Raw genomic sequence first — 56,446 nt, forward strand, 5'->3', positions numbered from 1 at the left:
GGCCCCGCGTGCTGCGGGGCCGGCCCGGCCGGTGCGTCAGGAGCGTGCTGACCCGAGGGCCCAGCAGCCGAGGGTCAGCAGTCGAAGTACATCGCGAACTCGTGCGGGGTCGGGCGCAGGCGCACCGGGTCGACCTCGTTGGCCCGCTTCCACTCCACCCAGGTGGAGATCAGGTCCGGCGTGAAGACGCCGCCGTCGAGCAGGTACTCGTGGTCGGCCTCAAGGGCGTCGAGCACCTCGGGCAACGAGCCCGGAACCTGCTTGACCGAGCCCCACTCCTCCGGCGGCAGGTCGTACAGGTCCTTGTCGATCGGCGCCGGCGGCTCGATCTTGCTCTTGATGCCGTCGAGGCCCGCCATCATCATGGCCGAGAAGGCGAGGTACGGGTTGCTCGACGGGTCCGGCACGCGGAACTCGACCCGCTTGGCCTTCGCGTTGCTGCCGGTCACCGGGATGCGGGTGCAGGCGGAGCGGTTGCGCTGCGAGTAGACCAGGTTGACCGGGGCCTCGTAGCCGGGCACCAGGCGACGGTACGAGTTGACCGTCGGGTTGGTGAACGCCAGCAGCGACGGGGCGTGGTGCAGCAGGCCGCCGATGTACCAGCGGGCGGTGTCCGACAGGCCGGCGTAGCCGGTCTCGTCGTAGAACAGCGGCTCGCCGTTCAGCCACAGGCTCTGGTGGGTGTGCATGCCCGAGCCGTTGTCGCCGAAGAGCGGCTTCGGCATGAACGTCGCCGTCTTGCCGTTGGCCCAGGCCTCGTTCTTGATCAGGTACTTGAAGAGCTGGAGTTGGTCGGCCGAGTGCAGCAGGGTGGAGAACCTGTAGTTGATCTCCGACTGGCCGGCGGTGCCGACCTCGTGGTGCGAGCGCTCCACGGTGAAGCCGGCGTCGACCAGGCGGCGGACCATGCTGTCGCGCAGGTCGGCGTAGTGGTCGACCGGCGGCACCGGGAAGTACCCGCCCTTGTACGCGGTCTTGTAGCCGCGGTTGCCGCCCTCCTCCTCGCGGCCGGTGTTCCAGGCGCCCTCGATCGAGTCGATGTAGTAGAACGACTGGTTGGCCGAGGTCTGGTGGCGGATCGAGTCGAAGATGTAGAACTCCGCCTCGGCGCCGAAGTAGGCGGTGTCGGCGATGCCGCTCGCGGCGAGGTACGCCTCGGCCTTCTTCGCCACGTTCCGCGGGTCCCGGGAGTAGGCCTCGCGGGTGAACGGGTCGTGGATGAAGAAGTTGAGCGCGAGGGTCTTCTGCGCGCGGAAGGGGTCGATGAAGGCGCTTGCGACGTCCGGGAGCAGGAGCATGTCCGACTCGTGGATCGCCTGGAAGCCGCGGATCGACGACCCGTCGAAGGCGAGGCCGTCGTTGAAGACGCTGTCGTCGAAGGACTCCACCGGCAGGTTGAAGTGCTGCATCACGCCGGGCAGGTCACAGAAACGTACGTCGACGAACTTCACGTCCTCGTTCTTGAGGTATCGCAGCAGTTCCTCGGGATTGGCGAACACACGTCCTCCTGGCACGTCCACGGGTGGCTGGCTGTTGGCGACGCTATGACCGTGCGGTTGCCCGGCCGTATCTGCTGTGTTTCTGTCGTGTTACGTCGCTCGCGCTGCGTCATAAGCGCCGGTCAGTCGCCGTCGGATGTCCGTTCGGATGATACCCGGCGCGGCGATGTGTTGCAGATCGACACCCTTTGTCTGGTTTGGCGGCGGGTGTGGTTCCGGCCACGTTCGCGCCCCTGACTACCCTTGGCGGTCGTGACCATGCCGCAGCCCCCCGCGCCGCCCGCCGCCGACCCCGCATTCGCGCCGCCCACCCTGGGCCGCCGCTTCGGCGCGTTGGTGATCGACTGGGTGCTCTGCCTGCTGGTGTCCAACTTCTTCGCCGACCCGGTCCGCGACGGCTGGGCCCCCGTCGCGGTGCTGATCGTCGAGTACGGCTTCTTCCTCGGCCTGTTCGCCCAGACCCCCGGCATGTACGTCACCCGGATCCGCTGCCTCTCCTGGGCCGACGGCGGCCGGATCGGCCTGGCCCGGGCGCTGCTGCGCGGCCTCCTGCTGGCTCTGGTGGTCCCTGCCCTGATCATGGACGAGCACCGTCGCGGCCTGCACGACCGCCTCACCGGGTCGGTGATCGCCGCCGCCCCACGCGCCCGCTGAGAGACTGAGTCACCCAAGGGGCGGTCAGCGGCCCCGGGTCTGCCGGAACGCGCCACGCGCCGGGCGCATGTTCTTCGGGATCGCGCCCTTGGGCATCTGCGGGCGGGCGGTGAGCGCCTTGAGCCGCTTCTCGAGGGCGTTGACGTCCTTGCCGCTGAGAGCGCGCGGCAGCCGCATCAGCGTCATCCGCAGCTTGCGGATCGGCAGCTCACCCTCGCCCTGGCCGATCACGTAGTCGTGCAGCGGCGCGGAGCCGATCACCTTGGCCAGCCGCCGCTTCTCCTGCCCCAGCAGGCCGCGGACCCGCTGCGGGTTCCCCTCGGCCAGCAGGATCACGCCGGGACGGCCGATCACCAGGTGCACCATGTCCATCTGCGTGGTCGCGCTGACCGCCGGGGACACCCGCCAGTCGCCCCGCATGCTCTCCATGATCTGCGCCGCTGCGCCGGGCTGCCCCTCGGCGGCGTTCATCATCGCCTTGTTGGACCGCAGGTTGAGCACGATCAGCAGGGCGAGCAGGGCGAACAGGATGCCCAGCGGCAGCCAGAGCCAACCCCAGAGGAGCACCGCGACCACGGTCAGCGCGAGCGGGATCAGCACCGCGCCGGCGGCCAGCGGCGCGAACCACCGGTCCTGCTTGGCGGTGAACTTGAACACCATCCCGATCTGCTTCAGCCGCTGGCCGAACGAGACCTTCTCCTGGGGCTTCGCCATGCCGCAGAGTCTAGGTGGTCGCCGCCCGCCGCGTTGATCCGCGCCCGGGAGTCAGGGGCGGCGGGGCAGCACCGGGGCCGCCCGGCCCGTGCCGTGCCGCCCGTCGGTCGAGGATGCGCCCGCCTGCTCGTGGTATTCCTCCTCCACGTTCACCGCCCACACGTCGTGGCCGGCATCGTCGAGGATGTTCTCCACGGTCAGCATCGCCGTGAGCATCGAGTGGTCCTGGTTGTTGTACCGGTGCATGCCGTTGCGGCCCACCGGGTGCACGTTCGGCAGCGCCTCGGCCAGCCAGCCGCGCATGGTCTCCACGGCCTGCTCGTAGCCGGAGTCGTAGACCGGGTACGCCTTCGGCATCCGCACCACGTACCCGGCCGAGACCGCGCCGGGGCGGACCAGCCCGAGCGCCTCCAGCTCGGCCGTGCCCAGGGTCACCAGGTCGTCGTCGGCCGACTCCCACAGGTCGTCGCCCTCGTCGACGAAGTATTCCAGCCCGAGGCACGTGAACCCGTCCCGCACCAGGAACGGCGACCAGGAGCCGAAGTTCTGGATCCGACCCACCCGTACCCCCGGGGTGTGCACGTAGATCCAGTTGTCGGGGAACCCGGCGTCGGCCGGCACGACCAGCGCCACGGTGAGGAAGTCGCGGTGCCGCAGCGCGTCGGCGGCGGCCAGCACCGGCGGCGGCGCGGGCGGGTCCACGGCCCGCGCCAGCGCCGGCAGCGGCATGCTGGAGATCACGTGGTCGGCCTCGATGCGGCGCTCGCCGTCCGGGCCCGCCACGGTCACCGCGACCGCCCGGCCGCCGGCCCGGTGCACCCGCGTCACCGACGTGCCCATCGTCACCACCCCGTCGGCCTTCGCGACCAGCTCGGCGCAGCGCTCCCACATCATCCCCGGGCCGAGCTTCGGATACTGGAACTCCTCGATCAGGCTGGTGATGTCGGCGCGGGCCAGGCGGGGCAGCAGCGCGTTGCGCACCGCGCCGGCCAGGGACAGGTTGCGGATCCGCTGCGCCGCCCAGTCCGCCTGCAGCTCCGTGGCCGGGAAGCCCCAGACCTTCTCGGTGTACGTCTTGAAGAACATCCGGTACAGCCGGGTGCCGAAGCGGGCCGACACCCAGCCCTCGAAGTGACTCTGGTCCGCCGGTGGCCGCAGCCGCGCCCACAGGTACGACCCGACGCAGCGCACCGCCTCGACGACGCCCAGGTTGCCCAGCGCGTTGCCGGCCCGCAGCGGGTAGTCGAACAGCTTGCCCCGGTAGTGGATCCGGCTCATCCGGGGACGCAGCAGGAAGTCGCCGTCGGGCAGCACCTCGTGCCAGAACTCCTCGACCCGGGCCACCTTGGTGAAGAACCGGTGCCCGCCGATGTCGAACCGCCACCCGTCCCGCTCGACGGTGCGGCTGATCCCGCCCACGACGTCGTCGGTCTCCAGCACCTCCACGGGGGCGTTGCGTCGGGTCAGCTCGTACGCGGCGGTGAGGCCGGCGGGACCGGCGCCGATGATGACGGTGTGCGGCAGGGGCATGACTAAATTCACCATCATCGACGTATCGATGGCAATAGCCGCCCCGTTTGTTGGGACATCAGCCGAACAGGTGGATCTACCGCCCCGGGCGGCGGCGCTCAGGCGCGCACGGCCTCGCGGGCGTCGAGGGCCTGCCGGTAGAGCCGACCCGCCCGGTACGACGAACGCACCAGCGGCCCGCTCATCACCCCGGCGAAGCCGATCTCCTCGGCCTCCTCGCGCAGCTCCACGAACTCCTCCGGCTTCACCCACCGGGTCACCGGATGGTGCCGGGGCGACGGCCGCAGGTACTGCGTGATGGTGATCAGCTCGCAGCCGGCGTCGTGCAGGTCCCGCAGCGCCTGGGACACCTCGGCCCGCTCCTCGCCCATGCCGAGGATCAGGTTGCTCTTGGTGACGAGGCCGTCGGCGCGGGCCTGCCGGATCACGTCCAGCGAGCGCTCGTAGCGGAACGCCGGCCGGATCCGCTTGAAGATTCTCGGCACTGTCTCGACGTTGTGCGCCAGCACCTCCGGCCGCGACCCGAACACCTCGGCGAGCTGCTCGGGGACCGCGTTGAAGTCGGGGATCAGCAGCTCGACGCCGCAGCCCGGCTGCAGGGCGTGGATCTGGCGGACCGTCTCCGCGTACAGCCAGGCACCGCCGTCGGGCAGGTCGTCGCGGGCGACGCCGGTGATCGTCGCGTACCGCAGGCCCATCGACACCACCGACTCGGCGACCCGGCGCGGCTCGTCGGCGTCGAACTCGGCCGGCTTGCCCGTGTCGATCTGGCAGAAGTCGCAGCGCCGGGTGCACTGGTCGCCGCCGATGAGGAACGTGGCCTCCCGGTCCTCCCAGCACTCGTAGATGTTGGGGCAGCCGGCCTCCTGGCAGACGGTGTGCAGCCCCTCGCGCGAGACGAGCCCGCGCAGCTGGGTGTACTCCGGCCCCATCCTGGCCTTCACCTTGATCCACGGTGGCTTGCGTTCGATCGGCGTCTCGGCGTTGCGCGCCTCGATCCGCAGCAGGCGCCGCCCCTCCGGGGCGACCGTCGCGGTACGCGAGGCGGGGCTGGTCGTCGGCTGCTCGGTCGTCGTCGGCGTCGTCGACGCGGCGTGCTCGATCGTCACAAAACCGAGCCTACGCCCGACGGTGGCCGTCGATGAACGGGACGCGACGCCCGTCACCTCCCGTTCCCTGTGACGCCGCCCACCGCCGCAAAACCGCTTACCGCCCCACCGGCCCGGCTGGTAGCTTGCGGCGCAGAGCTGCGACGGAGCCGAGTAGCGCGCCGCCCCGCCAGTCCAGAGAGCCGCCGAACGCTGCGAGGCGGTCTGGCGCCGGCGCGCGAAGACCCTCCCGAGCTGCGGGAAGAACGGCGCCCTGTCACCCCGACACCCGCGCCCAGTAGAACCCGCCCGGCTGGCCCCGGTCATCAGGCGACGAACGAGGCCCCCGCATGCGGGGGCGAAGGTGTGGTGGCACCGCGAGGACCCGCTCGCCCACACCTCCCGGGGATCGCGTTGCGATCGATCGAGGAGGTAACCGCCGTGCAACGCATCCTGTCCACCCAGCTCCCCGCCCATGTCGGCGCGACCGTCCGGGTCGCCGGCTGGGTGCACCGCCGCCGGCTGCTCAAGTCGGTGGCGTTCCTGATCGTGCGGGACGCCGCCGGCCTGGTCCAGGTGGTGGCCACCGACCCGGCCGCCCGCGCGGCTGTCGGGGAACTCACCGAGGAGACCGTCGTCGAGGTCACCGCGACGGTGGTCGCGAACCCGGCGGCCCCCGCCGGGGTCGAGCTGACCCACCCGACGGTACGCCCGCTCGGCCCGCCCGCCGCCCCGCCCCCGTTCGACCTGTTCCGGCCGGCGCTGGCGGCGACCCTGCCCACCCAGCTCGACCACGCTCCCGTCGCGCTGCGCCACCCCATCAGGTCGGCGGCGTTGCGGGTGTCGGCGGCGGCGGTGGCCGGGTTCCGGGCCGCCCTCGACGCCCGCGACTTCGTGGAGATCCACACCCCGAAGGTGGTCGCCTCGTCCACCGAGAGCGGCGCGAACGTCTTCGCGCTGGACTGGTTCGGCCGGCCCGCGTACCTGGCGTAGTCGCCGCAGCTATACAAGCAGCTCATGGTCGGCGTCTTCGAGCGCGTGTACGAGGTCGGGCCGGTGTTCCGGGCCGAGCCGCACGACACCGCCCGGCACCTGGCCCAGTACACCTCCCTCGACGCGGAGCTGGGCTTCGTCGGCGACCATACCGACGTGATGGCCGTGCTGCGGGACACCCTCGCCGGGATGCTGGCGACCGTGGCGGAGCGGGCCGGCGCCGCGCTGGGCACGCTGGGCGTGACGGTGCCGCAGGTGCCGGCGCGGATCCCCGCCGTGCACTTCACCGAGGCGCTGGCCATCGCCGGCGCGCCGGCCGACGAACCGGACCTCGCCCCCGCCCACGAGCGGGCGCTGGGGGAGTGGGCCCGGCGTGAGCACGGCAGCGAGTTTGTCTTCGTCACCGGGTACCCGATGGCGAAGCGGCCCTTCCACACCCATCCCGACCCGGCGCGGCCGGCGTACTCGAACGGGTTCGACCTGCTCTTTCGCGGCCTTGAGCTGGTCACGGGCGGGCAGCGCCTGCACCGGCACGACGACTACCTGGCGGCGCTCGCGGCGCGCGGCGAGCCGGTCGAGCCGTACGCCGGCTACGTCGACGCGTTCCGGCACGGCATGCCGCCGCACGGCGGCTTCGCGATCGGTCTGGAACGCTTCGTCGCCCGCCTGGTCGGTGCCGCCAACGTCCGCGAGGTCACGGCCTTCCCCCGCGACCTGCACCGCCTCACCCCCTGACGACTGCGCTCCCTGCCGACTGCGCACCGCCTGGCGGCTACCTGGTGTGATGACTCGCCGACTTCGCGGCGAATGTGACCCCGGGTAACGTGCTGGGGCTCGTGGGGCGCGGCCACTCCGGCCGCGCCCCACGCCGAGGTCGCTGACCTGGCCCATCCTTGCCACCCCGCACGACCCGCTCCTGGCCCTTTGCTCTGCACCCATATACGCAACGGCCACCCTCGGTTACCGCTGCGTCGGCGGGTGCAGAGCAAAGGGGAGGGAACGGAGTGTGGGTGGGAAGAGGGCAGTCACCTTCAGTGATGGCGTCGCGGCCCGGGTGGGACCGCCGGTCCGTCAGCTCAGGCCGGGCCGAGCAGGTCCCAGGGGTTGCCGGCGATGTCGCGGAAGACGGCCACCCGGCCGTACGGCGCGGCGCGCGGCGGCCGGACGAACTCCACGCCCGCGTCGACGAGACGGCGGTGGGCGGCGTCGAAGTCGTCGACCCGTAGGAAGAAGCCGACCCGACCGGCGGTCTGGGCGCCGACCGCCGCCTCCTGCCGCTCGCCGTCGGCCCGGGCCAGCAGCAGGCCGGTCTGCGCGCCCGGCGGGCGGACCACCACCCACCGCTTCGGGCGGCCGTCGGTGGTCTCCGCCGGGGAGTCCTCGACCAGTTCGAAGCCGAGGACCTCGGTGAAGAAGGCGATTGCCGGGTCGTACTCGGCGACGACGAGGGTGACGAGCTCGATCCGCATCCCGCCGAGCCTAGAGCGTGACCAGGGCCTAGAGCGTGACCAGGGCCTAGAGCGTGACCAGGGCCTAGAGCGTGACCAGGGCCTAGAGCGTGACCAGGGTGGGCAGGTGGCGCTCCACCACCGGCAGCACGTCGGCGACGGTGACCGGGCGGCCCAGCTCCGCGGTGAGCGAGGTGACGCCGGCGTCGCGGATGCCGCAGGGCACGATCCGGTCGAAGTGGGCCAGGTCGCAGTCGCAGTTGATCGAGAAGCCGTGTTGGGTCACGCCCCGGGCGACCCGGATGCCGATGGCGGCGACCTTGCGGGCCGGGCCCCGGTCGTCCTCGGGCACCCAGACGCCGCTGCGCCCCGCGACCCGGTCGGCGGCGAGGCCGAACTCGGCGCAGACGTCGATCAGCAGCTGCTCGGTGCGGCGCACGTACGCGACGACGTCCACCGGGTCGGGCAGCTTCACGATCGGGTAGCCGACGAGCTGCCCCGGGCCGTGCCAGGTGATCTTTCCGCCCCGATCCACGTCGACGACGGGGGTGCCGTCCAGCGGCCGGTCCCACGGCTCGGTGCGCTTGCCGGCCGTGTAGACGCTCGGGTGCTCCAGCAGCAGCACCGTGTCGCCGCGCTCGCCGGACACCACCGCCTCGTGCAGCCGCCGCTGCTCGTCCCACGCGGCCTGGTAGTCGAGCACCCCTGCACGGAGGGCGGTCAGCCCCGGAATCGTCGCGGTCACGCCCACCAGCGTAGTCCCGTACCCGCCGGTCAGGCCGGTGGCACCCGCCACAGCCACACGTCGTCGACGCGCTGCGGGGGGCCGAGCAGAGCGGTGGCGGTGCGGCGCAGCGCGTCCTCGTCGAGGTCGTACTTCGGGCCGTGTACCCGGTCGGCGAGGACCACCACCTCGACCCCCCAGTACCGCAGGTCGGCCAGGGACAGCCGGATGCTGCCCTCGGTGACGATCGGGACGAGGCCGGTGCGGCCGGCCTGGTCCATCAGCGTGTCGAAGGTGCGCGGCGGCGGCCCGATCCGGCCCCGCCCGTCCGGGCCGCCGGGGCCGAGGAAGAACCCCGCCGGGATGCGGAACTCACCCTGCCGGTGGGCGAGCGCGTACGCCTGCCAGCGCTGCCCGTCCGGGGTCACGTCGAGGGTCAGCGGCAGCGGGGTGAGCGTCCCGCCCGGGGAGACGTACTCCTTCCAGGTGCCGGCGGTGACGAACGCCGGCACCGGCTCGCGGGCGCCGGTCAGCAGCGGCGTGGGCAGCAGCGGCAGCAGCGCCGCCGCGAGGCCGAGGCCCCAGGCGGTGCGCGCGGCCCGGCGGCGCGGCGGGTCGGCCCGCAGCCGGTCGACGGTGTACGCCAGCAGCGCCCCGAGCACCGGGGCCACGATCAGGGCCAGCCGGGCGGGCAGGGCGGCGTTGACCACCGGCAGGTCGTCGAGCAGCAGGAACGGCAGCGGAGTGTCGGTGTGCCGGCCGGCCCACTTGGCCCGGGGCCCCCAGGAGAGCACGGCGAAGACCACGGCGGTGCCGCCGAGGGCGGCGAGGGTGGCCCGCAGGGCCCGGTCCCGCCGCCACAGCCAGCCGAGGCAGACGGCGGCGAGCAGCAGCAGCGGCACCCCGAAGAACGAGTTCTCCTCGGTCGGGTTGGGCGCGAGCGAGGTGCCCAGCCCCGCCTCGCCTGCGAAGGACCGGCGTGGGTACGCCCCGTACGCGGCGATGTCCTCGGCGTGGATGACCGGGTCGAAGCCGGTGCCGTGGAAGCGCTGCGGGCCGGCGAAGTGCAGCCACAGCGGGTACGCCAGCAGCACCCCGGCGGTCAGCGCGGTCACGCCCAGCCCGCGCGTGAAGGCGGGCAGCGCCGCCCGCGCCCGTGCCCGCCGCTCGGGGTGCAGCGCCCAGACCGGCAGGAACACGCCGAGCGCGAGGGCGGTGAAGAACAGCCCCTCGGCGGCGATGGAGAAGGCGACCGCGACGGCGACGCCGAGCAGGAGACCGTTGCGCAGCCAGCGCCCCGGCTGGCGCAGCGCGAACACCCGCCACAGCAGCAGCGGCACCAGCCAGCCGGCGGTCCAGTTCAGGTGGGCGTTGGCGTGCGACACCATCCCGGGGGAGTACGCCACGAACAGCGCCCCGATGCCCGCCGCGAGCCGGCTGCGCACGAGCTGCCGGGACAGCAGCAGGTACCAGGCCAACGCGGTGGCGGCGAGGTTGAGCGTCAGGATCACCAGGAACGTCGCGGGCGGCCCGATCAGGTACGTCAGCGGCGCGAAGACCGCCGCGTACACGGTGATCGAGGTGTTGACCGCGAGGTTCACCCCGTCGGGGACGTTGATCAGGGTGGTGAAGAGCGGGTTCTGGCCGTGGGTCAGTGCGTGCCCGCCGAAGGCGAGCAGCCACTCGAACAGCGCCTGGTCGCTGGAGTTGACGGTGATCGCCCGCTGGTCGGGGCCCAGCCACAGCCCGCTGGTGACCCAGCCGGCGAGGGCCAGCGCGAGCAGCGCGAAGAGCGCGTCGGCGCGCCGGTCGTGGGAGCGGGCGGCGATGCCGGCTGCCGGTCCGGCGGCGGTGCTGCGGGCGGGCGTCGGTCCGGTGGCCGGGGGCGGGGAGGACGGCACGCAGCGGACGTTACCAACCGGACCTGGGCACGCCGGGGCGACACGGGCGCCGCGGGCGCGCGGCCGGTGGGCGACTGGCGGGTGACTGGCGGGTGGCCGGCGGCGCACACGTCGACGGTCGCGAATGTGTGACCGGCGACCATGTCGGCGGAGGGAAACACGGACGTAACGTCGCGGCAACTCGGAGGTGACTCAGTTCACAATCCGCGACAGGAGGTCACCGTGCGCCGCTCCACCACTCTGCTCACCCGGCTGGCCGGGGCGGTCGCCGGGGCCGCGGTCGCCGCGGCGGCCCTGGTCGCCGTCGCCGGGCCCGCCCGGGCCGCCACCCTCACCCAGGTCACCGGCTTCGGCTCCAACCCCGGAAACCTCACCATGTACGCCTACCGGCCCGACGGCCTCCCCGCAGGCGCGCCAGCCGTCGTCCTGCTGCACGGCTGCACCCAGAACGCCGCCGGCTACGTCGCCAACTCCGGCTGGCAGAAGTACGCCGACCAGTGGAAGTTCGCCCTGATCGTGCCGCAGCAGTCCAGCGCCAACCAGGCGCTGACCTGCTTCAACTGGTTCACCGAGGGCGACATCGCCCGGGGCCGGGGCGAGGCGGCGTCGATCGCGCAGATGGTCGGGTACGCGAAGAGCACGTACGGCCTCGACGGCAGCCGGATCGCCATCAGCGGGCTGTCGGCGGGCGGAGCGATGGTCTCGGTCATGCTCGCCGCGTACCCCGAGCTGTTCGCCGCCGGCTCGGTCATCGCCGGCGTGCCCTACCGCTGCTCCCCGCCGGCGGCCACCAGCACCTGCCAGTACAGCGGGGTCGACAAGACCCCCACCGCGTGGGGCGACCTCGTCCGCGCCGCGTACCCCGGGTACGCCGGCCGCCGCCCCCGGGTGGCGATCTGGCACGGCACCTCCGACAGCACCGTCGTGCCGGCCAACGCCGTAGAGTCGCGCGACCAGTGGACCGACGTCCTCGGCGTCGCGCAGACCCCCACCGGCACGGCGTCGCTGCCCGCCGGCACCAGCCTCGAGGTGTACGGCGACGACGCCGTCCGCCTCTACCGGGTCGCCGGGATGGGCCACGGCACCCCCGTCGACCCCGGCTCCGGCGCCGACCAGTGCGGCAGCGCGACGGCGTACTTCCTCGACACCATCTGCTCGACGTACCGCGACGCGCTCTTCTTCGGCCTCGACGGCGGCGGCGCGTCGCCGAGCCCGACCAGCCCGACCCCGACGGCCACCGCGTCGCCCACCCCCACCCCGACCGCCTCGCCGACCGCCTCGCCCACCCCGACCGCGTCGCCGACGTGCGTCACCGCCAGCAACTACGCCCACGTCGCCGCCGGCCGCGCGTACCAGTCGGGCGGCTACGCGTACGCGCTCGGCAGCAACCAGCGGCTGGGCCTCTACAACGTCTTCTACACGTCGACGCTGCGGCAGACCGCCCCCGGCTACTGGGTGCTCGGCTGCTGACCTGTTGTCAACAGGGGCCCCCTGCTATGCAGAAAGCGTTAACAGGGGGCCCTTCCTTTAGTCGTTGAGGGCGGCGTGCAGGGCGCTCGGCAGGTCCGGGTGGTGGTACGCGAAGCCGGCCCGGGTCAGCACGGCGGGCAGCACCCGGGCGCTGGTCAGCGCCTCCTGGGCGAAGCCGCCCAGGGCCACCCGCAGGGCCAGCGCCGGAATCGGCACGACCGCCGGGCGGCGCAGCTGGCGGGCCAACTCCCGGGTGAACTCCGCGTTGGTGACCGGTGCCGGGCCGACGGCGTTGACCGGCCCGGCGATGTCGTCGCGGTCCAGCAGGAAGCGCGCCGCGCGCAGCCAGTCGGCCATCGAGATCCACGGCAGCCACTGCCGCCCGCTGCCCAGCTTCCCGGCGATGCCCAGCCTGAACGGCAGCAGCTGCGGCTTGAGCAGCCCGCCGTCGCGGTGCAGCGGCAGCCCGGTGCGCAGCCGGACGACCCGCACCCCGGCGTCCTCGGCGGGCCGGCTGGCCGCCTCCCAGACCCGGCACACGTCGGCGAGGAAACCCTCGCCCGCCGGGGCGTCCTCCTCGACCACCCGGTCGCCCGTGTTGCCGTACCAGCCGACGGCCGAGGCGTTCAGCAGCACCGTCGGCCGGTCGGCGGCCGGTAGGCCGGCGATCGTGATCGCCAGCGTGGTGGTCGAGTCGACCCGGCTGGACCGGATCACCCCCTTGTACGCCTCGTTCCACCGCTTGTCGCCGACGCCCGCGCCGGCCAGGTTGACCACGGCGTCGGCGTCGGCGACCACCGCCGGGTCGAGCTGCGCGGCGGTCGGGTTCCACTGCCGCTCGTCGGCGGTACGCGCCGGCCGCCGGACCAGGCGGGTCACCCGGTGGCCGTCCGCGGTGAGGTGGTCGGCCAGCCGGGTGCCCAGGAAGCCGGACGCGCCGGCCAGGAGGATCCGCATGCCCCCATCTTCGGTCACGGGAGGGCGGTTGGCTGCGGTGAGCGGGATGAAGGAGCGCGTTCAGCTCGCGACGCCGGCCGGGCGCAGGTCGGCCAGCAGGCGCTCCACCTCCGCGAACGCGTCGGCGGGCAGCGGGCCGAGGGCGAGCGTGGCGAAGTTCTCCTCCGCCTGGGTCACCGTGCGGCAGCCGGGGATCGGCAGCGTCCGGTCGCTGCGGGCCAGCAGCCACCCCAGAGCCCCCTGCGCGAGGGTGCGGCCGTCGGCCGTCAGCGCCTGGCGCACCTCGGCGACCCGGGCCGACCACTGCGGCGTCGGCCGGCCGTCGGTGAACCAGGCCAGCCACTGCGGGGCCTTCCCGCGTACGTCGTCGGCGCCCAGTGCCGCCGGACTGCCCTGGTAGCTGCCGGTGAGCAGGCCCATCGCGAGCGGCCCCCGGTTGAGGCTGGCCTGGTCCAGCTCGGCGCAGAGGGCGAGCATCGCCGCGTTGTCCTTGAGCACCGACTGGTCGTGCTGGATCGCCGCGCAGTGCGTACCGGCCTCGGCGAACGCCCGCGCCGAGGCCGGATGGTCGGTGCTCCATCCGTACGCCCGGATCTTGCCCTGGTCGACGAGGCCCTCCAGGGTGTCGACGAGGTCGAGCGCGGCGGGCACCGCCAGGTCGTTGAGGTGCAGCTGGTACAGGTCGACGTGGTCGGTGCCGAGCCGGCGCAGCGACGCCTCCAGACTCGCCACCGCGTACGCGGGGGAGGCGTCCGTGCCGGTGGCCAGCCGGGTCGCCTCCTCGGAGCGGTTGCCGAACTTGGTGGCGATCACCACCCGGTCCCGGTGGCCGGCAAGGGCCCGGCCGAGGACCCGCTCGCTGTGCCCGGCGCCGTAGTTGCTGGCCGTGTCGAACAGCGTCACCCCCAGGTCGAGGGCCCGGTGCACGGTGCGGACCGACTCGTCGTCGTCGACCTCGCCCCACCCGTACGGCTGCCCGTCGTCGCCCCAGAGCGGCCCGCCGATCGCCCAGCACCCCATGCCGATGGCGCTGACCTCGATCCCGCTGCGGCCCAGTGTCCGTGTCGTCGTCATGCGCCCAGTTTTCTACCTGGAGCGCGCTCCAGGTCAAGCGCTACTGTGCGGCGGTGACCGGATACGCCCCCTCGGAGGCCGCCCGCCGCAGCGGGTTCAGCCTCGACACGCTGCGATACTACGAGAAGATCGGCCTGCTCAGCGGTGTCGGCCGCACCCCGGCCGGGCGTCGGGTGTTCACCGACGAGGACCTGGGCTGGCTGACGCTGTTCCGCTGCCTGCGCGACACCGGCATGCCGATCGCCGAGATGTGCCGGTACGCGGAGCTGGCCCGCGCCGGCGACCACACGGCGGGGGAGCGCCGGGCGCTGCTGGTGCGGCACGCGGAGCGGGTGGAGGAGCAGATGCGACTTATCCAGCGCCAGTACGACCACCTGCGCGACAAGATCGACTTCTACGACACCCTGGGCTGAGCGCCGGAGCCGTCACTGCCAGCCCTTGACCACCAGGTCCACCTGGTCCAGCAGGCGCTGCCAGCCGCTCAGCCGTCGGACGGGACCGGCCGGGTCGAGCGTCGCGAGCAGATGACGGCGATGATCGTTGAACCGCGCCTTGATCCGCTCGCGTCGGCGACCGCTCACGTCGGCCGCCGCGAGGATGTAGTCGTGGAGCAGCATCTTGGGGTTGGCGACGGACTCCACCTCATGGATCTTGGGTAGGCCCAGCCTCGCCCGTCCCGTCGGGTTCTCGGCGACCTTCCTGATCGCCGCTTCGTCGAGTAGCAGCCAGGCCTCGGTCATCCGAACGGGAATGATCGGGACCAGGGCCGCCTCCGGCGAGACCTGGGCGACCGCCGTCTTTATCTCGCGCAGCCGGGCGGCGTAGCCTGCGCTGTCGGCGTCCCGATGCACCACGATCAGGTCTACTGGGCCGTGGGTCAGCTCCAGACCGGCCCGTACGCGGGACTTGACGTCCTTACCCACCCCGGTCAGGCGCTCGAACGCGGGCTGGCTGAGACTGAGCTCGATGCCACGTTCGCAGAACAGCGACTCGACCAGCTCGGCCAGGGGTTGGTCGGAGGTGCCCTCGGCGACGAAGAGGCCGGAGCGTGCGTGGCGGCTCACGCGATCAGACCCGGTGGGAGGCGGAGCTGCGCCGACGGCGGATTGGCGAGGTAGGCCACCATGTCGGCCTCCGAGAAGGTGGATCGCCCCGGCTGGGCACGCCACCCTTGCCGGTACGACACGAGCGACAACGAGCGGACCACCCCGTGCTCCGGGGTCGATCTCGGCCTGAGCTGCGCCAGCAGCAGATCCGCCGGGTCGCAGAGCTGCACGACCCCGGGCGCATGGGTGTTGACGATGACCTGTCGGAACGGATTCTCGGCGCCCGGCCGGTCCGTCGGGTCCACGGCGAGATCACGCACGAGCTGGACCATCGCGGGCAGGTTCGCGGGATGGATGCCGTTCTCCGGTTCCTCCATGCAGATCAGCCCGGTGAACTGCGCGTCCTCCAGCAGGATGCAGAGCGCCAGGAAACGCAGGGTGCCCTCGGAGAGGGCGCGGGCCGGCAGCCTGAGTCCGCCCCTTTCCTGAAGGAACAGAGTGAAGAGCTCGCGGGCCTCGTCGAACTCGACGTCCAGGTGATCCACGCTGACGCCAGTGAGGTCGGCGAGCCGGCCCGCCACGGCCGCGTACGTCCGTCCCGGATCGGCCGACCAGTCCGGCGCGAGCGCGACGCGGTACAAGGTGCTGGCCAGGTGCCGGCCGTTCGGTGCGAGGGACCCCGGGGCCGACGCCTCGTCCGGTGCCCGGAGCGCGGATGGTTCCAGGGCGAGTCGTCGCCAGCTCAGCATCTCCTGCCGCGCCGCGAGGGCGGTCGGGTAGTCGGCCGTGTTCACGGTGCTCAGCACGGTGCGACTTGCGCGCTCGCCGACGTGTGACCGTTTGGCGGGGCGGTCCTCGTCCAGGACGTCCACCACGAGACCGTGGCTGTCCCGCTGCCGGGTGGCGAGGAAGAGGTGTTGCCGGCCCGAGGTCCTCACCACCGAGTCGAGGAATTGCTCGCTGGCGGGAAAACGCAGCCGGGCGGCGGTGTCGATCTGTCGCAGCTCCTCCCAGACGAGCTGGAGACGGCCGGGGCCCTTCTCACCCTGGCCGACGTCGTAGCGGAGCGCCACCTCGTATCTCAGATGGGTTGCGGAGGGGCGGGCCCGCTCACCCAGCTCGTCCTCCACCTCCGTGGGCACGAGCATCTCGGCTGCCAGGGTCATGTGGTGGCGGTCGCTGCGGTATCCGTCCCAGAAGAGGTCCCGGGGGTCACCGCCGCGGTTCCCTGCTGCGCTGCGCACCCGCTGGGATGCCCGCTGGAGCGGGTCCGTCGCGAGGTAGGACAGGAACTCGATGGCGTCGAAGACGTTGGACTTGCCCATGCCGTTCGCCCCGGCGATACAGGTGAAGGGGCCGAACTCGACGTCCACGTCGAGCAGGTTCTTGAAGCCCTGCACCTCCAGCCGGGTCAACATGCCCCGAGCTTAGCCAGCGATGGTGGTCTTACCCGTACCACCTCGGCTCCCGGCGCGGCGCACGCGCCCAGGCCACGAACTGGTCGAAGAGTTGGCCTACCCGCTGGGCTGATTCGACCTGACGTGGCCCTCTTCGAACAGCGCCGGCGCGGCGACGATCGAGTGGCTGCGCGACCTGCGGCGGCAGTGGCTCGGGCACCTCGACCGGCTCGCCGACGCCGACCTCGACCGGGTGGCCGCCTGTCCATGGCCGGCCGACGCCGGGCACACCGTCGCCCACCTGCTGGCGTGGGTCAACGCCGAGCTGATGAAGAACGTCGCCGAGATCGGTCAGCTCCGGCTGCTGCGCGCCGCGCGGTAACGCCGGCGGCCCGGCCATCCACAGATCGACGCCGGGTCTTTCCGCTGCCGCACATCAAGCCGTCAGCCGGGTCGTGGCCATGTGAACGGCGCAGAAGCGTCTTCCGCCAGTCGTTCCGGCGACGGGTGTCATCGCCGTTGGAGCGCCCGCACGATCTGTTCTGAGGTTTCGAGGACAATCGTGTGGTAGCTGTCGATCCGGGACACGATCGCCTCGCGGGGACCGAGCCGCCAGGCGTCGCTGCCGTAGAACCTCTCCTCCTGCTCGCGGTGCGCCTCAAGGGACGCGAACGCGCGGATCAGGTAGGCCTCCTCGTGCCCGTCCTCGGCTACCAGCGACGCGCCGCAGTCCACCACCCGGACACCGGACTCCTCCAGCAGCGGAACGGACTCCTCCCGCATGACACGAACGAACTCGTCGCCAGTGCCTGGCTTCAGCCGATACGTGCGGATCTCAAGAATCACGAGCGACCTTTCTACGGGCATCCGGTACGTCAGATGATGTTGGCTGACGCGGGTACCCCAGACGCTAGCCGGCGCTCCTGACATGTTGTGTCAGGGATGCTGGGCGATGACCTCATGATCAACGGCTTTCGGCAGCGTGGGGGGAATCTCCGTCCCTTCAGGGCGGAGAGGATGTCAAGAAGTGCTACGCGACCTGGCCCAGCCGAGGAAGCGCGCGAAGAGCTGCGCCGGCTCCGGGGCGTCGTACAGCCCGACCACCTCACCACGATCCCTCGGGTACGCGGAACGTCTCCTTCACGGTTGCCGCGTGCATGCTCGCCCGCCCTTCGTGTGGTGGATCGGTGGGGTGGTGGCACCCGGCCGGCCGGGGGAATGGCCGACCGGGTGCGTCCTGCGCAGGACAACCGGCTCCGGGTTGCAGACCAGGGAGCCAGCCGGGGAGAGCTTTGTCAGACAAGACTAGTAAAGTCAACGGTGGTCTAGACCTTGCTTGTCATGTAAAGGCTGGTCGTGATCGAATGGCGGTGCAGACCAGGGAGTCAACATGCCCGCCAAAGCAAAGTGGGCGCACATCGCGGACCAGCTCCGTGATCAGATCGCGTCCGGACAACTCGTGCCCGGTGAAAATTGCCATCGACGGCCCAGCTCAGGGAGGAACACGGCGTTTCTGCTGGCGTTGTCCGCCAGGCGATCCTCGTCCTACAGATGCAGGGCTGGGTGGAAGGTGTACACGGCGTGGGCGTGTTCGTCGCCGAGCGGCCGGGGGCCTGACGCGCGTCTCGCCGTGCGCTCGGCTGCTCCAGCGCGGACCTTGGACAGTTGCTGTTCGCCGAGTGCGTGAACTGTCCATGATCTCGCCGTCCCGCCCTTCTGGGCGATCGGAGAGGTGATCTGGACATAGCCGTCCGCGTCCGGCGCGTCGTGTCGGGTGGGTCGGTGCTGTCCGGTCGTTACGCTGGCCGCGGTGAGGAGGCGGCATGCTGCTGAGTTTTCGGGTCGCCAATGTGCGTTCCTTCCGCGACGAGCAGGAGATTCTGCTCGTCGCGCAGTCGGGCGACGACCACCGCTGGGCGCGTGACGTTCGGCTGGGGGCGGGGCAGGGGCTGGCCGTCTACCCGCTGGTCGGCGTTTTCGGAGCCAATGCCTCCGGCAAGTCGAACCTGCTGATCGCCCTCTTCGAGATGCGTCAGGCCGTCCTCCGTTCCTATGCCGACTGGGTGTCCAGGCCCGGTGTTCCGCGAGAGGTCTTCAACCTCGACCCGGAGGCTGCCTCGCGGGCGTCGTTCTTCGAGATCGACTTCATCGACTCGGGGATCCGGTACACGTACGGCTTCGAGTTGAGCGCCGAGCGCGTGGAGGGAGAGTGGCTGCACGCGTATCCCCGTGGTCACCGGCAGGTCTGGTTCGACCGGGACGCCAACCGCGCGAGGCAGTTCGAGTTCCCCAGCGAGCGGCTGAAGGACCGGGCGCAACTCGTCCGGTTGACCCGGCCGGATGCGTTGTTCCTCTCGGTCGCGGGCGCGAGCAACCATCCGCAGCTCGGGCCGGTGTACGCCTGGTTCCGGCGCAATCTGCTGTGGGCCAGCCCCGACAGGAACCTGCGGATCCGGGAGGACTTCACCCGCAAGGAACTGCGTGGCGTGAAACGGGACCGGATCGAGGCTCTGCTGCGCGTCGCAGACCTCGGTATCCAACGCATCGAACTCGTCGATCCGCACGATGCCTCGGCGGAGCAGGAGATCCGGCTCTGGCATGCCGGATCCCACGGCGACAGCTACCCGGTGGCCTGGGAGGACGAGTCGTTCGGTACCCGTTCGTGGTTCGCCCTTCTAGGGCCGGCGCTGATCGCCCTCGACGAGGGACGGGTCCTTCTCATCGACGAGCTGGACGCCAGCCTCCACCCACGATTCGCGGCCGAGGTCATCCGGCTGTTCCAGGATCCACAGGTGAACACCAGAGGCGGCCAACTGATCTTTACGTCGCACGACGTCACCGTCCTCGGTGCGCAGCCGGGCGAGCGTCTGCTCGACCCGGGTCAGGTGTGGCTGGTGGAGAAGGACCGGGGCGGGGCGAGCACGCTGTTCCCGCTGACCGACGCCGATCCGCGCCCCGGCGAGGACCTGCTCGTTTCGTACCTGGCCGGCCGGTTCGGCGGGGTTCCGGCGCTCAGCGAGGGGCAGATCGGCCGGCGGCTGCGTGCTCTGCGTGGTGCGGAGGGGGCCGTGTGACGGTGCGCAGGCGTGGCCGCGAATCATACGAGAGGAAACCCCGAGGAACTGCCCGCCGACGCGACGTGTGGGTCTTCACCGAAGGGGAGCTGACGGAGCCGCAGTACGTCGACCTGGTGAAGGATCTGCAACCCGTACGGCGCAACGAGGTCCACATCGCGAACGACACGCGTCGCTCGGCAGGCCAACGGGGACGCGGCACGGGTGGCTCGGGCCGCAAGCCCAAGGATCTGGTCGAGGATGCGATCGAACTGCTCGACAGGCTTCAGGCACAGGTGCAAGGGCTGCCGGACGAACTCTCGCCGGTCGTCTGGTGCATCTTCGACCGGGACCAGCACGAGGGCGTGGACCAGGCCATCGCCCGTGCCGGCCGGGCCGGTGTGCGGGTCGCGTTCTCTCATCCCTGCTTCGAGTTGTGGCGGCTGCTGCACCAGCAGCCGCACACCACCCGGGCCAGTGGGAACTGCGATGAGGTCGCCCGCCGGCTGCCGGGCGCTGTTTCGCTGTCGGTGCAGGCGCGCAAGGCCGTGACCTTGAACCAGATCCAGGGCGGTTTCGCCGATGCGAAGAAGCGTGCCGTCCAGCTGGAACAGGAGTACGCCAGCCACGTGCCGTTCAGCCAGCGTGACCCGTACACGGACGTCTGGAGGTTCGTCGAGGATCTCGGAGTGACCGAATACTAGGCCCCCTCCGGTTGGTGCGCGAGGCGGCGTAGCACCGGGGTGAGCGGGTCGAGGGCGTCGGCGCGTACCACGAAGCGGGTGACGCCCCAGCGACGCCCGTGTTCGGCGACCGCCGCGACGATCTCGTCCTCGGTGCCGATCAGCACGAACGGCGTGGCCAGCAGCTCCGGGCCGGTCAGGCCGGCGCTGGCCGCCCGCTGCGCCGCGACGGCCTCCGCGTCGTCGGTCACCACCACCATCTGCACCAGCGCCTCCAGCGCCGGCGGCCGGTCCCGGCCCGCCGCGCCCTCGGCGACGCGGGCGAGCTGCGCCTCGATCTGGTCGGCCCGCCACCGGGCCTCGTGCCGGTGGCCGTCGTCGAGGGTACGGCCGAGGCCGACCAGCCCCACGACGTCGGCGTGCGCGCCGGCCCAGCGCAGCAGCGTCGAGTTGGACGTGCCGACGGTCAGCGGCACGTGCTCCTGGACCGGCCGGGGCGAGTCCAGCCGGGCCGCGTGCGCGGTCAGCTCGGGGGATTCCACGGTCACCTCCTCCCCGCCGAGCAGTGCCCGCACCGCCTCGGTGACCGCGACGCAACGGCGCACCCGGCCGGCGACGTCGGGGCGTTCCCGGCCGACCGCCCGCCACTCGGCGGGGGTGTGGCCGGCGCCGACGCCGAGGCGGGCCCGCCCGCCGGAGACGACGTCCAGGGTGGCCACGGCGGTGGCGAGCAGCATCGGCTCGCGGACGCCGAGGTTCGACACGTACGAGCCGAGGCCGAGCGTCGTGGTGACCGACGCGGCGGCGGCCAGCGCGACGAACGGGTCGCCGCACGAGCCGGGGTGGTCGGCGGCGAGCAGCGCGTCGAAGCCGGCGGCCTCGGCCCGGCGGGCCAGGTCGAGCCAGCCCGCTGCGTCGGTGGGGGTGGACTGGAGCGAGAAGGTCACCATCGCCCCAGCGTCCGGCACCGGTGCCCGGCGGGCAACGCGCCGGGCGCGGATTCTGCCGACCGGCGAATCCGCCGACCGCTGAACCCGCCCCCGGCGCCGTCCCCCGAATCACCCCTTCCCGGTCAACCCCACCCGTGCCCGGCCGCCAGCCCCGTGTCGGGCGACCGGGTCAGGAACGTCCCCACTCGGAGCTGCACCTCGTGAGGACGTTGCCACCGTCGTCGATGCAGACGGTCAGCTCCACCGACTTCTCGTCGGTGATCATGTTGTACGCCGTGCTGGTGCAGCTCCCGTCGTTGTAGCTGTCCCGGACCGAGGCGATCCGCTTGCCGTCCAGGTCGTTGAGGAAGGCGATCACCGCGTTGTCGTCGGTCTTGACGTCGCAGACCGTGATCTCCTCCGCGCCCTCCCAGCCGGACACGTCGGCGTCGAAGAAGGCCTTGCCGGCGGCGTTCGGGGTGTAGATCCAGCCGATGTTCGTGCTGGCCTGCGCCGGCGTCGCCGCCACCACCAGTGACAGCGCGGTGCCGATCGCGGACATGCCCAGCACGCCCAGGGCCCGGCCGGAGATACCTCGAGTGTTCATGATCAGTCCCTTGTCGAGGTCGGAATCGTCCTCAAAAGGATCACCGTGGACGCTTGCCACACCTCTGCCGTCCGCTTGCCGGCGATCGTTCATACTGACGCGTCGGGGGGAGGTGGGTCCGTGGAGTTCCGGGTCCTCGGCTCGGTCGAGGCATACTCGGCGGGCGTGCCGCTCGACCTCGGCGCCCGCCGGCAGCAACGCCTGGTGCTGGCGGTGCTGCTGCTGGAGCCCAACCGCGTCGTGCCGGTGGACCGGCTGATCGACCTGGTCTGGGGGCCCGCCCCGCCGGCCTCGGCGCGCGGCACCGTCCAGGCGCTGGTCTCCCGGCTGCGTGCCGCCCTACGCGGCGCCGACGATCTCGCTGCCGACGCCGGCCCGCCGCCCGCCGGCCGCGCCGAGATCCTGCACCGGGGGGCGGGCTACCTGCTGCGGGTGGATCCGCTCGCGGTCGACGTGCACCGCTTCACCGACCTGCTCGCCCGGGCGCGCGCGGCCGACGACGAGCGGTCCGTCGAGCTGTTCGACCGGGCCCTCGCGCTGTGGCGCGGCGACCCGCTGGCCGACGTGGCCCCGCCGCAGACGCGGGACCGGCTCTGCGGTGGCCTGCGGGAGGCGAGGTGGACGGCCGTCGAGGACCGGCTGGAGGCACTCGTGCGGCTGGGCCGCTCCCGGGCGGCACTGGACGAGCTGACCGAGCTGGTGGCCGAGTATCCCCTGCGGCAGCGCCTCGTGGGCCAGCTCATGCTGGTGCTGCACCGCCAGGGCCGCACGAACGAGGCGCTGGGCGCGTACGGTGAGCTGCGCGCCCGGCTGGTCGCCGAGTTCGGCCTCGACCCCGCCGGTGAGCTGCGGGACCTCCAGGCCGCGATCCTGCGCGGCGACCCCGGGCTCGACGCCCCGCCCACCGCCGTGCCCGCCGGTGCGGCGCGGCCGGCCCCGCCCCCGGTCGAGGCCCCGGCCCTCGTGGCCCGCCCGGCCGCCGACCAGCCGCCCGTACGCCCCGCCGAGTTGCCCCACTCGCCCGACGGGTTCGTCGGCCGGCAGGCCGAGCTGGCGGCCCTCGACGCGCAGCTCGACGCCGGGCGGCGCTCCGGCCGCCCCAGGATCGTCGTGATCGACGGGATGGGCGGGATCGGCAAGACCGCCCTCGCCCTGCACTGGGGACACCTGCGGCGCGAGGCGTTCGCGGACGGTCAGCTCTACCTCGACCTGCGCGGATTCAGCCCCAGCGACACCCCGATGACGCCGGCCGAGGCGCTGCCCCGGCTGCTGCTCTCGCTCGGCGTGCCGCCGGCCGCCGTGCCGCCGTCCGCCGACTCCCAGGCCGCCCGGCTGCGCAGCCTCACCGACGGCCGCCGGATGCTGATCGTCCTCGACAACGCCTACGACGCCGCGCAGGTCCGGCCGCTGCTGCCGGGCAACGCCGCCGGCCTGGTCGTGGTGACCAGCCGACGCCGGCTCCTCGGGCTGGTCGTACGCGAGCAGGCGGTGCCGCTGGGGCTCGCCCCGTTGCGCCCGGCCGAGTCGGCGGACCTGGTCGCCGGCTGCCTGCACGAGTCCCGGCCCGCCGAGCGGGAGGCGCTCGCCGACTACTGCGGCCACGTGCCGCTGGCCATCCGTATCGTCGCCGCCCGGGCTCTCGAACTGCCCGACCGCCCCCTCGGCGACCTCGTGGACGAGCTGCGCCGGGGTCACCGCCTGGACGCCTTCGCCGGGTCCGACGGCCCCGACACCAACCTCCGTACGGTCTTCTCCTGGTCCTACCGGTCCCTGCCGGCGTCGGCGGCCGGGCTGTTCTGGCGGCTGGCCCTGCACCCCGGGCAGAGCGTGGGGACGCCCGCCGTGGCGGCGCTCGCCGGCGTCGACCTGCCGCGCGCCCGGGAGCTGGCCGGCGAGCTGACCCGGGCCAGCCTTCTGCACCGCACCGGGCCGGACCGCTACCAGTTCCACGACCTCGTCGGCGCGTACGCCACCGAGCTGGCCGGCGCGCCGGAGCACGCCGAGGAGCGCGGGCGCGCGTTGCGCCGGGTCCTCGACTGGTACCTGCACACGGTCGACGCCGCCGAGCGGGTGCTCCAGCCGCACCGGCCCCGCTTCGACCCGACGCCGCCGCCCCTGGTCGAGCCGCTGCGCTTCGACGGCTACGCCGACGCGCTGAGCTGGTGCGAGGCCGAGCGGTCGAGCCTCGTGCCGGTGGTGCGGGCCGCGGCGGCCAACGGCCTGCCCGGGCACGCGTGGCAGGTCGCGCTCGCCGCGTCGGCGTACTGGTACATCGCGAAGCGGCGCGGGGACTGGCTGGCAGCCAGCGAGATCGGCCTGGTCGCCACCCGGTCCCTGCGCGACCGGCGGGCCGAGGGGGCGCTGCTCATGCGGCTGGCCACCGCGCTGTGCGAGAGCCGCCGATACCCGGAGGCCATCGAGCTGTACCAGGAGTCGCTGCGGGCGCACGAGGCGAGCGGGTACCGCGATTGGCGGCCGACGACCCTGAACAGCCTCGCCGTGGCGCACGCCGAGGCGGGCCGGGCCGACCACGCGCTCGCCACGTTCGCCCTCGCCCGCGACGAGCACCGGCTCCAGGGCAACCGGTGGGGCGAGGGCGTGGCGTTGCAGAACATGGCGCAGTGCCACGCACTGCTGGGCGAGCCGGAGAAGGCCGTCGCCCGGCACGAGGAGGCCCTCACCGCCGTGCGCGACACCGGCGACGGCTACGCGGAGGCCATCTGCATCGCCAACCTGGGCGAGGCCCACGCCGAACTGGGAGACCACGAGCGGGCGATCCGGCGCTTCCGGGAGGCAGCGGAGCTGCACGTGGCGACGGGCAACGCGCACGGCCGGGCGCGGACCCTGCTGGCGCTGGGCCGCTCCCTGGCCGGACTGGGCGACCCCGACGCGGCCCGGTCCTGCTGGCGGGAGGCGCTGGCGGTCTTCGACGAGCTCGGCGACCCCGAGGCCGACGAGATCCGCGCGCTGCTGCGGGACCCGGCCGCCGCCAGTGCGCCCGCCTGATCCGCCCGGGTCCGCTCCGCAGCCCCGTCACTCATTCCTCGTCCGGGTCGTCGTCGTGCCAGCGCCGCCGCCACTGCGCCTCCCGCGCCTCGTGGGCGGTCCGTTCGGCGAAGACCGCTTCGCGCAGCGCGTGCCGGGAGTCGGCCATCGTCACCACCTCCACGGCCACCAGGCCGACGCAGACGCCGGTGAGCAGGACCAGCGCGGCCAGCGCCGGCATCCGGCCGGCGACCGGGATCAGCGCCAGGAGCAGCAGCACCGTGCCGGCGCGGGCCCAGGTGAGGGTGCGCAGGGCACGCAGCTGGAAGAGCATGTCGCCGACCAGGTAGCAGGCCACCCCGCCGAAGAGCAGCGGCACCCCGGGGCCGTGCAGTTCCTCCTCCAACGGCAGGTGCGGCTCGCTGAGCAGCTCCAGCATCTCCTCGGCCCCGAGCGAGAACATGATCAACCCGATGATCATCGGCAGGTAGAGGTAGGCGTACGCGTCGCGGGCCAGCCCCACCCGGGCCCGGCCCTTGGCGGCGTGCAGGGCGATGCGGGCCGCCGGGCCGACCACGTCGAAGTGCAGCCACCACAGCGTCGCGGCCAGGACGATGCCGATGCTGGCGGCGGTGATCGCCGGCCAGCTGACCGGCCGGCTGGCCAGGTTGGTGCCGATGCCGACGGAGATCACCGACTCGCCGAGCGCGATCATCAGGATCAGGTCGTACCGTTCGGTCCAGTGCTCGGCCGAGGTCACCCCGCCGCCCCCGGTGCCGGCCAGCAGCCCGGTGGCGTACTGGGAGACGACCACGACGGTCCAGAGCCCGTCGCGGACCAGCGCGCCGGTGCCGGCGTCGGCGAGCTGGTGCGGAATGAGGGCGGCGGCGAGCAGCAGCACTGTGCTGAGTATCAGCTCCGGGGCGAGCTTCAGCAGGTGTCGGCTCTCCACCGGCTCGTGCCGCAGCACGTGCCAGTAGAGCCACAGGTGGACGACCCGGATGACCAGGTAGCTCAGGGCGACGGTGAGCGGGCCGGCCAGCCCCTGCCCGTGGGTGCTGATCGTCTGCGGCACGGTCAGGGCGAAGGCGAACAGGGCGGCCATCCCGACGACCATCACCACCGGCACGAAGCCCTCGCCGAGGCGGATCCGGGTGGCGACCACGCTGTGGATGACCCAGACCCACCAGAGCACCGCCAGCACGAGGAAACTGTGCAGCAGGGTGTGGCCGGTGATGTCGGTCGCGGTGGCCCGCACGATGACGAAGAACGAGAAGACGAAGACCAGGTCGAAGAATATCTCGAACCGGTCCACCCGGGCGCCGGGCGCGATCGCCACGGCGGGCCCGAGGCTTCCCCGCCGCCGCTCGCCGCGCACCCGTCCACTCTCGCAGCGTCCGCCGGGCCGCCGGGCGGATTCGGCTCAGCCCGGCGCGCGGCGCGGGCCGCCCGTCAGCAGGACCAGCAGCCGGCCCGCGAGGCCACGCGGCGGCGGTGGCAGGCGTCCGGGGGCCGCCCCCGGGGCCCTGACGCCGGCCCAGAACGCCCGACGGGCACCCCGGTCGGTGTGACCGGAGCGCCCGTCGGTGCAGACAGCGGTGCTTACAGGCCCAGCTCGGCCTCGAAGTTGCCGCCCTCCAGCCGCTCCTTGACCGCGACCAGGAAGCGGGCCGCGTCGGCGCCGTCGATCAGCCGGTGGTCGTACGACATGGCCAGGTAGACCATCGAGCGGACCGCGACGACCTCACCCAGCTCCGGGTCGTTGACCACGATGGGGCGCTTCACCACGGCGCCCGTGCCGAGCATCGCCGACTGCGGCGACGGCACGATCGGGGTGTCGAACAGTGCGCCCCGGCTGCCCGTGTTGGTCAGCGTGAACGTGGCCCCGGCGATCTCGTCCGGGCTGATCTTGTTGGTGCGGGTGCGCTCCGCCAGGTCGGCGATGCGCTTCGCCAGGCCACCCAGGTTGAGGTCGCCCGCGCCGTGGATCACCGGCACCATCAGCCCGCGCTCGGTGTCCACCGCGATGCCGAGGTGCTCGGCGTCCGGGTAGGTGATCGTCCCGGCGTCGAGGTCCATGCTGGCGTTGACGATCGGGTACGTCCGGAGCGCCTCGACCGCCGCGAGGGCGAAGAACGGCAGGAACGACAGCTTCACGCCGTGCCGCTGCAGGAACGAGTCCCTGGCCCGGGCCCGCACCTTGGCGACCTTGGTGACGTCCACCTCGACGACCGTGGTGAGCTGCGCCATCTCGTGCAGCGACTGCTGCATCCGCTTGGCGATGGTGGCCCGGATCCGGGGCAGCTTCTCGGTGGTGCCGCGCTTCGCGCTCGGCTGCGGCTTCGCGGTCGGCTTCGCCGGGGTCGCCGCGGCGGCGGGCTGCGCCGCCGGGGCCGGGGCCGCCTTCGCCGCCTTGGCCTTCTCGGCCGCCTCCAGCACGTCCTGCTTGCGGATCCGGCCACCGACGCCGGTGCCGTTGACCGAGGCGAGTTCCACGCCGTGCTCGCTGGCCAGCTTGCGGACCAGCGGGGTCACGTATCCGGCCGCCTCTTCGCCGCCGCCCTGGGCGGGCGCGGTGGGGTGGGCCGGGGTGGCGGTCGGGGCCGACGGCTGCGCCTGCTGCTCGGCCTGCGCCGGCTTGGCGGCGGTCTCGGCCTCCGCCGCCGGCTCGTTGTACGACAGGCCCGGGGTCGGCTCCGCGGCCTTGGGCGTCGGGGCGGCCTCGGCCTTCGGCTCCGGCTTCGGCGCGGGCGCGGCCTTCGGCTCGGGTGCCGGCTTCGGCTCCGGCTTGGCCGGGGCGGCGCCGGCCGCGCCGACGACCGCCAGGTCGGCCCCGACGGCGGCGGTCTCGTCCTCGGCGACCTTGATCTCCAGCAGCGTGCCGGCGACCGGGGACGGGATCTCCGTGTCGACCTTGTCGGTGGAGACCTCCAGCAGCGGCTCGTCGACCTCGACGGCGTCGCCGACCTGCTTGAGCCAGCGGGTGACGGTGCCCTCGGTGACGCTCTCGCCCAGGGCCGGCATCTTCACCGGGGTGCCCTCGCCCGCCGGGGCCGGGGCGGCCTGCGCGGCCGGCGGCTCCTCGACGGCCGGCTGCTCCGCCTCGGCCTGCGGCGCGGCGGCGGCCTCGGCGGCCTCCTTGGCCGGCTCCTCCTGCTGCGGGGCGGCCCCGCCACCGCCGGCGGACTCGCCCTCGCCGGCGATGACGGCCAGCTCGCTGCCCACCTCGGCGGTCTCGTCCTCGCCCACCACGATCCGGCTCAGCACGCCCGCCGCCGGGGACGGGATCTCGGTGTCGACCTTGTCCGTCGAGACCTCGAGCAGCGGCTCGTCGACCTCGACGGTGTCACCCTCCTGCTTGAGCCAGCGGGTGACGGTGCCCTCGGTGACGCTCTCGCCGAGCCGAGGCATGGTGACCGATACCGGCATCTTCTAAGACTCCTTCGTTCCCCTGGTGCGATCTCGCCCGTCTGCCGCCGGACGCCGCGGAATCAGTTCTCGATCAGGCGTGCGCGTGCAGCGGCTTGCCGGCGAGGGCGAGGTGCGCCTCGCCCAGGGCCTCGTTCTGGGTCGGGTGGGCGTGCACGAGCTGCGCCACCTCGGCCGGGTAGGCCTCCCAGTTGTAGATGAGCTGCGCCTCGCCGACCAGCTCACCGACCCGGGCGCCGACCATGTGCACGCCGACGACGGGGCCGTCCTCGACCCGGACCAGCTTGATGAAGCCGGCGGTCTTGAGGATCTGGCTCTTGCCGTTGCCGCCCAGGTTGTAGTTGTACGTCTTGATCTTGTCGGCGCCGTACTGCTCCCTGGCCTTCGCCTCGGTGAGGCCGACCGACGCCAGCTCGGGGTCGCAGTAGGTGACGCGGGGGATGCCGGCCTCGTCGATCACGGCCGGGTTCTGCCCGGCGATCTCCTCGGCCACGAAGATGCCCTGCTGGAAGCCTCGGTGGGCGAGCTGGAGGCCGGGCACGATGTCGCCGACCGCGTAGACGTTCGGCACGCCGGTGCGCAGCCGCTCGTCGGTCAGCACGTACCCGCGGTCCATCTTCACGCCCTGCTCCTCGTACCCGAGGTCGGCGGTGCGCGGGCCGCGGCCCACGGCGACCAGCAGCAGCTCGGCCTCGACGGTCTCGCCGCCGGCGATGGTGACCTTGACGCCGTTCTCGGTCTTCTCGACCTTCTCGAACGGCTTGCCCACCCTGAAGTTGATCTTCCGCTTGCGGAACGCCCGCTCCAGCGCCTTCGACGACTCCTCGTCCTCGGCGGCGACCAGCCGGGGCAGCGCCTCGATGATCGTCACGTCCACGCCGAAGGACTTCCACACGCTGGCGAACTCGACGCCGATCACGCCGCCGCCCAGCACGATCGCCGAGGACGGGACCCGGTCCAGGGTCAGCGCGTGGTCGCTGGTGATGACCCGCTCGCCGTCGACCTCCAGGCCGGGCAGGCTCTTCGCGTACGAGCCGGAGGCCAGCACGACGTTGCGGCCGGTGTAGCGCTTCCCGTCGACCTCGACGGCGTTCGGGGCCACCAGCCGGCCGTGGCCCTCGACGACCGTGATCGCCTTGTTGCCCTTGAGCATCCCCTGGAGGCCCTTGTAGAGGCGCGAGATCACGCCGTCCTTGTACGCGTTGACGCCGGCCATGTCGATGCCGACCAGCTCGGCCTTCACACCGAACTGCTCGGACTCCCGGGTGGAGTCGGCGATCTCGGCGGCGTGCAGCAGGGCCTTCGTCGGGATGCACCCGTTGTGCAGGCAGGTCCCGCCGAGCTTGCCCTTCTCGACCAGCGCGACGGTCAGGCCCAGCTGGACGGCGCGCAGGGCGGTCGCGTAGCCGCCGCTGCCACCTCCGAGGATGACGATGTCGAAGGTCGCTTCGTTCGGCTCGCTCACGTCCAACTCCCAGTTCGCGTCACTGCATCGGGGGTCACGGCGGGGATGGCACGGACAGACCCCACCTCGGTCATCTTGTCACCACTGTGCATCGGGTGCGTAGCGAGGTGCCCAACGACACGTCACTGACACGTACGCTTGGCACCGGTTTCGATGACGGATATGGGGGAGACGGTCGGTGGCGCTGTTCCGACGACGCAAGCAGGCGCGCCCGGCGGGGCGGGACCGCGCGCCCGACCGCGCCGATCTCGACCACCTGGAGAACTTCGTCCGGACCAGGCGGGGGGTCGAGGCGTTCATCGAGCCCCGCACCACCGTCACCGAGACCACGGTGATCCTCATCGCCGACGACGGGGAGTGGACCCGCCGGCGCGTCGACGGCCCGGACGGGGCCCGCCGGTTCGCCCACAAGCTGGCCATCCCGATCTACGACGTGCGCCTCATGGGCTACCCGCAGCGGATGCGGGACTACAACGAGCGCCGCAAGCGCCGCCCCGAGCTGTACTGACCCGCCCCCGCGAAGGGTCCCCCGCCCGGCGGGAGACCCTTCCGCGCGACCGCGTCAGCCGTTGGCGGCGACGTCCTCCACCAGGTGGACGAGGGTACGCACCGGCACGCCCGTGCCGCCCTTGGTCCAGTAGCCGGTCGCCTCACCCGAGTGGTAGCTGGGGCCGGCGATGTCGATGTGCGCCCAGCGCACCTCGTCGGTGACGAACTCGCGCAGGAACACCCCGCCCTGCAACATGTGCCCCGCCCGGTCCATCCCGGCGTTGACCTGGGAGATGTCGGCGACATCGGAGTCCATGCCCTTGCGCACCTCGTCCGGCAGGGGCATCGGCCAGGCCGGCTCGCCGACCGCGTCGCCCGCCACCCGGACCCGCTCGCACAGCTCCGGGGTGCCCATCACGCCGGCGATCCGCTTGCCCAGCGAGATCACCTGCCCGCCCGTGAGGGTCGAGGTCTCGAAGAGGTAGTCGGCGCCGTCCTCGCAGGCCCGCGCGATCGCGTCGCCCAGGACCATCCGGCCCTCGGCGTCGGTGTTGAGCACCTCCACCTTCTTGCCGTCGTACATGGTGATCACGTCACCCGGCCGGTAGCTCGTGCCCGACGGCATGTTCTCGGCCATCGGCAGGTATCCCGTCACCGTCACCGACGGCTTCAGCGCGGCGATCGCCAGCATGGCCGCGCCGACCGCCGCCGCGCCGCCCATGTCGGACTTCATCTCCCACATGCCCTGCGCCGGCTTGATCGAGATGCCGCCGGTGTCGAAGGTGATGCCCTTGCCGACCAGCGCCACCCGCTTGCCGCTGCCCCCGCCCTCGGGCGTGTAGGTGAGCTTGACCAGGCGCGGCGGGGCCTCCGAGCCCTGCCCGACGGCCAGGATGCCGCCGTAGCCGCCGGCCGCCAGGGCCGCCTCGTCGAGCACCTCGACGTCGAGCCCGGCCGCGCGGGCCGCCTCGGCCACCGCGTCGGCGAACACCGGCGGGCGCAGCAGGTTCGGGGCGGTGTTCACCCAGTCGCGGGTCAGCCGGACCGCGCCGGCCACCGCGTGCGCCCGGTCGATCTCGGCGCGGGCGCCCGCGTCGCCGGCCTCCGGCACCGCGATCAGCACCTCGGCGACCGGCTCCCGCCGGGCCGGCTGCGGGCGGGTCTTGTACCCGGCGAACCGGTAGCCGCCGAGCAGCGCGCCCTCGGCCACCGCGCGCAGCGCGTCGGCGGCGTCGGCGTCGTCGGGCAGCGGCAGGCTCAGCGCCACCCGGCGCGCCCCCGCCAGGGCCCGGACCACCGAGCCGGCGGCCCGGCGCAGCGTCTCCGGCGCAGGTGCCGCGCCGGTCGGCTCGGGGCCGAGGCCGACCGCCGCGACCACCGGGGCGGTGACGGTGCCGAGCGTGGCCAGCTTGATCACCTCGCCCGGGGCCCCGGTCGCACCGAGCAGAGCCAGCGTCTCGGTCAGCTTGCCGTCGAAGGCGGCGGCGATGCTCTCGGCGCCGCTGGCGAGCAGCAGTGCCCCGGCGGGGGCGCCGGCGGCGTCCTGCTCCCCGGTCTGGTTGTGCAGGCCGATCACGATCGCGTCGACGGCGAGCTCGGCGGGGTCGGTGTCGACCAGGCTGAGGGTGGTGCTGGGCGATGTCACTGAAGCTACTCCGGGCGGGCCGGGCCGGTCGCGTCGTCGCGTACCAGCGGTGAAGGTCTCCGGCGGCAACCTACCCGCCGGACGGTGGGTTGTCCCGCCGAACTTCGCCGACGGGGGTCCCGCCGATGCTAACCAGCCGTTCAGTCACCGGTAAGTTGCCACCCATGACCGACGTGACCTCCGACGCCGCCGCGACCCGGCTGCGCCGTTCCCCGCTGCACGAGCGGCACACCGCCCTCGGCGCCAAGTTCGCCCCGTTCGGCGGCTGGGAGATGCCCCTGGAGTACGCCGGCGGCGGGGTGCTCAAGGAACACACGGCGGTCCGCACCGGGGTCGGGGTGTTCGACGTGTCGCACCTGGGCAAGGCGCGGATCACCGGGCCCGGCGCGGCCGACTTCGTCAACGCCTGCCTCAGCAACGACCTCGGCCGGATCGGCCCCGGCCAGGCGCAATACACCCTGTGCTGCGACGACGCCACCGGCGGCGTGGTGGACGACATCATCGCCTACCTGCACGCCGACGACCACGTCTTCCTCGTGCCGAACGCCGCGAACACCGCCGAGGTGGTGCGCCGGCTGCGCGCCGCCGCCGGCGAGCACGTGGTCGTCACCGACGAGCACGCCGAACACGCCGTCCTGGCGGTGCAGGGCCCGCGTTCGGCCGAGCTGCTCGACGCGCTGGGCCTGCCCACCGACCACGACTACATGAGCTTCCGCACCGCCACCCTCGCCGACGCCGAGCTGACCGTCTGCCGCACCGGCTACACCGGTGAGCTGGGCTACGAGCTGGTGGTGCCGGCCGGGCACGCCGTCGCCGTCTGGGACGCGCTGACCGCCGCCGGCGGGGCGTACGAGCTGCGGGCCTGCGGGCTGGCCGCGCGGGACACCCTGCGCACCGAGATGGGATACCCGCTGCACGGGCAGGACCTGTCGCCGGAGATCACCCCCGTGCAGGCCCGCTCCGGCTGGGCCGTCGGCTGGGACAAGCCGGCGTTCTGGGGCCGCGACGCGCTGCGCGCGGAGAAGGCGGCCGGCCCCGCGCGTACGCTGCGCGGCCTGGTGGCCGTCGACCGGGCGATCCCGCGCCCCGGCATGAGCCTGTACGTCGGGGACACCCGCGTCGGCACGGTCACCAGCGGCACCTTCAGCCCGACGCGGAAGCAGGGCATCGCCCTGGCCCTGCTCGACACGACGGCCAACCTGGCCGACGGCGACCCGGTGGACGTCGACATCCGCGGCCGCCGCGCCCCCCTGCTCCTGACCCGCCCCCCGTTCGTGACCCCCTCGGTCCGCTAGTCCCCGCTGGACGAGGTCGGGGAGTCGCCGGTGTCCAGGACGGCCTGGGTCCAGCCGCCCTCCAGGACGCCCGTGGCACCCAGGACGGCCCAGTCGACGACGTCCGCCGCCTCCACCACCACCGGGGCGCCGATGCGCACCGCCGGGTCGGTGCCGGCGTCGCTGGCGCTGGCGCCGACGATCCGCTCCGCGGTGTCCCACGACGTCACGCCCGCCCAGACATACTCGGGGCCCTCGTCGCCCGGCAGGCCGTACTTGACCACGAGCTGCGACCGGGCCGGCAGCCGGCCGGCCAGGAACCGGGCTCGCACGTCGTCCAGGCCGGCCCGCGCGGTGGCGACCGCCCTGCTCATGGCGTCACCCGGGCGGGCGTAGCGCACGTCCGGCGCGATGCCGTCGAACAGCGTGGCGCAGGCCGCCGCGAAGTACCGCCCGTCCGGGCCCGGGTGCCCCGGCGGCGGGCGCAGGCTGAGGAACGAGTCGGCGTCCGGATCGGTGGCCGGGTCCAGCTCCAGCCGGAGCAGCACCGGCGCGGTCGCCCCGTGCTGCTCCGGGTTGCCGTACGCGACCGCGATGTCGTGCCCGGTGACCGTGGCGAGCACCGGGAGCTGTACGAACGCCGGCACCTCGTCGCCGGCCAGCCCGTCGGTCCAGGCCCGCAGCAGGCGGCGGGCGGCCCCGGTGAGCACCGCGCCCCAGGCCCGGGTGAGGTGGTCGGGCACCCCCTGGGTCTGCAACTCCAGCAGCCCGAAGCGGCGCAGCCCCTTCGTGGTGAACCACAGCCCCTCGGCATCGGAGGAGTAGGGCACCAGCACCCAGTCGACCAGCCGGATCCGCCCCTGGGCGTCCGGCAGGGAACGCAGCGCCGTGGCCGGGTCGAGGAACTGGAGGCCGAAGACGTCCACCACGTCACCGCCCGCGCTCTCGGCGACGGCGGCGGCGACCGCCCGCGCCGCCCACTCGTGCGCGGGCGGCCAGCCCGGCCGGTACTCCGCCTGCACCACCACCAGGTGGGTGGCGGCGGCGAGCCGGTCGAGCTGCGCCTGGCTCGCCCCGAACGCGGTCAGCAGGTCAGGGGGCAGCGCGGGGAACTCGGCGACCGGCCGGGTGTCCACGCTCATCAGCGGGCTGTCCAGCATCTGCGTCGCCAGCCCGTGCACCGGCTCGGCGAGCCGTCCGGCCAGCGCCCGCACGGCCGTCTTCGCGCCGACCTTCGGCAGCCCGACCATCGGCACCAGGTAGGTGGCGGTGAGCGACTCGGGGACCGGGACGGGCAGGAAGTCGTCGGTGATGAGCATGTGGTCCCCTGTCTGCCCCGTGCCGTCCTGTCGCCCGAAACGCTACCCGCCCCGGCGCGTCCGGATCAGCGGGTCAGCGCCAGGCCCAGGTAGACCAGCGTGGCCACCACCTCCACGGTGGCGCCGAGCACGTCGCCGGTGATGCCGCCGAGGCGGCGTACCAGGTGGCGCAGCAGCAGCACCGCGACGGCGAGCGCGGCGAGCACGGCGGCCGGGCCCTGCCACGGGCGGCCCGGCACGGCGGCGACCGCCACGAGCGCGACGGCGGTGGTGCCGACCCCCGTCGCGACGGGGCCGACGGTGCCCGCGACCAGCGCGCCCATCCCGTCCGGCCGGGCCGCCGGCACGCCGCGCCGGCAGGCCAGGGTGACCCCGAGCCGCCCGGCCGCCGTTGCCGCCACCACGGCCGCGAGCGCCGCCGGCCACGACCGGGCTGTCAGCTCCGCGAGGGCCGCGGCCTGCACCAGGAGTACGACCACCAGCGCGGTCACCCCGAACGGCCCCACGTCCGGCTTCTTCATGATCTCCAGCGCGGCGGCCCCCCGCCGGTACGACCCCAGCGCGTCGACGGTGTCGGCCAGCCCGTCCAGGTGCAGCCCCCGGGTGAGCAACGCGCCCGCCCCGACCGTCACCGCTGCGGCGAGCAGCGGCGGCGCGACGGCACCGAGGAGCAGCAGCACCCCGGCCAGCACCGCCCCGAGCAGGGCCCCGACCACCGGGGCGAGTGCCATCGCGGCGCCCGCCGTGGCCCGGTCCACCCGGCCGGCGCGTACCGGTAGGACCGTGAACGTGGTGAGCGCCAACCGGACACCCTCACCGATGAGGCTGCCGCCCGCCGCGCCCTCGCCGGTGCGCGGGCCGCCCGGCGCGGCACCGCCGGGGTGGGGCTCAGTCGACACGCCGCCCGGCCGGATCCGGCTCCGGCCCGGTGGGCTCGGTCGGCCCGGCGGGCTCGGCGGGCCCCGTGGGCCCGGTCGGACCGGTGGGCCTCATCGGCTCGGTGGGCCCGGTGGGCGCGGTGGTGGCCGGACCCGGCCCGGCCGGCTCCGGCTCGACGAACTCCGCCCCGTCCGTGTCGTCGTTCCCGTCCGCGTCGTCGTCCTGACCGTGCGCGTCGTCGTCCTGACCGTGCGCGTCGGCCGGGCCCGGCAGGGCGGGCAGCGCGGCGGCCAGCGACAGCACCGAGCGCAGCAGCGGCAGCGCGGCCAGCGCGTTCGCGCCCTCGCCGAGGTCGAGCCGCAGGTCCAGCAGGGGAGTGAGGCCCAGCACGTCGGCGGCGAGCCGGACCGCCGGGTGGCCGCCGTGGTCGGCGAGCAGGCACCAGTGCCGGGCCTGCCCGGCCAGGTCCCGGCTGATCATGCCGGCGGCCAGGCCGACCGGGCCGTCCAGCAGCACCGGGATCCGGCGGGCGGTCGCGCCGAGCAGCACGCCGGTGGCCACCGCGATGTCCCCGCCGCCCAGCTCGGCCAGCACGTCCTTGGCGTCGCGGGGCGAGCGCCGGGTGCGGTGCAGCGCGTCCCGGACCGCGGCGCAGCGCCGCATCCACGCCGCGTCGTCGATCTCGCCGCCGGCCGTCACCACCCGGCCGAGCACGGCGGGCGGCTCCGCGCCCGCGGTCGCCGCGAGCACCGCCGCCGCGGCGGCGTCCGTGCCGGCGCCGCACGCCGCCAGCACCAGCAGCCGTACGCCCGCCTCGGCGGCCGCCTCGGCCAGCCGCCAGCCGTACCGTAGGGCCTGCTCCACCTGCTCGTGGTCCAGGGCCGGCAGGTCCTCGATGGGCTCGGCCGCCGGCGCCTCGACGACCTGGAGGCTCGCGCCGCTCTCGGCGGCCAGCCGGGCCAGCACGCCCTGCCCGGCGCGGGCCTGTGCCGCCAGCCGGGCCGACTCCCCGGACGGGGAACCGGCGGTCGCCCCGCCGGCGTGGTCGCCGTGGAGCAGCAGCACCCGCACGGTGTCCCAGGGGGCCGGCGTCGGGGTGCCCTGGGTAGCCGCGGCGAAGCCGACCACCCGCTCCAGCACGCCCAGCCCGGCCCCGGGCACGTCCAGGGTGGCGAGCCGCTCCACGGCCTGCGGCCCGGCGTACTCGTCGGGCATCGGCAGTTCCATGCCGGGCTGGATGACCAGGCCCGTGGCGACCATCGGCAGCGCCATGGTCGGCACGGCCCACGGTGCGCCGGCCGGCTCCGGCGACGTGGCCGGGGTCAGCACGTCCGGCAGCGTCGCCGCGCGCTCGTCGCGCCCATCGCCGGCCGCCGGTGCGGCCGTGACCGCCGTCTTCGGCGCAGTGACCGCCTCCGGTCCCGCGACCGCCCCGGCTCCGATGGTCGGCTGGGTGGCGGCGGTCTTGAGCCAGCACGCCTGGCCGGCGACCACCAGAACCACCGCGTCGCACGCGTCGGCGACCGCCCGGTTGGCCGCGCCGAGGGCGTCGGTGAACGCCCGGCCCAGCGGGGTGGTCGGCACCAGCGACAGCCCCACCTCGGGACTGACCAGCACCACCCGGGCCGGGCTGTTCCGCACCGCCTCGGCCAGCTCGGCGACGGTCGCCGTGTCGTCCGCCGGCTGGTGGGCCGGGTCGAGCAGCACGGTCACCCAGCCGCCGAGGTCGTCGACGAGCAGCGTCTCGTTCGGCCGGGCCGAGGCGACGACGTCGGCCAGGCGGCGCGGGTCCTCGGCGGTCTCCTCGGTGGTCCAACCGTCCGGCCGTCGGGCGCGGTGGGCCTTCAGGCGGGCCGCCCACTCGGCGTCCTCCGGGTCGCCGGCCGCCGAGGTCGCCACGTAGCGGACCGTGGGCGCGTCGGCGACCAGGGACTCCGCGAACTCGGACTTGCCGGAGCGAATCCCGCCGAGCACCAGGACCGTGTTCCACCCGTCAACGGACATGCCCCGTACCTTAAGGCCGCCGCGGCCCGCGCCGCCGGTCGGCCCGCGCCGGTGACCACGGTTCGGGCGGGCGAACGGCGGGCCCGCCGGCGGTGCCGGGGTGGAGCGGCGGGTCGTCCGGCACGGGGCCGACTACGCTTGCGGAGGTTTCGTCCCAGGGGGACTTCAGCGGCGAGGGGAGACGCGGCATGGCGTGGAGCTGGCGGTACGAGGGCGCGAACGGCGAGGCGGCCGAGGGGCCGGCGGAGACGTTCGGGAGCCAGGCGGACGCCGAGTCCTGGATCGGCCAGACCTGGCGGGAGCTCGCGGCATCCGGCGTCACGACGGTCACGCTCGTCGAGGACGACCGGGTGGAATACCGGATGAGCCTCCAGCCCCCGGCCGAGTGATGACACCGGGCCGCCCGGGCGGCGGGGAGCCGCTGGTGCTCGGGGTCCCCCGGGCGGCCTTCCGGCCCAGCCCGGTGTTCCTGGCGCTGGTCGCGCTCTTCGCGGCCAGCGGCGTCATGGCCTGGAACCGGTTCGGCAACGTCCGGTTCGACGTGTTCCTCTTCGTCGTCTCGGGCTGGCTCGTCTCGCTCTGCCTGCACGAGTACGCCCACGCGGTGGTCGCCTACCGGGCCGGGGACCGCGACATCGCCCACCGGGGCTACCTGACGCTCAACCCGTTCAAGTACACCCACCCGCTGCTGTCGATCGTGCTGCCCGTGGTGGTGGTGCTGCTCGGCGGCATCGGCCTGCCCGGCGGTGCGGTGTGGGTCGACCGGCACGCCATCCCGGGGCGGCTGCGGCACACCCTGGTCAGCCTCGCCGGCCCGGCCACGAACGTGCTGTTCACGCTGGTGCTGGTGGCGGTGCTGCGGGTCGGCTTCGGCGGCGGCGGGTCGGTGGAGTTCTGGGCGGGCCTGGCGCTGCTGGCGTTCCTCCAGCTCACCGCCAGCGTGCTCAACCTGCTGCCGGTGCCCGGCCTCGACGGCGGCAACATGATCCAGCCGTGGCTGAACCCGCAGTGGCGGCGGATGTACGACCTGTTCGCCCCGTTCGGGTTCATCCTGCTCTTCGCGTTGCTGTGGAACCCGCGCATCGGCGGCTGGTTCTTCGACGCCGTCTTCGCCGTGGCGAACCTGCTCGGGCTGCCCCCGTGGCTCTACGCCGCGGGCCTCGACCTGATCCGTTTCTGGCAGGGCTGACCCGCTCCCGCACGTGGGTGGCGGGCCCCGGTCGGCTGGGTGGCGGACCCGGTCCGGCCGGCGCGTGCCGGCCGGACCAGGACGCCTCAGGGCCGCTGCGCCGGGGACTGCGTCTTCGCCGGGTCCCGCTCGACGATCGGGTCGACGATGTCGTCGATGGCCTTGAGCAGGTCGGCGTCGAGCTTCACCCCGGCCGCCTTCACGTTGTCGTGCACCTGCTCGGGGCGGGACGCGCCGATGATCGCCGAGGAGACGTTCGGGTTCTGCAGTACCCAGGCGATGGCGAGCTGCGGCATGCTCAGCCCGGCCTGCTCGGCCAGCGGCTTGAGCTGCTGCACCCGGGTCAGCACCTCGTCGGTGAGGAACCGGGCGATGAAGTTCGCCCCCGACTTCTCGTCGGTGGCCCGGGAGCCGGCCGGCGGCGGCTGGCCCGGAAGGTACTTGCCCGACAGCACGCCCTGCGCCATCGGCGACCAGACGATCTGCCCGAGGCCCAGCTCCTCGCTGGCCGGCACCACCTCGGCCTCGATGATCCGCCACAGCATCGAATATTGTGGCTGGTTGGACACCAGCGGGATGCGCAGCTCCCGGGCGAGCTGGTGGGCCGCCCGGATCTGGGCCGCCGTCCACTCGGAGACGCCGATGTAGTGCGCCTTGCCGGAGTGCACGACGTCGGCGAACGCCTCCATCGTCTCCTCCAGCGGCGTGCTGTGGTCGTACCGGTGGGCCTGGTAGAGGTCCACGTAGTCGGTCTGCAACCGGCGCAGCGAGCCGTTGATCGACTCGATGATGTGCTTACGGGACAGGCCCCGGTCGTTGCGGCCAGGACCGGTCGGCCAGTAGACCTTCGTGAAGATCTCCAGCCCCTCGCGGCGCTCGCCCTTCAGCGCCCGGCCGAGCACCTCCTCGGCCTTCGTGCCGGCGTACACGTCGGCGGTGTCGAAAGTAGTGATGCCCGTCTCGAGCGCGGCCCGGACGCACGCGGCGGCCGCGTCCTCCTCGACCTGCGAACCGTGGGTGATCCAGTTGCCGTACGAGATCTCGCTGACCAGCAGGCCCGAGTGGCCCAGGTGTCGGAATTCCATGGTCCGACCCTAGCCCGGCCCCGTCGCGGTCACCCGCCGGCGGGCTCCGCGGCAGACGGGCTCCGCGGCAGAACAGGTCAGGTCACACCAGGGGGCTGGCGTCGGCGAGCAGGCGGTCGATCTGGTCGACAACCCGGTCCCGGCTCGGGTGCACCGGGTCGATCAGCGGCGCGCCCCGCCGGTCCAGCGCCCCCCAGCGGCCGAGGCCGTCGCCGACCAGGTACGCCACCGGGTGCACCACCAACGCCGGGTACGCCGGGGCCACCAGCACCCGGCCCGTGCGGTCCACCACCCCCCGCCGGCCGTTCAGCTCCACCACGGCCAGCCCCTCGTCGGTGAAGCCGTCGACGTAGCGGCCGTCGGCCAGGGCCGTGGTGAAGCTGTGGTAACGGGTGGGCACCACCACCGTGCCGGTGCGGTCGACCGCCCCCCAGCCGCCCGCGAGGCGTACCGCCGCCACCCCGCCCCGGAACGGCCGGACGTCGTCGAAGCCCGGCGGGACCACCACCGTGTTGGACGGGTCGACCGCCATCCAGTTGCCGGTGCCGTCCATCGAGACCCACGCCAGGCCGTCGGAGAACGAACCGACCGAGCGGTAGCCGTTGTTGGCCTGGATCAGCGTGCGGCCCGAGTCGTCGATCAGCGCCCACCGGGTGCCCTCCGGCCGGCGTACCCAGGCCACGCCCTCCCGGAACGGCTGCACCTCGGCGTAGTCGGTGCCGATCACCAGGTTGCCGTCGGGGTCGGCGTAGCCCCACCGGTCCAGGTCCTCGTCGTACGTGGGCACCGGCGGCCGGGGCGTCCGCAGGATCTCCGACCGCCCGCGCGGGTAGGGGCCGAAGCCGTCCCGCCCGGCCCGTTCGGCGACCGCGTCCAGCGCGATCCGGGTGCGGGCGAGCAGCTCCGGGTCGGTGGCCCGGCGCAGGTCCAGGGCCCGCTCGAAGTGCTGGCACGCCTCGATCAGCCGGCCCTGGTCGTAGCAGCAGCGGCCGGCGTGCTCGTGCAGGGCCGCGCGCAGCCGGTCGGGCAGCTCCGTCGAGTTCGCCTCCGCGAAGAGCCGGTCGGCCTCCGCGAACTCGCCCCGCCAGCGCAGCACGTGGGCCAGCCGCGCCCGCGCCAGCGCGGTCCGCCGCAACTCGCCCGTGGCCTCGGCGTACGTCAGCGCGAGCCGGGCGTCGTCGACCGCGTCCGCCAGCTCGCCGAGCAGGCGCGACGCCACCGCCCGCAGGCTGAGCAGCCGGGCCCGGGACCGGTTGTCCAGGGCGACGTCGAGCTTGGCGGTCAGCCCCTCCCGTACGGTGCGCAGCAGCTCCGGATCGTCGGTCTCCTCGCGCAGGGTCTCCGGGTGCAGGCGCCACCGCAGGGCAGCGAGCGTCTGCTCCGGGTCAGCCGGAGCGGCCCGCCGCTCCTGGCCGGGCCGTGGCTCTGCCCCGGCGGCGGGCACCGGCCCGGCCGGCGACACGGGCTGATCGGGGACGCCGGACACGGGCTGATCGGGGACGCCGGAGACCGGCGCGGCCGGGATTCCCGAGACGGGGTGTGCCGGGATTCCCGAGACCGGGCGGGCAGGCACCCCGGAGACGGGGCTGGCGGGCGGTGCCGAGACCGGACGCGGCTGCTCCGGCACCGGGTGAGCGACGAGGGACGCGGACCCGGCCGGGGGTGCCGACACCGGTGGGGCCGGCGTGGCGCTCACCGGACGGGGATCCTCGGCCCGGTCGACCGACCCGCTGGCGGGCGGCGGGGAAGGGGGTGTCGCCGGGTCAGGATCGCCCGAAGCCGAAGCCGAAGCCTGGGCCTGGGCCTGGGCCGAGGGTGAAGCCTGGGCCGGAGCGGGCGTGGGGACGGGGTCCGCAGCGGCGGTGGGAGTCGACGGCCCGGTGGCCGGTGGCGTGGGGGCCGGTGGTGCCGGCCTGTTCGGCCGGAACCAGGCGTCCGTGTGGTCCGGCGTGGGCGACCTGTCCGTCGGACCGGCCGACGGCGCCTCGTCGGGACTCCGAGGCCGGCCGGGTTCGCCGGGGATGTCGTCGTCCGGTGCCGGGGACTCCGGCGCTTCCCCGGTCCGTGGGCCGGCGGGCGACGCGATCACGGCGACGTCCGGCCCGGCGTCGTCGAGCGGGCTGGCGGCGACAGCAGGGCCGGTGGTGATGTCCCTGCCGGCACGGTCGAGCGGGTCGGGGACGGCGGGATCGACCGACTCCGGGCTGGCCTCGGTGATCGGCCCCGGCCGTACGGGGTCGGGTGGCTCCGTAGCCGCGGAGACCGGAGGGCGCGGGCCGGACGACGACTCGTCCGATCGCGGAGCGGCGACCTGGATGGCCGAGGTGGCGACGGGGGTAGCTTCGGGCGGCGCGCCCGGTTGGGTGGTGTCACCCCCGCTGACCAGCGGTTCGTCGGGTACGGGCCGGGGCTCGGCCGGCCCGGGAGCCGGCAGGAACTCCAGCCGCAGCCGGGCGGCGGGCGGCGCGGATACGGGCTCGGCGGGCGGCGCGGAGACCGGTGTCACCGGTGCGGGGGGCACCGGCGTGACGACCGGAGACGGGGGAACCACGGGCGGCGTGGAGATCGGCCCGCTCGCCGGTGGGGCGGGAACCGGCGGAACCGGTGGGCCCGAGGTCGGCCGGACCGGTGGGCCGGAGACGGGCGCGTCGGAGGCGGTGGGCAGTCCGAGATCTTGCAGTTGTGGCCCCGACAAAAGGCGCGAAACGCCCTGGGTGGGGGCCGAAAGTGCAAGATCGACGGGGACCCGTGGCGCGCCGGCGGCCGGCTCCACCGGGCGATGCGGCTCGCTCGGGGGGCGGGTCGGTGCGACGGATGGACGCGCCGGCTCGGCCGGTGCGCGGTGCGGCTCGGCCGGCGGGCGCGCTGGTCCGGCCGCAGGGCGCGGTGGCTCGGCCGGCGGGCGCAATGGCTCCACCGGTGGGCGGTGCGGCTCGACCGGCCGGTGCGGCGGGGGGACGAACCGGGGCCCGGCGGCGGTGACGTCCTCCGTGGGCGGCGCCCCGGCCCGGTCGGCCGGCGGGCGGTGTCCGTACCGTTCGGTGACAGTCCGCTCGTCGGTCCGCCGCTCCGGGCGGTGCGGGTCGGGCCGTGCGGCGTCCGGGTGCCAAGGCTCCGGCCGGATCCGGTCGTCCGGGCGCGGCACGCCGCCGCCGACGTCTGCGGGTCGTCCGCCGACGCGGGGCGGCTCGGCGGGGCGGGGCGGTTCGGCGGGGCGGCCGGCGTGCCGGCCCAGGTCCGGGCGGAGCGGGCCGGGCTGCGGCCAGGGCAGGGCACCGTCGCGCGGCGGCGCCGGTCGGACGGTGGGCTCGCGGTGTTGCTCGGCGCGCGCGGCGGCCACGTCCCGCCCGTCCCGGTGCGGCTGGCCGTCCCGGTGCGCCGGTGTGCCCCGGTCGCCGGGCTGCTGCGGCGGTGCACCCCGGTCAAGGGGGCGTCGGGGCGAGTCGGCGTCAGGCCGGCCGATGGGCCGGCCGTGCTGGCGGGCGGGCCCGTCCGCTGGCTGACCGGCGTCGGTGCCCGGCGGTGCCGGCCATCCGTCCCGTCCCGGCCCGGGACGGCCGTCGCGATCCAGCGTGGGGCGGCGGCGCTCCGGCCAGCCCGGGCCGGAACGCCCCGGCCGGTCGCCGTACGGCCGGTTCGGGTACTCGTCCGGCTCGGGCAGCCAGCCGGCCTCGTCCCGGGGCGCGGGGGAGACCGGGGCCGACTCGGCGGGACCCGACCGTCGGCCGGCATCGGCGGGGCGCGGCTGCTCGTTTCGGTCGCCGTGCCGGCCGGCGGCCGGCTCACGGTCCGGCGTCCACCCGGGGGCGCGCCGGTCGTGCTGGTCGTGGGCGGGGTGCCGGGGCGGGTACGGCTCGGCCGGTCCGCGTTCGTCCCAGCCGCGCCGTCCCGGGCCCCGCTCGTCCGGTGCCGGGCGGCGGTACGGGGCGTGCTCGTCGGGGGCAGGTCGGCGGTGCGGGCCGGGTTCGTCCGGCGCGGGCCGGCGGTAGAGGGCGTGGTCGTCGGCGGTGGGGCGAGGGCGGTACCGGTCGGCTTCGTCGGGCGCGGGTCGGCGGTACCGGTCGTGCTCGTCCGGGACCGCACGGCGTTCGTCGGCGGCCGGCCGGCGGTACGGGTCGTGGTCGACGGCCGGGCGTCGGTGGGCGTCCTGCTCGGCGGGCCGCCGGTACGGGTCCTGCTCGGCCGGCCGGCGGTACGGGTCGTGGTCGACGGCGGGGCGCCGGTGCCGGTCGTACTCGTCCGGTTCGGGGCGGCGGTCCGTCCCGCCCCGTCGCCGGTCGTCGTCCGGCGCGGCGTGCCGGTCGCCCCAGCTTCGCCGGCCGCGGTCGTCCGGGGCGCGGTCGTGCCACGGGTACGCCCCGTCGCGCCCGCCCGGGGCCGGGCTCACCGGTCCGGCGTCCGGGGCGGGGCTGACCGGCTGCACCCCGGCCCGGCCGACGGCGGCGCGACCCCGGGGCGGGGGCGGCTGGTGCCGCAGGCCGATGTCGCCCGGGTAGCGCTGTCCCGGGAACTGCGGCTGCCACTCGGTGGTCGGTTCGAACACCCAGGACGGTTCGGCCGGGTCGCGCCAGCGGTCGATGAAGTCGCCGCTCATCTACAGGTCCCGTCGCCGCCCGCGCGGCGAGCCCGGGTGCCCGGCTCGCGTCGCTCGCTCACGGCGATGTCACCTCGTTGGAAATTGTCGCGCTGGGCACCCCACCTGCCGGTAAAGTCGCCCGGTCCGGCGCGGGGTGGCTGCGGAAGGAGGGTAACGGCGTGGGCTCTGTCACCGCCACTGTGGCACCGCCCACCGAGTCAAACGTTATCCTATGGTTTCGGACATTCGGTGCGATAGCGGGATCGGGATTCCGGCGGTACGCCACGTACCGGCAGGCCGCGCTCGCCGGTGCCGTCACCAACATCGTCTTCGGCTTCCTGCGCTGCTACGTCCTGCTCGGCGCGGCGGGTGCGGCCGGCACCGCGGCCGGGTACGACCGGGCGCAGATCGTCACGTTCGTGTGGGCGGGGCAGGGCCTGCTGGCGGTGATCCTGATCTGGGGCCGGCCCGACCTCGCCGACCGGATCCGCACCGGCGACGTGGCCAGCGACCTGCTGCGCCCGGTCCACCCGGTGACCAGCTACCTCGCCACCGACCTGGGCCGGGCGGGCTGGGCGTGCGTGTCCCGGCTGCTGCCGCCGTTCCTGGTCGGCCCGGCCTTCTTCGACGTGCACCTGCCGGCCCGCTGGTCGACCGTGCCGTTGTTCGTGGTCTCCACGACGGTCGCGGTGGTGCTCTGCTTCGGTTGCCGGTTCCTGGTCAACGCCACCGCGTACTGGCTCGAGGACGTCCGGGGCCCGCAGATCCTGTGGACCCTCGGCTCGGGGGTGCTCGCCGGGCTCTACTTTCCGCTGCCGTTCCTGCCCGACGGGCTGTTCCTGGCGTTGCAACTGGCCACCCCGTTCCCGAGCCTCCTGCAGACGCCGCTGGACGTGCTGGTCGAGCGGGACCCGACGGACGTGCAGGCGGGGCTGGTCGGGATGCAGGTCGGCTGGGCGGTGGCGATCCTCGCCCTGTGCCGGCTGGTGCAGCGCCGCGCCGAGCGCCGGCTGGTGGTGCAGGGTGGCTGAGGGGCGGCTGGCCGCGTACGGGGCGCTGCTCGGGGCGCAGGCCCGGTCGCAGGCCGCCTACCGGGCGTCGTTCGCGGTGGACCTGGTCGGCAACGTCGGGGCCACCGTCTTCGATGTGGTGACCGTCCTGGTGATCTTCGGCGTGACCGCGGAGCTGGGCGGGTTCACGCTGCGCGAGACGCTGGTGATGGTGGGCCTGTCGGCCTGCGCGTTCGCCGCCGCCGACCTGCTGGTCGGCAACGTCGAGCGGCTGCCCGCGTACGTGCGCACCGGGCTGTTCGACGCGGTGCTGCTGCGCCCGCTCGGCGCGCTGCCCCAACTGCTGCTGATGGACCTGCCGCTGCGCAAGGCGTCCCGGGCGGTCTTCGGGCTGGCCGTGCTGCTGGTGGCCCTCGGCCGGGCCGGGATCGAGTGGACCCCGGGCCGGGTGGCGCTGGCGCTGGCCGCCCCGCTGGCCGGGGTGGTCTTCTTCGGGTCGATCTTCGTGGCCACCGCCACCGTGTCGTTCTACTGGACCGACTCGGGGGAGCTGGCCAACTCGGTCACCTACGGCGGGCGCGACTTCACGTCGTACCCCGTCACGATCTTCGGCGGCTGGTTCCGGGCGGTCTTCGCGTACGGGATGGGGTTCGCCTTCGTCAGTTACCAGCCGGCGCTGGCGCTGCTGGGCCGGGCCGACCCGCTCGGCCTGCCGGCCTGGGTCGGCTGGGCCTCGCCGGCGGTCGCGCTGGTCGCCGCCGCCCTCGCCGCCGCCGCCTGGCGCGTCGGCGTCCGCCACTACCGGAGTACGGGATCATGAGCGTCATCGACGTGCGCGACCTGCGCAAGGAGTTCACGGTCCGGGTCAAGGTCGGGCGGCTGCGCCGCGAGAGGCGCACCGTCGAGGCGGTGGCCGGGGTCGACCTGCGCGTCGAGCGCGGCGAACTGCTCGGCTACATCGGCCCGAACGGCGCGGGCAAGTCCACCACCCTGAAGATGCTCACCGGCGTGCTCACCCCCACCTCCGGTCAGGTACGCGTCTGCGGGCTGCGCCCGGTGCCCGAACGCACCCGGCTGGCGCTGCGCGTCGGGGTGGTCTTCGGTCAGCGTTCCCAGCTGTGGTGGGACCTGCCGCTGCGGGAGTCGTTCGACCTGCTGCGGCACGTCTACCGGGTGCCGGCCGCCGCGCACGCCGCCCGGCTGCGCCGCTGCCGCGACCTGCTCGACCTGGACGCCTTCGCCGACACCCCGGTGCGGCAGCTCTCCCTCGGCCAGCGGATGCGCGGCGAGCTGACCGCCGCCCTGCTGCACGGCCCGGAGGTGCTCTTCCTCGACGAGCCGACCATCGGGCTGGACGTGGTGAGCAGGCAGGCCGTGCGGGGCTTCCTGGGCGAGTTGGGCCGCTCCGGCGACACCACGCTGGTGCTCACCACCCACGACCTGGCCGACATCGAGCGGCTGTGCCCGCGCCTCGTGGTGATCGACCACGGCCGGGTGGTGCACGACGGCTCGATCGCCGCGCTGCACGACCGGTACGGCTCCCGCCGGCTCGTCGTCGCCGACCTGGACACCGCGCTGCCGGAGCCGCCGGAGCTGCCCGGCGCCCCGCTGCTGCGGGTGGAGGCCGACGGGCACCGGCTGGTCTTCGCGCTGGAGTCGGCGGGCGTCGCCGAGGTGGTGGCCGCCCTGGCCGGGCTGGCCGCCCTGCGCGACGTCTCGATCGTCGAGCTGGACATCGAGGACGTCGTCGCCCGCCTGTACGCGGGTAAGGAGGGGCCCCTTGTTAACGCTTGCGGTATAGCAGGGGCCCCTTCTTGACAGGGGGCAGCGCTCAGACCGGGTCGCCGATGTTGACGCGGGGCGCCGGGGCGCGCATCCGGCGGAAGGTGATCGACCGCATGATCGCGTACAGGTAGAGGGAGCCGATCCGCTGGCCGGTCTTCGGGAACCGCTCCCGCACCAGCTTGGATATCTTCCGGCTGATCAGGACCGAGTCGATCAGCACGCCGAGGGCGAGCGCGCCCCACAGGATGTTGGAGATCAGCCGGACGACCGGGGGCATCGCCTGGTTGGAGCCGAGCAGCACGATCAGCGCCCCGCCGAAGAACCAGGTGCCCACCGTACGCCGGGAGTCGACCACGTTGCGGGCCAGCAGCCGCTCCGGGCCCCGGTCGCGCGGGCCGCCCTCGCGGCGGAACTCGGCCGCGGACTCGGCGCGCAACTGCCGCCGCCGCTCCCGCGCCTCCTCCTTGCTCAGTGGCCTGGTCGGGCCGGCGGGCCGACGCCCGGCCACGGGCCGCTTCGGCGTCTCGCGACCCTTGGCCGGGGTGTAGCCCCGGCGGGCGCGCGCGGACTCCTCGTCGGTCGTCACCGTGGTGACGGACTCCTCGACGAGGTCGGTTGGCTTGCGGCGAAACAGCGACGGCACGCGGAAAGGGTAGCCAAACGCCCGCGCCCGGTGCACATCGCGGTGCACCGGGCGCGGGCGGACGTGAGCAGGATTACTGTGGGTGGCGTTACGGGCGCTCGGTGTGGGCGCCCAGGTCGGCCAACTTCGCCTCGAAGTCCTCGTAGCCCCGGTTGATCAGGTCGACGCCGTACACCCGGGAGGTGCCCTCGGCGGCGAGCGCGGCGATCAGGTGGCTGAACCCGGCGCGCAGGTCCGGGATGACCAGGTCGGCGGCGTGCAGCTTGCTCGGGCCGGCGATCACCGCTGAGTGCTTGAAGTTGCGCCGGCCGAAGCGGCACGGGGTGCCGCCGAGGCAGTCGCGGTAGACCTGGATGTTCGCGCCCATCGTGTTGAGCGCCTCGGTGTAGCCGAGCCGCTGCTCGTAGACCGTCTCGTGCACGATCGACAGGCCTCGGGCCTGGGTCAGCGCCACGACGAGGGGCTGCTGCCAGTCGGTCATGAAGCCCGGGTGTACGTCGGTCTCCAGCGCCACGGCGTTCAGCTCGCCGCCCGGGTGCCAGAACCGGATGCCGCCCTCCTGGCCGGGGTCGCCCAGCTTCGGCGGCCGGGCGTCGGTCACCTCGTACTCGCCGCCGACCGAGCGGAAGACGTTGAGGAAGGTCATCATGTCGGCCTGCTGCGCGCCGAGCACCTCGACGTCGCCGCGGGTGGCCAGCGCCGCCGCCGCCCAGCTCGCCGCCTCGATCCGGTCCGGGATCGGCCGGTGGGTGTAGCCGTGCAGCTTCGGCACGCCCTGGATCTCGATCACCCGGTCGGTGTGCACCTTGATGATCGCGCCCATCTTCTGCAGGATGCAGATCAGGTCGATGATCTCCGGTTCGACGGCGGCGTTTCGCAGCTCGGTGACGCCCTCGGCCATCACGGCGGTGAGCAGCACCTGCTCGGTCGCGCCGACGCTCGGGTACGGCAGCGCGAACTTGGTGCCGTGCAGCCCGTTCGGGGCGGACAGGTGCAGCCCCTCCGGGGTCTTGTCGACCGTGGCGCCGAACTCGCGCAGCGCCTGGAGGTGGAAGTCGATCGGGCGCGGCCCGATGTGGCAGCCGCCCAGGTCGGGGATGAACGCGTGGCCGAGCCGGTGCAGCAGCGGCCCGCAGAACAGGATCGGGATGCGGCTGGAGCCGGCGTGCACGTTGATCTGGTCGGTGCTGGCGCTCTCCACGTTGGCCGGGTCGAAGACCAGCTCACCGTCCTCGGCGCCGTCGGTGACCTTGACCCCGTGCAGGCCGAGCAGCCCTCGGACGACCTCGACGTCGCGGATCCGCGGCACGTCGAACAGCCGGCTGGGGCTGTCGCCCAGCAGGGCGGCGACCATCGCCTTGGAGACCAGGTTCTTCGCGCCGCGCACGCGGATCCGCCCTTCGAGCGGAGTGCCTCCGTGTACGACCAGGACGTCATCGGTCAACGTAACCTCCAGCGCGTCGGTGCTGCCGTGTTGATGGTGATGCGGGCGATATGGGGGTTACCCGTGATGCGGCCGGATGAAAACGGGCCCGCGTGTCGTCGCCCCGGCAGCATAGCCCTCGGTGACGAAAATGGAGACGGTCACCTCGGGCCGGAGGGCACGAATCGGCGTTTCCGGCGCGATATGGTGCCCAGCCCGTAGCGCAGGGTGATCAGGTGCTCGCCGGTGGCGGGGTGTCCGCGCCCGGCAGGGCGAGCATCCGGTCCAGGGCCACCCGGGCGTGGTGCGCGGTGTCCGGGTCCACCGTGATCTGGTTGACCACCCGGCCGGCCACCAGCTCCTCCAGCGCCCACACCAGGTGCGGCAGGTCGATCCGGTTCATCGTGGAGCAGTAGCAGACCGCCTTGTCCAGGAACATGATCTGCTTGTCCGGGTGGGCCAGCGCCAGCCGGCGCACCAGGTTCAGCTCGGTGCCGACCGCCCACGCCGAGCCGGCCGGGGCCGCCTCGATCGCCTTGATGATGTATTCCGTCGAGCCCACCTGGTCGGCCGCGGTGACCACCTCGTGCCGGCACTCCGGGTGCACCAGCACGGTGACCCCCGGCACCCGCTTCCGCACGTCGCGGACGCTGTCGAGGGTGAACCGGCCGTGCACCGAGCAGTGCCCGCGCCACAGGATCATCTTCGCGTCGCGCAGCTGCTCCGGGGTCAGCCCGCCGCCCGGCTTGTGCGGGTCGAACAGGACGCAGTCGTCCAGCGACAGCCCCAGCTCCAGCACGGCGGTGTTGCGGCCCAGGTGCTGGTCGGGCAGGAACAGCACCTTCGACCCCTGCTCGAATGCCCAGCCCAGCGCCCGCTTCGCGTTCGACGAGGTGCACACCACGCCGCCGTTGCGGCCGACGAAGCCCTTGATGTCCGCCGAGGAGTTCATGTACGTCACCGGGACCGTCTGCGCCGCGACGCCCAGCTCGGTCAGCACGTCCCAGGCGGACTCGACCTGGGACAGCACGGCCATGTCCGCCATCGAGCAGCCTGCGGCCAGGTCGGGCAGGACCACCCGTTGCCGCTCGGCGGTGAGGATGTCGGCGCTCTCGGCCATGAAGTGCACGCCGCAGAAGACGATGTACTCCGCGTCCGGCCGGGCCGCCGCCTCGCGGGCCAGCTTGAACGAGTCGCCGGTCACGTCGGCGAACTGGATCACCTCGTCGCGCTGGTAGTGGTGGCCCAGCACGAAGACCCTGTCACCCAGCTCCGCCTTGGCCGCCGTGGCCCGGGCCACCAGGTCAGGGTCGCTGGGCGCCGGCAGGTCGCCCGGACACTCCACGCCACGCTCGGTGGCGGGGTCGCTGCCACGGCCGAGCAGCAGCAGGGCCGTCGCGGTGTTGGAGGGTTCCACCCAGGTCGAAGTCACGCCACTCATGGTTCCACAGCCGGGCGACAAGGCGGCCCGCGCCGGTGTGTGCTGCCGCACTGCCCCGCGCCGATGTGGCCTGCCACACTGCTCGGCATGCGCGTGCTGCTCTGTCCCGACAAGTTCGCCGGAACGCTGCCCGCCCAGGAGGTCGCCGCCGCCGTGGCCGAGGGCTGGCGGGAGGTGGCCGAGGGCGACGACCTGCTCATCCGGCCGCTCGCCGACGGTGGCCCCGGCTTCGTGGCCGTGCTCGCCGGGGCGCTCGGCGGGCGCCGGGTGCCGGTGCCCACCGTCGACCCGCTCGGCCGCCCCACCGACGGTGAGATCCTGCTCACCGACGACGGCACGGCATACCTGGAGAGCGCCCAGGCGTGCGGCCTGCACCTGCTCGCCGCCGCCGAGCGCGATCCCAGGGCCACCACCTCGTACGGGCTGGGGGCGCTGGTCACCGCCGCCGTGGAACACGGGGCCCGGACGGTGGTGATCGGGCTCGGCGGGTCCGGCACCAACGACGGCGGGGCCGGGCTGCTCACCGCGCTGGGCGTCACGCCGCTCGACGAGGCCGGCCGGGCCCTGCCGTACGGCGGGGCGGCGCTGGCCGCGATCGCCGGGCTCGACGGCACACCCCGGCTGCGCGGGGCCACCCTGGTCGCCGCCACCGACGTGGACAACCCCCTGCTCGGGCTGCACGGGGCCAGCAACGTCTACGGCCCGCAGAAGGGCGCGACCCGCGAAGACGTGCTGCTGCTCGACGCCGCGCTGGAGCGCTTCGCCGGCGTACTCGAACGGGATCTGCCGGGCTGCCCGCCCGGCCTCGGCGCGCTGCCCGGCGGGGGAGCGGCCGGCGGTCTCGGCGCGGCGATCCTCGCCCTCGGCGGCCGGTGCTCCTCCGGCATCGGCCTGGTCACCGAGGCCATCGGCCTGCCCGCCGCGCTCGACGCGGCCGACCTGGTGATCACCGGGGAAGGCTCCTTCGACCACCAGTCGCTGCGCGGCAAGGTCGTCGCCGGGGTGGCCGGGGCCGCCCGGGACCGGGGCGTGCCCTGCGTGGTGCTGGCGGGGCAGGTGAGCACCGGGCGGCGCGAGGCCGCCTCGGCCGGCGTCACCGACGCGTACAGCCTGGTGGAGCACTTCGGCGGCGAGGAGCGCGGCGGGCTCGACGCGGCGCTGAGCCGCCCGGCGGAGGGGCTGCGCCAGCTCGGCGCCCGGCTGGCCCGCCAGTGGAGCCGCTGAGCGCCCGCGACCCGGCCGTCGCGCGGGCCCGGCCTGCCGTGACCCGGGCCCGGCCTGGGGCCCCGGTCACGTCGACCGGGTGGTCCCGGCCGGGGCGGCGTACGATCGGAGCTGCGACCACATCGGGAATCACTGGACGACGGACGACGTTGGCCAGTGCGTCCAGACCCAGACCGCGCAGGGAGATTTCCACGTGACCACGCCAGCGCAGACCGAGTCGACCGAGGCCAAGGCCCCTACTTCCGTCGTCCTCACCGACGTCGCGGCGCAGAAGGTCAAGGCCCTGATCGAGCAGGAGGGCCGCGACGACCTGCGGCTCCGGGTGGCGGTGCAGCCGGGCGGCTGCTCCGGCCTGCGGTACCAGCTCTTCTTCGACGAGCGTTCGCTCGACGGTGACGTCGTCACCGACTACGAGGGCGTCGAGGTCGTCGTCGACCGGATGAGTGCCCCCTACCTGGCCGGGGCCACGATCGACTTCGCCGACCGGATCGACGCCCAGGGCTTCACGATCGACAACCCGAACGCGGGCAACTCCTGCGCCTGCGGCGACTCGTTCAGCTGAGTCCCGCTCCGGCGGACTTCAGCCGAGCCCCGGCTTTGGCCGGCTTCAGCTGAGTCCCGTTCCGGCCGATGCGGCGGGGCCGCCCCCGGTGGGGGTGGCCCCGCCGTCCGTTTTCCCGCACGGCCCTACCGTCCGTCGTCCCCCTCGGCGGGCGGGACCGGCGCGGACCCGTCCCGGCTCCACGTCGGGTGACGGTGGGTCGAGCAGAAGGTGACCGTTCCCCGTCCGACCCGCGACCACGACACCAACCGGACCGGTAGGCTGACCCGCGCCGTGCTCCCGACCGCGAGGGTTGACATGAAGATCGCCGTGACCGGCTCGATCGCGACCGACCATCTGATGAGCTTCCCCGGCCGGTTCGCCGACCAACTCATCGCCGACCAGCTCGACAAGGTCTCGCTCTCCTTCCTGGTGGACGACCTGGTGCTGCGCCGCGGCGGAGTGGCCGCCAACATCGCCTTCGGCATGGGCCAGCTGGGCCTGCGCCCGATCCTGCTCGGCGCGGTCGGCGCGGACTTCGCCGACTACCGCTCCTGGCTGGAGCGCCACGGCGTCGACTGCGAGTCCGTGCACGTCAGCGAGGTGGCGCACACGGCCCGCTTCGTCTGCACCACCGACACCGACATGTGCCAGATCGCCTCCTTCTACGCCGGGGCGATGAGCGAGGCGCGCAACATCGAGCTGGCCCCGGTCGCGCAGCGGCTCGGCGGGCTCGACCTCGTCCTGGTCGGCGCCAACGACCCCGACGCGATGCTGCGGCACTCCGCCGAGTGCCGCGACCGGGGGTACGCCTTCGTCGCCGACCCGTCGCAGCAGCTCGCCCGCATGGACGGCCGCGACGTGGTGGGGCTCATCGACGGCGCCGACTACCTCATGACCAACGAGTACGAGAAGTCCCTGCTGCAGAGCAAGGCCGGCCTCAGCGACGCCCAGCTGCTGGATCGGGTGAAGGTCCGGGTGACCACGCTGGGCAGCAACGGGGCGGAGATTGCCGGCCGGGACTTCGACACCATCCGCGTGCCGGTCGTCCGGGGTGCCCAGGCGGTCGACCCGACGGGTGTCGGCGACGGCTTCCGGGCCGGCTTCTTCACCGCCCTCTCCTGGGGGCTGGGCCTGGAGCGCGCCGCCCAGGTCGGTTGCCTGCTGGCCGCGCTGGTGCTGGAGACCGTCGGCACCCAGGAGTACGAGGTGCGCCCCGACGTGTTCGTCAAGCGCCTGGCGGAGTCCTACGGCGACCAGTCGGCCGACGACATCCGCCCCCACCTGCTCCCGTAACCCACCCAAGTTGGTGATCAAGAGGTTTGCGTCCCAGCAGAGATCGACTTTGACGCAAACCTCTTGATCACCAGGGCGGCGGGGCTACCGAGGCGGGCGTTACTGCCTTCGGGTGAGGGTCTTGGTGGTGGTTGCCGTGATGAACGCCGTCCAGTGGTGGGGCCGGAAGGCGAGAGTGGGGCCCGAGCGGTTCTTGCTGTCCCGCACGGCCACCACGTCGGGCAGCACGGCGCATTCCACGCATTCGCCGTTGTTGGTGCTGCGGCTGCTGGTGAACCAGCGGGCGGCGGTGAGGTCGGCGGTGGCGAGGTCGGGGGTGGACATCGTGGCCTCCGGGGGTCAGGCCGCGCCGGCCAGCTCCCTGATCAACGCGCGTGACTCGGCGGGCGAGAGGGCGACCTGGCGCAGGTTGTCTGCCACCATGCTATAGGTCCGCACGCCGTCCGGGTCCTGCACGTACATCGCCCCGTCCAGCACCTCGGTGTAGGCGATCGGCCGCACGTTGGCGAAGTCCAGCAGGACGAACTTGCCCAGCGGCGTCGCCGCGTGCGGCCCGTCCTCGGGACGGATGCTTGTCGAACTGGTGAACGAGTTCGCGCCCCGACGGTTCGCGATCTGCGAGGAGCACGGCGACCGGGTCGACGGTGCGGTCGTCGCCTGGGGCATGGCGTTCGCCGAGAGCGCCCTGCTGCGGTGCGACGATCAGACGTCGACCGGGCACTTCACGAGCGCCGAGAGCGCGCTGCGGCTCTTCGCCCGCACCGGTCGCCGACTCCGGCTGATCTGGATCGACGCCCTGCCCTGCGGCACGGGTCGGTGAGGCGCGAGGGGCGGACAGGTCAACCGATGCGGCGTACGTCGTAGCCCGGCCCGTCAGCGTGGGCGGCGACGAACTCCTGGCCGCGCATCCGGCACCACGCCGGGATGTCCACGGCCGCCGCCGGGTCGTCGGCGAGGACCCGCAGCACCGCGCCGACCGGCAGCTCCGGCAGCCGCCGGGCCAGCCTGATCACCGGCAGCGGGCAGCGCTGCCCCCGGCAGTCCAGCACCTCGGCCGGCGCAGCCCCCTCCGCCGGCGCAGCCCCCTCCGCCGGGGCAGTCCCCTCCGCCGGAGCCGGAGCCGGGCCGGTCACAGCCCCACCACCCCCGCCTCGGCCCGCAGTTGCGCGACGACCCCGGGCAGTTCGGCGAGGAACCTCTCCACATCGGCGACCGTCGTCTCCCGGTGCAGCGAGACCCGCACGTTGCCGTGCGACAGCACCCCCATCGCCTCCAGCACGTGCGACGGGCGCAGCGTCGACGACGTGCACGACGAGCCGGAGGAGACCGCGAAGCCGCGCCGGTCCAGCGCGTGCAGCAGCGCCTCCCCGTCGACGTACAGGCAGGAGAAGGTGACCAGGTGCGGCAGCCGGTCGACCGGGTCGCCGACCACCTCCACGTCGGGCACCTCCGCCGCCACCCGGGCCCGGATCCGGTCCACCAGCGGCGTCAGCCGGGCCGCCTCCGCCGCCGCGTCGGCCGCCGCCGCGCGCAGGCTCGCCGCCGCCGCCACGACCGCCGGCAGGTTCACCACCCCGGGGGTACGCCCCGACTCCCGCTCGTCCGCCGGCCACGGCGACTCCCAGCGGGTGCCCTTGCGCACCACCAGCAGCCCGACGCCGGGCGGCCCGCCCCACTTGTGCGCGCTGGCGGTCAGCACCGACCAGCCCGCCGGCACCGGCACCCGGCCCACCAGCTGCGCCGCGTCGACGTACAGCGGCACCCCGGCGGCGGCGCACGCGGCGGCGGCCCCGGCGACCGGCTGGACCGTGCCCACCTCGTGGCTGGCCCCGATCAGCGCGGCCAGGGCCACGCCCGGCGCGCGGACCGCGTCGGCGAAGGCGTCGAGGTCGAGCCGGCCGAGCCGGTCCACCGACACCGCGACGGCGCTGCCGCCGCCGGCCACGTGCCGCTGCGCGGCGTGCAGCACGGCCGAATGCTCGATCGCGGAGTGCACCAGCGTCGCGCCCACCCGCCGCCGTCCGGCCAGGCCGCCGAGCACCGCCGAGTGCGCCGCCGCCGTACCGCTGGGGGTGAAGGAGAGCTCGTCGGCGCGGACGCCGAGCGTGGCCGCGGCGGCCTCCCGGGCGGCGTCGAGGAGCTGGCGGGCCCGGCGGGCCTGGCTGTAGAGCCGGGCCGGGTCGGCCCAGCCGTCGTCGAGGGCGGCCAGCAGCGCCTGCCGGGCGACCGGGTGCGGCGGGGCGGCGGTGGCCGCGTCCAGGTAGACCGGGGATGCGCTCACGGCCCCGACGCTATCGCGCCGGTACGCCGAGGATCCCCCCGAAGGGGGCGTACGGCCACCCCAACACGGTCAGGCCCGTCATGGTCGAGTAATCTGCGACCGTCGGTGACGCCTTTGCCGCTGGTACGGGGACAACCAACCGCCACGGCGCGCTAGGGAGGCAGGACCAGGTGGTCGCAAGGAGTTCGGAGGTACGGCCCCCGGCCGTACGGCACAGCGCTTCTCCGGGAGCCGGTGGACGCCGGCGGCGTGGTGCTGGTCGGCTCGCCGGGCTCGGCCTCGGCGGCGCGGCGCTGCTGGTCCTGCTCACGGGCTGCGACGTCGGCAAGGCGTTCGGCGGATTCGGCTGGCCGCAGGGCGGCATCACGCCCGAGTCGCACCGAATGTACGACCTGTGGATCGCGTCCTGCATCGCGGCGCTCGCGGTCGGCGTGTTCGTCTGGGGCCTGATCTTCTGGTGCGTCGTGCGCTACCGGAAGCGGGGCAACGAGCTGCCGGTGCAGACCCGTTACAACCTGCCGATGGAGTTCCTCTACACGATCGCCCCGATCCTGATCGTGTCGGTGCTCTTCTACTACACGGCTGTCGTGCAGACCGACGTGATCCGCACGACGAAGAACCCGGACGTCACCGTCGAGGTCGTCGCCTTCAAGTGGAACTGGCAGTTCAACTACCGCGACGGCCAGGGCAAGGATG

At 73.8% G+C, this 56,446-nt stretch carries 49 protein-coding genes and 2 pseudogenes (1 of these 51 cut by a window edge); 21 read left to right on the top strand and 30 right to left on the bottom strand.

The window, feature by feature from the left end; genetic code table 11:
* Nucleotides 1-74: 74 nt before the first annotated feature.
* On the bottom strand, nucleotides 75-1,499 hold the full coding sequence (glnA, locus tag ACFT41_RS12510) for a type I glutamate--ammonia ligase (protein WP_377587019.1): 1,425 nt from the start codon (nucleotides 1,497-1,499) through the stop codon (nucleotides 75-77).
* Between the two features lie 258 nt (nucleotides 1,500-1,757).
* Between glnA and ACFT41_RS12515 the strand changes: the two genes are divergently transcribed.
* A complete protein-coding gene (locus tag ACFT41_RS12515) occupies nucleotides 1,758-2,153 on the top strand; it encodes an RDD family protein (RefSeq protein WP_377587055.1) in 396 nt (131 codons plus the stop codon).
* Nucleotides 2,154-2,177: 24 nt separating this feature from the next.
* Here the strand turns inward: ACFT41_RS12515 and ACFT41_RS12520 are convergent, their stop codons facing one another.
* The 3 genes from ACFT41_RS12520 to lipA form a co-directional block, all read right to left on the bottom strand.
* Nucleotides 2,178-2,867, bottom strand: coding sequence for a DUF4191 domain-containing protein (locus ACFT41_RS12520; protein ID WP_377587020.1), 690 nt, complete (start codon nucleotides 2,865-2,867; stop codon nucleotides 2,178-2,180).
* Between the two features lie 51 nt (nucleotides 2,868-2,918).
* Nucleotides 2,919-4,397 (bottom strand): NAD(P)/FAD-dependent oxidoreductase, encoded by a 1,479-nt coding sequence (locus ACFT41_RS12525; RefSeq protein WP_377587021.1) that lies wholly within the window; start codon nucleotides 4,395-4,397, stop codon nucleotides 2,919-2,921.
* 98 nt (nucleotides 4,398-4,495) lie between these two features.
* Nucleotides 4,496-5,563: a lipoyl synthase gene (lipA, locus tag ACFT41_RS12530; protein WP_377587022.1), complete on the bottom strand. Its 1,068-nt coding sequence runs from the start codon at nucleotides 5,561-5,563 to the stop codon at nucleotides 4,496-4,498.
* A gap of 363 nt (nucleotides 5,564-5,926) precedes the next feature.
* On the opposite strand from lipA, the pseudogene aspS reads away from it, so the two are divergent.
* Nucleotides 5,927-7,213: pseudogene (aspS, locus tag ACFT41_RS12535) on the top strand (aspartate--tRNA(Asn) ligase).
* Nucleotides 7,214-7,554: 341 nt separating this feature from the next.
* Here the strand turns inward: aspS and ACFT41_RS12540 are convergent.
* From ACFT41_RS12540 to ACFT41_RS12550, 3 genes are all read right to left on the bottom strand, one after another.
* On the bottom strand, nucleotides 7,555-7,947 hold the full coding sequence (locus tag ACFT41_RS12540; protein WP_377587023.1) for a VOC family protein: 393 nt from the start codon (nucleotides 7,945-7,947) through the stop codon (nucleotides 7,555-7,557).
* Nucleotides 7,948-8,029: 82 nt separating this feature from the next.
* On the bottom strand, nucleotides 8,030-8,671 hold the full coding sequence (gene lipB, locus ACFT41_RS12545; RefSeq protein ID WP_377587024.1) for a lipoyl(octanoyl) transferase LipB: 642 nt from the start codon (nucleotides 8,669-8,671) through the stop codon (nucleotides 8,030-8,032).
* Nucleotides 8,672-8,700: 29 nt separating this feature from the next.
* Nucleotides 8,701-10,551, bottom strand: a complete 1,851-nt coding sequence (locus tag ACFT41_RS12550; RefSeq protein WP_377587025.1) for a DUF2079 domain-containing protein — start codon at nucleotides 10,549-10,551, stop codon at nucleotides 8,701-8,703.
* 222 nt (nucleotides 10,552-10,773) lie between these two features.
* Between ACFT41_RS12550 and ACFT41_RS12555 the strand changes: the two genes are divergently transcribed.
* Nucleotides 10,774-12,021, top strand: coding sequence for an alpha/beta hydrolase family esterase (locus ACFT41_RS12555; protein ID WP_377587026.1), 1,248 nt, complete (start codon nucleotides 10,774-10,776; stop codon nucleotides 12,019-12,021).
* Between the two features lie 57 nt (nucleotides 12,022-12,078).
* Here the strand turns inward: ACFT41_RS12555 and ACFT41_RS12560 are convergent, their stop codons facing one another.
* A complete protein-coding gene (locus ACFT41_RS12560; protein ID WP_377587027.1) occupies nucleotides 12,079-12,978 on the bottom strand; it encodes a TIGR01777 family oxidoreductase in 900 nt (299 codons plus the stop codon).
* 60 nt (nucleotides 12,979-13,038) lie between these two features.
* Nucleotides 13,039-14,052 (bottom strand): aldo/keto reductase, encoded by a 1,014-nt coding sequence (locus tag ACFT41_RS12565; protein WP_377587028.1) that lies wholly within the window; start codon nucleotides 14,050-14,052, stop codon nucleotides 13,039-13,041.
* A 53-nt stretch (nucleotides 14,053-14,105) separates the two neighbouring features.
* On the opposite strand from ACFT41_RS12565, the gene ACFT41_RS12570 reads away from it, so the two are divergent.
* Nucleotides 14,106-14,465 (top strand): MerR family transcriptional regulator, encoded by a 360-nt coding sequence (locus tag ACFT41_RS12570; protein ID WP_377587029.1) that lies wholly within the window; start codon nucleotides 14,106-14,108, stop codon nucleotides 14,463-14,465.
* A 12-nt stretch (nucleotides 14,466-14,477) separates the two neighbouring features.
* Here the strand turns inward: ACFT41_RS12570 and ACFT41_RS12575 are convergent, their stop codons facing one another.
* Both ACFT41_RS12575 and ACFT41_RS12580 read right to left on the bottom strand, forming a co-directional pair.
* Nucleotides 14,478-15,116 carry a hypothetical protein gene (locus tag ACFT41_RS12575; protein WP_377587030.1) on the bottom strand — a complete coding sequence of 213 codons (639 nt, stop codon included), beginning with the start codon at nucleotides 15,114-15,116 and terminating at the stop codon, nucleotides 14,478-14,480.
* Complete coding sequence (locus ACFT41_RS12580) at nucleotides 15,113-16,516, bottom strand: AAA family ATPase (protein WP_377587031.1); 1,404 nt, start codon at nucleotides 16,514-16,516, stop codon at nucleotides 15,113-15,115. The genes ACFT41_RS12575 and ACFT41_RS12580 overlap by 4 nt, the downstream gene beginning before the upstream one ends.
* Before the next feature lie 118 nt (nucleotides 16,517-16,634).
* On the opposite strand from ACFT41_RS12580, the gene ACFT41_RS12585 reads away from it, so the two are divergent.
* Complete coding sequence (locus ACFT41_RS12585) at nucleotides 16,635-16,877, top strand: DinB family protein (RefSeq protein WP_377587057.1); 243 nt, start codon at nucleotides 16,635-16,637, stop codon at nucleotides 16,875-16,877.
* Between the two features lie 128 nt (nucleotides 16,878-17,005).
* Here ACFT41_RS12585 and ACFT41_RS12590 read toward each other — a convergent pair whose 3' ends face one another.
* Nucleotides 17,006-17,362 (bottom strand): NIPSNAP family protein, encoded by a 357-nt coding sequence (locus tag ACFT41_RS12590; protein ID WP_377587032.1) that lies wholly within the window; start codon nucleotides 17,360-17,362, stop codon nucleotides 17,006-17,008.
* Nucleotides 17,363-17,859: 497 nt separating this feature from the next.
* On the opposite strand from ACFT41_RS12590, the pseudogene ACFT41_RS12595 reads away from it, so the two are divergent.
* The 3 genes and pseudogenes from ACFT41_RS12595 (at nucleotide 17,860) to ACFT41_RS12605 (ending at nucleotide 20,252) form a co-directional block, all read left to right on the top strand.
* Nucleotides 17,860-18,112, top strand: a pseudogene (locus ACFT41_RS12595) (winged helix-turn-helix domain-containing protein).
* 206 nt (nucleotides 18,113-18,318) lie between these two features.
* Nucleotides 18,319-19,569 (top strand): ATP/GTP-binding protein, encoded by a 1,251-nt coding sequence (locus ACFT41_RS12600; protein WP_377587033.1) that lies wholly within the window; start codon nucleotides 18,319-18,321, stop codon nucleotides 19,567-19,569.
* 65 nt (nucleotides 19,570-19,634) lie between these two features.
* Complete coding sequence (locus ACFT41_RS12605) at nucleotides 19,635-20,252, top strand: RloB family protein (RefSeq protein WP_377587034.1); 618 nt, start codon at nucleotides 19,635-19,637, stop codon at nucleotides 20,250-20,252.
* Here ACFT41_RS12605 and ACFT41_RS12610 read toward each other — a convergent pair.
* Complete coding sequence (locus ACFT41_RS12610) at nucleotides 20,249-21,181, bottom strand: LLM class flavin-dependent oxidoreductase (RefSeq protein WP_377587035.1); 933 nt, start codon at nucleotides 21,179-21,181, stop codon at nucleotides 20,249-20,251. The genes ACFT41_RS12605 and ACFT41_RS12610 overlap by 4 nt on opposite strands.
* 169 nt (nucleotides 21,182-21,350) lie before the next feature.
* Nucleotides 21,351-21,767 carry a hypothetical protein gene (locus tag ACFT41_RS12615; RefSeq protein ID WP_377587036.1) on the bottom strand — a complete coding sequence of 139 codons (417 nt, stop codon included), beginning with the start codon at nucleotides 21,765-21,767 and terminating at the stop codon, nucleotides 21,351-21,353.
* Nucleotides 21,768-21,887: 120 nt separating this feature from the next.
* On the opposite strand from ACFT41_RS12615, the gene ACFT41_RS12620 reads away from it, so the two are divergent.
* A complete protein-coding gene (locus ACFT41_RS12620) occupies nucleotides 21,888-24,773 on the top strand; it encodes a tetratricopeptide repeat protein (protein WP_377587037.1) in 2,886 nt (961 codons plus the stop codon).
* Between the two features lie 31 nt (nucleotides 24,774-24,804).
* On the opposite strand, the gene ACFT41_RS12625 is transcribed toward ACFT41_RS12620, so the two are convergent.
* The 3 genes from ACFT41_RS12625 to lpdA form a co-directional block, all read right to left on the bottom strand.
* Entirely contained in the window at nucleotides 24,805-26,130 is a 1,326-nt protein-coding gene (locus ACFT41_RS12625) for a low temperature requirement protein A (RefSeq protein WP_377587038.1), read from the bottom strand.
* A gap of 224 nt (nucleotides 26,131-26,354) precedes the next feature.
* Nucleotides 26,355-28,181, bottom strand: a complete 1,827-nt coding sequence (sucB, locus tag ACFT41_RS12630) for a 2-oxoglutarate dehydrogenase, E2 component, dihydrolipoamide succinyltransferase (RefSeq protein ID WP_377587039.1) — start codon at nucleotides 28,179-28,181, stop codon at nucleotides 26,355-26,357.
* Nucleotides 28,182-28,254: 73 nt separating this feature from the next.
* Complete coding sequence (lpdA, locus tag ACFT41_RS12635) at nucleotides 28,255-29,646, bottom strand: dihydrolipoyl dehydrogenase (protein WP_377587040.1); 1,392 nt, start codon at nucleotides 29,644-29,646, stop codon at nucleotides 28,255-28,257.
* 178 nt (nucleotides 29,647-29,824) lie between these two features.
* Here lpdA and ACFT41_RS12640 point away from each other — a divergent pair, with 178 nt between their 5' ends.
* Complete coding sequence (locus tag ACFT41_RS12640) at nucleotides 29,825-30,154, top strand: hypothetical protein (protein ID WP_377587041.1); 330 nt, start codon at nucleotides 29,825-29,827, stop codon at nucleotides 30,152-30,154.
* A 54-nt stretch (nucleotides 30,155-30,208) separates the two neighbouring features.
* Here the strand turns inward: ACFT41_RS12640 and ACFT41_RS12645 are convergent, their stop codons facing one another.
* Nucleotides 30,209-31,780: a leucyl aminopeptidase gene (locus ACFT41_RS12645; protein ID WP_377587042.1), complete on the bottom strand. Its 1,572-nt coding sequence runs from the start codon at nucleotides 31,778-31,780 to the stop codon at nucleotides 30,209-30,211.
* Nucleotides 31,781-31,944: 164 nt separating this feature from the next.
* Between ACFT41_RS12645 and gcvT the strand changes: the two genes are divergently transcribed.
* A complete protein-coding gene (gene gcvT / locus ACFT41_RS12650) occupies nucleotides 31,945-33,075 on the top strand; it encodes a glycine cleavage system aminomethyltransferase GcvT (RefSeq protein WP_377587043.1) in 1,131 nt (376 codons plus the stop codon).
* Here the strand turns inward: gcvT and ACFT41_RS12655 are convergent.
* From ACFT41_RS12655 to ACFT41_RS12665, 3 genes are all read right to left on the bottom strand, one after another.
* A complete protein-coding gene (locus ACFT41_RS12655; protein ID WP_377587044.1) occupies nucleotides 33,072-34,373 on the bottom strand; it encodes a DUF2314 domain-containing protein in 1,302 nt (433 codons plus the stop codon). The genes gcvT and ACFT41_RS12655 overlap by 4 nt on opposite strands.
* A 65-nt stretch (nucleotides 34,374-34,438) precedes the next feature.
* Nucleotides 34,439-35,194, bottom strand: a complete 756-nt coding sequence (cobS, locus tag ACFT41_RS12660; RefSeq protein ID WP_377587058.1) for an adenosylcobinamide-GDP ribazoletransferase — start codon at nucleotides 35,192-35,194, stop codon at nucleotides 34,439-34,441.
* A gap of 67 nt (nucleotides 35,195-35,261) precedes the next feature.
* The gene (locus tag ACFT41_RS12665) at nucleotides 35,262-37,256 is read right to left on the bottom strand and encodes a bifunctional adenosylcobinamide kinase/adenosylcobinamide-phosphate guanylyltransferase (protein ID WP_377587045.1); all 1,995 of its coding nucleotides are present in this window, start codon (nucleotides 37,254-37,256) and stop codon (nucleotides 35,262-35,264) included.
* Between the two features lie 188 nt (nucleotides 37,257-37,444).
* On the opposite strand from ACFT41_RS12665, the gene ACFT41_RS12670 reads away from it, so the two are divergent.
* Nucleotides 37,445-37,645, top strand: coding sequence for a hypothetical protein (locus tag ACFT41_RS12670; RefSeq protein WP_377587046.1), 201 nt, complete (start codon nucleotides 37,445-37,447; stop codon nucleotides 37,643-37,645).
* Nucleotides 37,645-38,445 carry a site-2 protease family protein gene (locus tag ACFT41_RS12675; RefSeq protein WP_377587047.1) on the top strand — a complete coding sequence of 267 codons (801 nt, stop codon included), beginning with the start codon at nucleotides 37,645-37,647 and terminating at the stop codon, nucleotides 38,443-38,445. The genes ACFT41_RS12670 and ACFT41_RS12675 overlap by 1 nt, the downstream gene beginning before the upstream one ends.
* Nucleotides 38,446-38,531: 86 nt before the next feature.
* Here ACFT41_RS12675 and ACFT41_RS12680 read toward each other — a convergent pair whose 3' ends face one another.
* Together ACFT41_RS12680 and ACFT41_RS12685 are read right to left on the bottom strand one after the other, a co-directional pair.
* Nucleotides 38,532-39,530, bottom strand: a complete 999-nt coding sequence (locus ACFT41_RS12680; protein ID WP_377587048.1) for an aldo/keto reductase family protein — start codon at nucleotides 39,528-39,530, stop codon at nucleotides 38,532-38,534.
* Nucleotides 39,531-39,612: 82 nt separating this feature from the next.
* On the bottom strand, nucleotides 39,613-44,124 hold the full coding sequence (locus ACFT41_RS12685; protein WP_377587049.1) for a WG repeat-containing protein: 4,512 nt from the start codon (nucleotides 44,122-44,124) through the stop codon (nucleotides 39,613-39,615).
* 161 nt (nucleotides 44,125-44,285) lie between these two features.
* On the opposite strand from ACFT41_RS12685, the gene ACFT41_RS12690 reads away from it, so the two are divergent.
* From ACFT41_RS12690 to ACFT41_RS12700, 3 genes are read left to right on the top strand one after another with little or no spacing between them, the layout of a single operon-like run.
* The gene (locus tag ACFT41_RS12690; RefSeq protein ID WP_377587050.1) at nucleotides 44,286-45,137 is read left to right on the top strand and encodes an ABC transporter permease; all 852 of its coding nucleotides are present in this window, start codon (nucleotides 44,286-44,288) and stop codon (nucleotides 45,135-45,137) included.
* Entirely contained in the window at nucleotides 45,130-45,936 is an 807-nt protein-coding gene (locus tag ACFT41_RS12695) for an ABC transporter permease (RefSeq protein ID WP_377587051.1), read from the top strand. Before ACFT41_RS12690 ends, ACFT41_RS12695 begins: the two co-directional genes overlap by 8 nt.
* Complete coding sequence (locus tag ACFT41_RS12700; RefSeq protein WP_377587052.1) at nucleotides 45,933-46,934, top strand: ATP-binding cassette domain-containing protein; 1,002 nt, start codon at nucleotides 45,933-45,935, stop codon at nucleotides 46,932-46,934. Before ACFT41_RS12695 ends, ACFT41_RS12700 begins: the two co-directional genes overlap by 4 nt.
* A 13-nt stretch (nucleotides 46,935-46,947) precedes the next feature.
* Here ACFT41_RS12700 and ACFT41_RS12705 read toward each other — a convergent pair whose 3' ends face one another.
* The 3 genes from ACFT41_RS12705 to nadA form a co-directional block, all read right to left on the bottom strand.
* Nucleotides 46,948-47,544 carry a DUF3043 domain-containing protein gene (locus ACFT41_RS12705; protein WP_377587054.1) on the bottom strand — a complete coding sequence of 199 codons (597 nt, stop codon included), beginning with the start codon at nucleotides 47,542-47,544 and terminating at the stop codon, nucleotides 46,948-46,950.
* 88 nt (nucleotides 47,545-47,632) lie between these two features.
* Entirely contained in the window at nucleotides 47,633-48,988 is a 1,356-nt protein-coding gene (gene murA, locus ACFT41_RS12710) for a UDP-N-acetylglucosamine 1-carboxyvinyltransferase (RefSeq protein ID WP_377586932.1), read from the bottom strand.
* A 211-nt stretch (nucleotides 48,989-49,199) separates the two neighbouring features.
* A complete protein-coding gene (gene nadA, locus ACFT41_RS12715; protein WP_377586931.1) occupies nucleotides 49,200-50,399 on the bottom strand; it encodes a quinolinate synthase NadA in 1,200 nt (399 codons plus the stop codon).
* Nucleotides 50,400-50,471: 72 nt separating this feature from the next.
* On the opposite strand from nadA, the gene ACFT41_RS12720 reads away from it, so the two are divergent.
* From ACFT41_RS12720 to ACFT41_RS12730, 3 genes are all read left to right on the top strand, one after another.
* Nucleotides 50,472-51,632, top strand: coding sequence for a glycerate kinase (locus tag ACFT41_RS12720; protein WP_377586930.1), 1,161 nt, complete (start codon nucleotides 50,472-50,474; stop codon nucleotides 51,630-51,632).
* Between the two features lie 193 nt (nucleotides 51,633-51,825).
* Nucleotides 51,826-52,194 (top strand): iron-sulfur cluster insertion protein ErpA, encoded by a 369-nt coding sequence (gene erpA / locus ACFT41_RS12725; protein ID WP_377586929.1) that lies wholly within the window; start codon nucleotides 51,826-51,828, stop codon nucleotides 52,192-52,194.
* A gap of 297 nt (nucleotides 52,195-52,491) precedes the next feature.
* A complete protein-coding gene (locus ACFT41_RS12730) occupies nucleotides 52,492-53,469 on the top strand; it encodes a carbohydrate kinase family protein (RefSeq protein WP_377586940.1) in 978 nt (325 codons plus the stop codon).
* A 99-nt stretch (nucleotides 53,470-53,568) separates the two neighbouring features.
* On the opposite strand, the gene ACFT41_RS12735 is transcribed toward ACFT41_RS12730, so the two are convergent.
* On the bottom strand, nucleotides 53,569-53,793 hold the full coding sequence (locus ACFT41_RS12735; RefSeq protein WP_377586928.1) for a DUF397 domain-containing protein: 225 nt from the start codon (nucleotides 53,791-53,793) through the stop codon (nucleotides 53,569-53,571).
* A 15-nt stretch (nucleotides 53,794-53,808) separates the two neighbouring features.
* Nucleotides 53,809-54,135, bottom strand: a complete 327-nt coding sequence (locus ACFT41_RS12740; RefSeq protein WP_377586927.1) for a Scr1 family TA system antitoxin-like transcriptional regulator — start codon at nucleotides 54,133-54,135, stop codon at nucleotides 53,809-53,811.
* Between ACFT41_RS12740 and ACFT41_RS12745 the strand changes: the two genes are divergently transcribed.
* A complete protein-coding gene (locus tag ACFT41_RS12745) occupies nucleotides 54,134-54,289 on the top strand; it encodes a hypothetical protein (protein WP_377586926.1) in 156 nt (51 codons plus the stop codon). The two genes, ACFT41_RS12740 and ACFT41_RS12745, sit on opposite strands and share 2 nt — an antisense overlap.
* A gap of 19 nt (nucleotides 54,290-54,308) precedes the next feature.
* Here the strand turns inward: ACFT41_RS12745 and ACFT41_RS12750 are convergent, their stop codons facing one another.
* Nucleotides 54,309-54,518, bottom strand: coding sequence for a sulfurtransferase TusA family protein (locus ACFT41_RS12750; protein WP_377586939.1), 210 nt, complete (start codon nucleotides 54,516-54,518; stop codon nucleotides 54,309-54,311).
* An 80-nt stretch (nucleotides 54,519-54,598) separates the two neighbouring features.
* A complete protein-coding gene (locus tag ACFT41_RS12755; protein ID WP_377586925.1) occupies nucleotides 54,599-55,750 on the bottom strand; it encodes a cysteine desulfurase family protein in 1,152 nt (383 codons plus the stop codon).
* A 170-nt stretch (nucleotides 55,751-55,920) separates the two neighbouring features.
* On the opposite strand from ACFT41_RS12755, the gene coxB reads away from it, so the two are divergent.
* Nucleotides 55,921-56,446: the 5' portion of a cytochrome c oxidase subunit II gene (gene coxB / locus ACFT41_RS12760; RefSeq protein ID WP_377586924.1), read on the top strand. The gene runs 446 nt beyond the window's last position; the window shows 526 of its 972 coding nt (coding positions 1-526); its start codon is at nucleotides 55,921-55,923; its stop codon lies beyond the right edge, outside the window.

It is taken from the genome of Micromonospora sp. NPDC057141 (assembly GCF_042670805.1).
Classification (GTDB): Bacteria; Actinomycetota; Actinomycetes; order Mycobacteriales; family Micromonosporaceae; genus Micromonospora.

What these genes read in the sequence shown, in the direction of transcription:
- ACFT41_RS12515 (WP_377587055.1), top strand. Translation starts at nt 1,758, where the DNA reads ATGCCGCAGCCCCCCGCGCCGCCCGCCGCCGACCCCGCATTCGCGCCG.
- ACFT41_RS12520 (WP_377587020.1), bottom strand. Translation starts at nt 2,867, where the DNA reads ATGGCGAAGCCCCAGGAGAAGGTCTCGTTCGGCCAGCGGCTGAAGCAG.
- ACFT41_RS12525 (WP_377587021.1), bottom strand. Translation starts at nt 4,397, where the DNA reads ATGCCCCTGCCGCACACCGTCATCATCGGCGCCGGTCCCGCCGGCCTC.
- ACFT41_RS12540 (WP_377587023.1), bottom strand. Translation starts at nt 7,947, where the DNA reads ATGCGGATCGAGCTCGTCACCCTCGTCGTCGCCGAGTACGACCCGGCA.
- ACFT41_RS12560 (WP_377587027.1), bottom strand. Translation starts at nt 12,978, where the DNA reads ATGCGGATCCTCCTGGCCGGCGCGTCCGGCTTCCTGGGCACCCGGCTG.
- ACFT41_RS12565 (WP_377587028.1), bottom strand. Translation starts at nt 14,052, where the DNA reads ATGACGACGACACGGACACTGGGCCGCAGCGGGATCGAGGTCAGCGCC.
- ACFT41_RS12580 (WP_377587031.1), bottom strand. Translation starts at nt 16,516, where the DNA reads ATGTTGACCCGGCTGGAGGTGCAGGGCTTCAAGAACCTGCTCGACGTG.
- ACFT41_RS12590 (WP_377587032.1), bottom strand. Translation starts at nt 17,362, where the DNA reads ATGCCCGTAGAAAGGTCGCTCGTGATTCTTGAGATCCGCACGTATCGG.
- ACFT41_RS12600 (WP_377587033.1), top strand. Translation starts at nt 18,319, where the DNA reads ATGCTGCTGAGTTTTCGGGTCGCCAATGTGCGTTCCTTCCGCGACGAG.
- ACFT41_RS12610 (WP_377587035.1), bottom strand. Translation starts at nt 21,181, where the DNA reads ATGGTGACCTTCTCGCTCCAGTCCACCCCCACCGACGCAGCGGGCTGG.
- ACFT41_RS12615 (WP_377587036.1), bottom strand. Translation starts at nt 21,767, where the DNA reads ATGAACACTCGAGGTATCTCCGGCCGGGCCCTGGGCGTGCTGGGCATG.
- sucB (WP_377587039.1), bottom strand. Translation starts at nt 28,181, where the DNA reads ATGCCGGTATCGGTCACCATGCCTCGGCTCGGCGAGAGCGTCACCGAG.
- gcvT (WP_377587043.1), top strand. Translation starts at nt 31,945, where the DNA reads ATGACCGACGTGACCTCCGACGCCGCCGCGACCCGGCTGCGCCGTTCC.
- ACFT41_RS12655 (WP_377587044.1), bottom strand. Translation starts at nt 34,373, where the DNA reads ATGCTCATCACCGACGACTTCCTGCCCGTCCCGGTCCCCGAGTCGCTC.
- ACFT41_RS12665 (WP_377587045.1), bottom strand. Translation starts at nt 37,256, where the DNA reads ATGTCCGTTGACGGGTGGAACACGGTCCTGGTGCTCGGCGGGATTCGC.
- ACFT41_RS12670 (WP_377587046.1), top strand. Translation starts at nt 37,445, where the DNA reads ATGGCGTGGAGCTGGCGGTACGAGGGCGCGAACGGCGAGGCGGCCGAG.
- ACFT41_RS12675 (WP_377587047.1), top strand. Translation starts at nt 37,645, where the DNA reads ATGACACCGGGCCGCCCGGGCGGCGGGGAGCCGCTGGTGCTCGGGGTC.
- ACFT41_RS12680 (WP_377587048.1), bottom strand. Translation starts at nt 39,530, where the DNA reads ATGGAATTCCGACACCTGGGCCACTCGGGCCTGCTGGTCAGCGAGATC.
- ACFT41_RS12685 (WP_377587049.1), bottom strand. Translation starts at nt 44,124, where the DNA reads ATGAGCGGCGACTTCATCGACCGCTGGCGCGACCCGGCCGAACCGTCC.
- ACFT41_RS12700 (WP_377587052.1), top strand. Translation starts at nt 45,933, where the DNA reads ATGAGCGTCATCGACGTGCGCGACCTGCGCAAGGAGTTCACGGTCCGG.
- ACFT41_RS12720 (WP_377586930.1), top strand. Translation starts at nt 50,472, where the DNA reads ATGTGGCCTGCCACACTGCTCGGCATGCGCGTGCTGCTCTGTCCCGAC.
- ACFT41_RS12730 (WP_377586940.1), top strand. Translation starts at nt 52,492, where the DNA reads ATGAAGATCGCCGTGACCGGCTCGATCGCGACCGACCATCTGATGAGC.
- ACFT41_RS12735 (WP_377586928.1), bottom strand. Translation starts at nt 53,793, where the DNA reads ATGTCCACCCCCGACCTCGCCACCGCCGACCTCACCGCCGCCCGCTGG.
- ACFT41_RS12745 (WP_377586926.1), top strand. Translation starts at nt 54,134, where the DNA reads ATGGCGTTCGCCGAGAGCGCCCTGCTGCGGTGCGACGATCAGACGTCG.
- ACFT41_RS12740 (WP_377586927.1), bottom strand. Translation starts at nt 54,135, where the DNA reads ATGCCCCAGGCGACGACCGCACCGTCGACCCGGTCGCCGTGCTCCTCG.